The organism is Bradyrhizobium oligotrophicum, assembly GCF_051168495.1.
Lineage (GTDB): Bacteria > Pseudomonadota > Alphaproteobacteria > Rhizobiales > Xanthobacteraceae > Bradyrhizobium > Bradyrhizobium oligotrophicum_A.
Map to the genome: position 1 here is coordinate 229,876 of NZ_JBNPVB010000007.1, position 57,671 is coordinate 287,546.

The window sequence follows — 57,671 nt, forward strand, 5'->3', positions numbered from 1 at the left end:
GTGGCAAGCCGCCGCGGCCGGCGACGAACCAACCGGGCGGAACTCAATCGAAGTAGGACGGCGCGTGCGCGATCGTCGCGTTCTGCAAGATGTCGTGGTTGATCCAGAGCTGCGCCCCCTCGGCCCGAACGATGGCGTCGACGCGCGCCATCGATCGTTGCGAGGCCTCCGCATCGGCGTTCATGGTCGGCACGCAGCGATGCTCCATGTTGTAGCGGTCGTGCGCAACGTCGCCTGACAGCAGGATCGGCCCGGTGTTGGCGAGGCGGACCAGCAGCGAACTGTGCCCCGGCGTATGTCCGGCGGTCGCGATCACACGGATCGAACCGTCACCGAACATGTCGTGGTCTCCGTCCATCAGTTCGACCTTTGCCTGCTCTAGGCATTCATAGAGCAGAGGCTCATAGCCATGCTGTCGATAGTTGGGACCGAACATCGCCCGATGCTCGTCCCGCTGGATGTGCCACGTGGCATGCGCGAACAGCCGCGCATTGCCGACATGGTCGAAATGGGCATGGGACAGAATGACCGTCGCCACGTCCTCTGGCACCAGTCCGATATCGGCAAGTTGGCGGACGATCGGGCGCGCCACCGCGCCCCTGATGCCGTGAGCGATGATGCGGCCACCGGCCTCTTCTGCGATCATATCCTCGATGCCGGTGTCCCACATGATCCAGGCGCCGCCACGACGGATCAGGTAGGCGTTGCAGCTCAGTGTGACCTGTTCGCCCTCCCACCGTCCCGGCGTATAAACCGATCGATCCGGCGCGACCGCGACCCCGGCATCCAGCACGTAGAGCCGATCGATCGTGCCGGCGGGTTCTGCAGCAACTGACATGGGCGATCTCCCGGGGTTCGTGCGTGTCAGATGCCCTGTCCACCCGACACTTCGATCCGCTGCGCGTTGAACCAGCGATTGTCCTCCGACAGCAGGCTCGCGATCATCGGCCCGATGTCGTCGGGCAGGCCGGCGCGGCCGAGCGCGGTCATGTCCGCAAACACCTTGTTGACCTCGGGATTGTCGCGAACCGCCCCGCCGCCGAAATCGGTCTCGATCGCGCCGGGCGCCACCGTGTTCACCGCGATCCCGCGGCTCCCCAGTTCCTTGGCCATGTAACGGGTCAGAACCTCGACCGCGCCCTTGACCGCCGCATAGGCGGCGTAACCGGGAAACGACGTCCGGGTCAGGCCGGAGGACAGGTTCACGATGCGGCCGCCATCGGCGAGCAGTGGCAGCAGGGTCTGCGTCAGGAAAAAGACACCCTTGAAATGGACGTCGACCAGACGATCGAATTGCGCCTCGGTGGTCTGGCCGATCAAGGCATGGTCGCCATGGCCGGCATTGTTGACGAGATGGTCGAACGTCTCTCGCCCCCAGGTCTCGCGCAACGCGGTTCGCAGCCGCTCGGCAAACGATGCAAAACCTGCGACGTCACCCGTGTCCAATTGCAAGGCGACGGCCTTGCGGCCCAGCGCAGCGATTTCCGCCATGGCCGCGTGGGCATCGTCCGCTCTGCTCTGATAGGTGAGAACGACGTCGCCACCGTGGCGGGCGATGTTGAGCGCGGTATTGCGGCCGAGGCCTCGGCTCGAACCGGTCACGAGGGCAATCTTGGTCATGGTCTGAACTCCTGCGGTCATGACCATCCCGATATCGGCCAGGCACGCGCCTTTGTTGCCGGAAGCTCGCCGCTTCTTGCCCAATCCTCCAAAATGCGGTGCATTGCCGGCGCCGGCCGGTTAGGCTCGGACCATGATGAGCACGCTCCTTCATGCCGTGGGCCGCCACGCCGAAGCCCATGCCGATGCCGCCGGTATTGGCCAAACACCGATCCCGGGTCTGATGACCGTGCGGGCGACCGCGCCGAGCGGTCTGCTCTACGCGATTTCGCGGCCTCTGGTCTGCCTCGTGGTGCAGGGAAGCAAGCACGTCACGATGGGCCGCCAGGGCTTTGGCTTTTCCGCTGGGGATTCGCTGCTGATCACGGCCGACGTGCCGACCGTCAGCCAGATCACGCGCGCAAGCGTCGCGGCGCCCTATCTCTCGCTCGTGCTCGAGCTCGATCCGGCGATTCTCACCGATCTCTCGGCACAGATGGGTGACGCCGGCGGAGACGATCACGCGCCGGTCCGGGTCGACCCGACCGATCGCGAGGTGGCCGATGCTGCGCTGCGTCTGATGCGTATGCTCGATCGGCCGGAATCGATCCCGGTGCTGCAGCGACAGCTGTTGCGCGAGATGCACTACTGGCTGTTGACCGGCCGGCATGGAACGGCGATCCGTCGTCTCGGCTGGCCGGACGGCCACGCGCAGCGCATCGCACGCGCGGTGGCGGTGCTGCGCACCGGGTTTGCGCGGCCCTTGAGGGTCGAACAATTGGCGGCCATCGCGGGCATGAGCCCGTCGTCATTCCACCAGCACTTCCGCAGCCTCACTTCACTGTCGCCACTGCAGTTCCAGAAGCAGCTTCGGCTGATCGAGGCGCGACGGCTGATGCTGGCGGAAGGCATGACCGCAGGCAGCGCGGCCTTTGCCGTCGGCTATGAGAGCGTGCCGCAATTCACGCGCGAATACGGCCGGATGTTCGGCTCGTCGCCGGTCCGCGAGATCAAGGCGGTGCGCAGCAAGACAGGGGCCGTGCAAGCAGCCGCCGAGCGACGCGCGATCGAATGACGGGGGTCGCGCACGGCCGCTACCCCGGGCCCCGCCCCGCCTCCTCGATGAACGATTGATATGCGCGCGCGATGCCCTCCTCCAGCGACGTCGTGGCGCGCCAGCCGAGCTTCGCGAGCCTGGACACGTCGAGCAGCTTGCGCGGCGTGCCGTCGGGCCGTGAGGTGTCGAAGCTGATCCGTCCCTGATAGCCGATGGCTGCCGCAACGACGCGCGCAAAATCGGCAATGGTGATGTCCTCGCCGGTGCCGATGTTGACCAGCTCCGAGCCCGAATAGGTCCTCATCAGATGCACGCAGGCGTCGGCCATGTCGTCGACATAAAGGAATTCGCGCCGCGGCGTGCCGGTGCCCCAGACCACGACTTCGGGGGCGCCAGACAGCCTGGCCTCATGGAAGCGCCGGATCAGCGCCGCGACGACGTGGCTGTATTCCGGATGGTAGTTGTCGCCAGGGCCGTAGAGATTGGTCGGCATCACGTTGATGAAGTCGGCGCCATACTGGCTGCGATAGGCCTCGACCATCTTGATGCCAGCGATCTTGGCGATCGCATAGGGCTCGTTGGTCGGCTCCAGCGGGCCGGTCAGCATGCAGTCCTCGCGCAAGGGCTGAGCTGCGAGCTTCGGATAGATGCAGGAAGAGCCGAGAAACATCAGCTTCTCCGCGCCGTTCACATGCGCCGCATGGATGATGTTGGTGGCGATCGCGATGTTGTCGTAGATGAACTCGGCGCGCAGCGTGTTGTTGGCGACGATGCCGCCGACCTTGGCGGCAGCGAGGAACACGACCTGGGGCCTGGTTTTCGCAAACCATGCGAACACCGCAGCCTGATCGCGCAGATCGACCTCGCTGCGCGCGACCGTGACGAGCTCGACGTCCTCGCCCGCCAGCCGACGCACCAGCGCGCTGCCGACCATGCCGCGATGGCCGGCGACGAAGACGCGCTTTCCGGCGAGGTCAAAATTTGACGTCACGGGCCAACTCCTGACGTACCTCGTCCATTCGGACGTACAGCAGATCTAGTCTCCGTAGCAGCGCAGACGGTCGAGATCGAGCACCGTAATTCCCCCATATTCCACCCGCAACAGACCCTCGCGCTCCAGGCTCTTCAGGCATTGATTCGCATTCTGCCGCGACAAGCCGGACAGCGCGCCGATTTCCTCCTGGGTGATCTCCAGGTGACGGGTCGTATTCGGGTAGAGGATGGGATTGAACAGTGAGGCGATGCTGCGCGCCAGCCGCGCCGTCGCATCCAGCGTGCGGCCGACCTCGATGAGGCCGATGAACTGACCGAGCCGCTCGTTGAGCTGAGTGACGAGAAAACGATTGAAGCCGACGCTGTTCTCGAACAGCCACATGAAGGTCGGCCGCTCCATCAGCGCCGCGCGCGTGTCGCGCAGCGCGACCACGTCGTAGCGGCGCGGTTCGTTCTTGAGCACGCTGCCCTCGCCGAACCAGGCCCCCGCCGACATGCCGGTGAACGTCGTCGCCTTGCCGCCGCGCGAGACCGTGCTCATGCGCGCCAGGCCGGTGACGATGCCCGTCCAGTACTCGAACTGGTCGCCGCGGAGAAAGATATGCTCATTGGCCGCGAAGGAGCGCTCGACGACGCCGGCCGAGGCCACATCGATCTCCTCCGGCTTCAGATGACACGACCAGGGCGCGATGCGCAGAAGGGTATCGGAAGAGATCAAGCCGCCATCTCGTCTCGTCGAATCTCACAGCCATCATATTGCATCGCAGCAACGCCTCGGGTGAATTTTGCCTGCGAATTGTCGGGCACAAGACAGTTCCTGATAGCGCTTTCTCCTATCCAGGACCACCGCATTCGGCCGGCCCATTCCGGCGCGAATCGCCAAGGGGCGGGCCTGAGATGCGGCAAAGTGAACCCAGCCGGGCGGCCCGTCATTCGTCGGATGGCGCGGAACCCGCGCTCGGGATAGGATTGCCGCCCATGCGACGAACGTGACGTCGCGCGACACGATGCCTGAAGAGCGCGCCAAGCGCCGAAGACTATTCGGGAGGACGATTTGGACTATACGTTGGAAGCGCGCGGAGTGTCGCTGCGTTTCGGTGGCGTGCGTGCGCTCACCGACGTCAGCTTCGGCGTGCGCGAGGGCGAGTTGTTCTCGATCATCGGCCCGAACGGCGCCGGCAAGACCTCGATCGTCAACTGCATCTCCGGCCGCTACAAACCGACCGAGGGCCGCCTGTTCCATCGCGGCCGCGACATTACCGGCCTGCCGCCGAACGCGCGGGCCACGCTGGGCGTCGGCCGCACCTTCCAGAATCTCGCACTGTTCCACCACATGAGTGTGCTCGACAACGTTATGGTCGGGCGCCATCACCTCTTGAAGAACAACTTCCTCACCGGTTCGCTGTACTGGCTCACCGGTGCGCGGCGCGAGGAGCTGAAGCATCGCGAGAAAGTCGAAGAGATCATCGACTTCCTCGATCTGCAGTCGGTGCGCAAGGCGCCGGCCGGCACCCTGTCCTATGGCTTGCGCAAGCGCGTCGAGCTCGCGCGCGCGATGGCGCTCGAGCCGCATCTCATCCTCCTCGACGAGCCGATGGCCGGCATGAACTTCGAGGAGAAGGAGGACATGGCGCGCTACATCGTCGACCTCAACGAGGAGTTCGGCATGACGGTCGTGATGATCGAGCACGACATGGGCGTCGTCATGGACATCTCCCACCGCGTCATGGTGCTCGATTTCGGCCGCAAGATCGCCGAGGGCGACCCAGCCGCCGTGCTTGCCGATCCCCACGTCAAGCGCGCCTATCTCGGCGAGGAGGACGAACTGCTGGTTGATCCCGACGAGGCGCCGTCGATCGCGGAGGACGCGGCATGATGGACTATGCGGGCCGCGTCCGGCAGGCCGACACCTATCCGAAGCTGCTGCGCCTGAATGCGCGGGAGCATGGCAAGGAGATTGCGCTGCGCGAGAAAGACCTTGGGCTATGGCGCACCTTCACCTGGACCGACTATCACGCCCGCGTCCGCGACTTCGCGCTCGGCATGGTCGAGCTCGGGCTCGGCAAGGACGACGTGATCGGCATCATCGGCGACAACCGGCCGGATTGGGTCTCTGCGGAGATCGCGACCCATGCGATCCGTGGCCACAGCCTCGGTCTCTATCGCGACGTGCTCGACGACGAAGCCGCCTATCTCCTGAACTATGGCGAAGCGCGGCTGGTGTTCGCCGAGGACGAGGAACAGGTCGACAAGCTGCTGAACCTCGCCGATCGCGTGCCGGCGCTCAAGCACATCGTCTATTCCGACCCGCGCGGCATGCGCAAATACGACGATCCGCGCCTGCTGCTCGCCGACAAGCTCGCCGAGCTCGGCCGCGACAGGGCCGCGCGCGAGCCCGATCTCTACGACCGCATGGTCGATGCGACCGAGGGCGACGACGTCGCGATTCTCTGCACTACCTCAGGCACGACCTCGCATCCCAAGCTGGCGATGCTCTCGGCAGGACGTGTGCTCAAGCACTGCGCGACCTATCTCAGCTTTGATCCGAAGGGTCCGGAGGACGAATACGTTTCGGTGCTGCCGCTGCCCTGGATCATGGAGCAGGTGTATGTGCTGGGCAAAGGCCTGCTGTGCCGGATGAAGGTCAACTTCGTCGAAGAGCCGGACACGATGATGAACGACTTCCGCGAGATTGCGCCGACCTTCGTGCTGTTCGCGCCGAGGGTCTGGGAGCAGATCGCAGCCGATGTCCGCGCCGGCGTCATGGATGCCTCACCGCTGAAGCAACGGCTGTATCACATGGGCATGTCGACCGGCCTCGCGGCGCTCGAAAAGGGCCAGCATTCGAGCCTCGCCGATCTGCTGCTGTTCCGCGCGCTGCGCGACCGGCTCGGCTTCACCCGGCTGCGCTCGGCCGCCACCGGCGGCGCTGCGCTCGGGCCTGACACGTTCAAGTTCTTCCGCGCCATGGGCGTGCCGCTGCGCACGCTCTATGGCCAGACCGAACTGCTGGGGGCCTACACGCTGCATCCGGCCGACAAGGTCGATCCGGATACGACCGGCGTGCCGATGGCCAAGGATATTGAGATCAAGATCGACCAGCCCGACAGTCAGGGCATCGGCGAGATCGTGGTGCGCCATCCCAACATGTTCCTGGGGTACTACAAGAGCCCCGAAGCGTCCGCAGCTGACATGAAGGACGGCTGGATGCAGTCCGGCGACGCCGGCTATTTCAACGGCGAGAGACAGCTCGTCGTCATTGACCGCATCAAGGACCTCGCCGAGACAGCGCGCGGCGAGCGCTTCTCGCCGCAATATATCGAGAACAAGCTGAAATTCTCGCCCTACATTGCCGAGGCCGTCGTGCTCGGCGCCGGCCGCGAGCATCTCGCGGCGATGATCTGCATCCGCTACTCGATCATCTCGAAATGGGCGGAGAAGAACCGGCTTGCGTTCACCACCTATTCCGATCTCGCCTCGCGCAACGAGGTCTACGCGCTGCTGCAGAAGGAGGTCGAGACCGTCAATGCGCACCTGCCCGCAGCCCAGCGCATCGCCCGCTTTCTCCTGCTCTACAAGGAGCTCGATGCCGACGACGGCGAACTCACCCGGACCCGCAAGGTTCGCCGCAGCGTCATCAACGAGAAATACGCCGATATCATCGACGGCATCTATGGCGGCAAACCGGCGATTCCCGTCGACACCATCATCCGCTTCCAGGACGGCACCACCCAGCGCATCCGCACCACGCTGAAGGTGGTGGATTTGAACGGGCACGGAGCCATGGCGGAGGCGGCGGAGTGATGCGACCCCTTGAAATTACTCATGCCTCCCTGTGCGCCACCGGGGACGCGCCGGTGTCGAGCACCGTCTGCGTGGATAGCCCCCCTCACCCGGATTGCATCTTCGATGCAATCCGACCTCTCCGCGCAAGCGGGGAGAGGTTAGCACCTCGCGCATCGTCATGAACACCTCCTTCCTCCTGCAACTCCTCGTCAACGGCCTCGTGGTCGGCACGCTTTATGGCGTGGTGGCGATGTCGTTCGTGCTGATCTACAAGGCGACGCAGGTCGTCAATTTCGCGCAAGGCGAGCTGTTGCTGATCGGCGCCTGGGTGTGCTGGCTGCTGCTGACCAAATATCAAGTGCCGTTCTGGGTCGGGATGCCGCTGACGCTGGTATTCATGTTCGCGTTCGGCATCGCAGTGCAGGTCGTGATCCTCCGGCCCATGATCGGCGAGCCCATCATCTCGGTCATCATGGTCACGATCGGGCTGTCGACCGTCTTCCAGGCGGCGCTGAAATGGATGTTCGGCGTCAATCCACAGCCATTCCCCCCGGTATTTGCGAGCACATCCGTCGATCTGTTCGGGCTGCAGATCCAGACCGTCTATGTCATGAGCCTCGTCGTCTCCCTGCTGATGATGCTCGGCATGGCCTGGTTCTTTAAGGCCTCCAAATATGGCCTTGCGATGCGCGCCACCGCCTTCAACCAGCAGGTCGCGCAGTCGCTCGGCATCTCCGTGAAGAACGTGTTCGCGATGGCCTGGGCGATCTCGGCCACGGTCTCGGCCGTCGCAGGCGTCGTCGTTGCCGTGGTCAACGGCGTGTCGTCGGGCCTGTCGGCCTATGGCATCAAGGTGTTTCCGGCGGCGATCCTCGGCGGCCTCGATTCGGTCGGCGGCGCCGTGCTCGGCGGCATCGTCATCGGCCTGCTCGAAAACATCGCGCAATATGTCGATAGCCAGTATCTGCACTGGGGCAATCTGTACGAGATCGCGCCGTTCTACGTGCTGATCATCATCCTGATGATCAAGCCCTATGGCCTGTTCGGCACCAAAGACATCGAGCGGATATGAGCATGATCGCCGAAAAGTGGGCACCGGTTTTCGGTAACGATCATGCTCAAACAAAAGAGAAGGGCGAGCCCATGACTCCATTCAAGCCTCAGGCGAGATAGAGCCCGCCATGGTTGCGCGCTCCACGATACCCGCCGGTGACTTCCGCACCTCCTATGCGGCCGACACCACGATCTTCCCGACGAAGACGAGCCGCAATTTCGCGATCGCAGGCGTGATCCTGCTGTGCTTCGCGCCGCTCGTGTTCTCCGAATACTGGCTGTCGGTCTCGATCCAGATCGGCATCTTCGCGATCGCCGCCCTCGGCCTCAACATCCTGGTCGGCTTCACCGGCCAGATCTCGATCGGGCAGGCCGGCTTCTTCCTGCTCGGCGCCTTCACCTCGGCCTACATCAACAACGCCTACGCGATCCCGGTGTTCTTCGCGATCCCGCTTGCCGGCGTGATCACCGCCCTCGTCGGGCTGATCTTCGGCCTTCCGGCCGCGCGACTGAAGGGACTCTATCTCGTCATCGCCACGCTGGCCGCGCAATATATCCTGCTCGACTTCTTCTCCCGCGCCGAATGGTTCTCCGGCGGCTCGGTGCCGGCGTCCGCCAATCCGTTCTCGATCTTCGGCTATACGCTGCGCGGCGACCGGCAGTACTTCTACGTCGTGCTGGCCTATGTGCTGGTCTGCTACCTCCTGGTCACCAATTTGATGCGCACCCGCGACGGCCGCGCGCTGATCGCGATCCGCGACCATTATCTCTCGGCCGAGATCATGGGCATCAACCTGACCAAGTACCGGACACTGTCGTTCGGGCTTGCCGCGTTCTTCGCCGGCATCGCCGGCGCGCTCTATGCGCATTATCAGCTCGTGATCTCGCAGGAGGGTTTTGGTATCGAACGCTCGATCCTGTTCCTGGCCATGATCATCATCGGCGGCACTGGCTCGATCATGGGCACCTTGATGGGAACGGCGTTCGTCGTGCTGCTGCCGGAGTCGATGGAGTGGCTCAGCCACAATCTGAAGGGCAGCAGCATCGACAAGGCGCTCGCGCTCAACAACAACATCACTTTCCTGCGCGAGATCGCGATCGGCCTGATCATCATCGGCTTTCTGATGTTCGAGCCGGACGGGCTCGCGCATCGCTGGCGTCAGATCAAGACATACTGGAAGCTCTATCCGTTCTCACATTGATCTCAACCAACAGGGACCGGCGACAATCCGGCCCGAACGCACCACAGGAGGAAGCACTATGACGATGAAATCATTGCTGGGCTCGGCAGCCCTGGCGCTGCTCGCAGGCGCCTTCGCATCGACGGCGCAGGGCCAGCAGATCGCGATTGGCCATTTGCAGGATCTGTCGGGCGGCACGTCCGACGTCGGCACGCCCTATGGCCAGGGCGTGGTGGACACGTTCGCCTGGGTCAACAAGAACGGCGGCATCGGCGGCAAGCAGCTCGCGGTCGACAGCAACGACTATGGCTATCAGGTGCCGCGCGCGATCGCGCTTTACAAGAAGTGGTCGGCGCCGGACAACAAGGTCGCCGCGATCATGGGCTGGGGCACCGCGGACACCGAGGCGCTGACGGGCTTCCTCGCCAACGACAAGATCCCGGACATGTCCGGCTCCTACGCCGCCGCGCTGACCGATCCGGAGGGCACCAGCGGCAAGGCCAAGCCTGCGCCGTACAACTTCTTCTACGGCCCGAGCTACTCGGACGCGCTGCGCGCCGAGCTGACCTGGGCGGCCGAGGACTGGAAGGCCAAGGGCAAGCCGGGCAAGCCGAAATTCGTCCACATGGGCGCCAACCACCCCTACCCGAACGCGCCGAAGGCGGCCGGCGAGGCGCTCGCCACCGAGCTCGGATTCGAGGTGCTGCCGCCGCTGGTGTTCGCGCTCGCGCCGGGCGACTACAGCGCGCAGTGCCTGAGCCTGAAGAGCTCCGGCGCCAATTACGCCTATCTCGGCAACACCGCCGCCTCCAACATTTCGGTGATGAAGGCCTGCAAGAATGCCGGCGTCGAGATCCAGTTCCTGTCCAACGTCTGGGGCATGGACGAGAACGCGGCCAAGACCGCGGGCGACGCTGCCGATGGCGTCATCTTCCCGCTGCGCACGGCGGTCGGCTGGGGCGGCGATGCGCCGGGCATGAAGACCGTGCAGGAAATCTCGAAGGTCTCCGACCCCAGCGGCAAGGTCTATCGCCCGGTGCACTACGTCGCCGCGGTCTGCTCGTCGCTCTACATGAAGGAGGCGATCGAGTGGGCGGCGAAGAACGGCGGCGCCACCGGCGAGAACGTCGCCAAGGGCTTCCACCAGAAGAAGGACTGGGTGCCGGCTGGCATGGAAGGCGTCTGCAGCCCCTCGACCTGGACCGAGAAGGACCACCGCGGCACGATGAAGGTCGACCTCTACCGCGCCCGCGTCACGGGTCCGACCGAGGGCGATCTGAACGACCTCATGGCGAAGGGCACAATCAAGCTCGAGAAGGTCAAGACCATCGAGCTGCCGCGCAAGGCCGAATGGGCGGGCTGGTAAGCTGATGAGCGGCTGCCGAGATGACTCGGCGGCCGCCCCACACACGATCGTCATCCCCCGCGCACGCGGGGGATCCAGTACGCCGCGGCTTCTCGGTGAAGCATCGGCGTCTCTGGAATACTGGGTCCCCCGCCTGCGCGGGGGACGACAGCGGTGGACAACCACAATGACCGACACACTCGACACTTCGCGAACCGGCATAGGCAGCGCGACAGCAGCCCCTCTGCTCTCCGTCCGCAACATCGAGGTCGTCTATGACGACGTCATCCTGGTGCTGCGCGGGCTCAGCCTCGACGTGCCCAAGGGCGCCATCGTCGCGCTGCTCGGCGCCAACGGCGCCGGCAAGTCGACGACCTTGAAGGCGATCTCCGGCCTGCTCAAGACCGAGGATGGCGAGGTCACGCGTGGCGAGATCATGTTCGACGGCGCCCGCATCGACGGCATCGATCCGGAGAAGATCGTTCGCCGCGGCATCTTCCAGGTGATGGAGGGCCGCCGCATCGTCTCCGACATGACCTCGCTGGAAAACCTCAAGCTCGGCGCGTTCACCCGCAACGATCGCGAGGTGAACAGCGACATCGAGATGGTGTTCAACTATTTCCCGCGGCTGAAGGAGCGCACCGGCTTGGCCGGCTATCTCTCCGGCGGCGAGCAGCAGATGCTGGCGATCGGGCGCGCGCTGATGGCGCGGCCCAAGATGATCCTGATGGACGAGCCGTCGATGGGCCTGTCGCCGCTGCTGGTCAAGGAAGTGTTTGCGATCATCAAGGAGATCAACCGCGATCTCGGCGTCACCATTTTGCTGGTCGAGCAGAACGCGCGCGCGGCGCTCTCGGTGGCGAGCCACGGCTACATCATGGAGCAAGGCAAGGTGGTGCTGGACGGCACCGCGGACAGCTTACGCGACAACGAGGACGTCAAGGAATTCTATCTCGGCGGCGCCGGCGACCAGCGCAAGAGTTTCAAGAACTTGAAGAGCTTCAAGCGGCGCAAGCGGTGGCTGTAAGCCTCTTTCTTCTCCCTCTCCCCGTTCTTACGGGGAGAGGGTCGGGGTGAGGGGCAGCTCCGGACACCGCGCCCGCTGAGAGCCCCCTCACCCGCATCGCATCTGGCGATGCGATGCGACCTCTCCCCGCACGCGGGGAGAGGTGAAGCGACACCTGGGGACCTGACATGACCACCCATTACGACGCCCTCGAGACCCGCGATCCCGCCGAACGCGAACGGGATTTGTTCGGCCGCCTGCCTGAATTGCTGCGCGCCGCGATCAAGGCGCCCGCTTACGCCGCGCTGCTGCAGGGCATCGATCCCGCTGACATCACCACGCGCGCCGCGCTGGCCCAGTTGCCGGTGCTGCGCAAGTCGGAGCTGCCGGCGCTGCACAAGGCCGCTCCCCCGTTCGGAGGTTTCGTCGCGCAGAGCGCCAGCGCATTCTCGCGCCTATTCACCTCGCCCGGGCCGATCTTCGAGCCGGAGGCCGCACACAGCGATCCCTGGCGCGGCGCGCGTGCGCTGTTCGCGGCCGGTTTCCATTGCGGTGACGTCGTGCTCAACACCTTCAGCTATCATCTGACGCCGGGCGGCTTCATCTTCGACGCCTCCGCGCGCGCGCTCGGCTGCGCCGTGATCCCGGCCGGCCCTGGGAATACGGAGGCGCAGTTCGAGCTGATCGAGGCCTATCGACCGGTCGGCTACAGCGGCACGCCCGACTTCCTGAAGATCCTGCTCGACGGCGCCGCCGGCGCCGGCCGCGACGTCTCCTCGATCAGGCGCGCGCTGGTGTCGGGCGCGGCGTTCCCGCCGTCGCTGCAGGCCGAGATCAAGGCCCGCGGCGTCGACGCCTACCAGGCGTTCGGCACCGCCGATCTCGGCATCATCGCCTACGAGACATCAGCGCGCGGGGGCATGGTGGTCAATGAAGACCTGATCTTCGAGATCGTCCGCCCCGGCACCGGCGATCCGGTTGCGGAGGGGGATGTCGGCGAGATCGTGGTGACCTCGCTCGATCCCCACCATCCCTGGATTCGCCTCGCGCTCGGCGATCTCACCGCCGCCCTGCCCGGCCTCAGCCCATGCGGCCGCACTAACATGCGCATCAAGGGCTGGATGGGCCGCGCCGACCAGACCACCAAGATCAAGGGCATGTTCGTGCGCCCCGAGCAGGTCGCCGAGATCGGCAAGCGCCATCCGGAGCTTGGCCGCCTCCGGCTGGTCGTCACCCGCGCCGGTGAGACCGATGCGATGACGTTAAAGGCCGAATGCGCTTCGCCAGCGGATGGCTTGCCCGAGGCGCTCGCCGCCAGCCTGCGCAGCGTGGCGAAGCTCGGCGGCAACGTGGAGATTGTCGCGCCGGGAACGCTGCCCAACGACGGCAAGGTGATCGCCGACGAGCGCTGAGCCTGGTTTCACGCAGCAGGCGAAGCCCTGCGGCAGCGGCATGAGCGGCGCGGCGCGCACGGCCGTTGTGCAATTGTCGCATCCCGCGCGCTCTCCTATACAGCCATGTCACGTTCCCTGGAGTTCGTCCGCATGGCCTTTCCGCGCGCGTCCAAAGCCCTGTCCCGCTTCACCGTGCTCGACCTCACGCGGGTGCGCGCAGGCCCGACCTGCGCGCGGCAGTTCGCCGATTGGGGCGCCAACGTCATCAAGATCGACGCCATGATGGAAGACGGCGGCGAGGCCCTCGGCGGCCCGCGCCGCGGTGCCGACTTCCAGAACCTGCATCGCAACAAGCGCGCGATGAGCCTGAACCTGAAAGACCCCAAGGGTGTCGACGTGTTCATGCGGCTCGCTGAAAAGGCCGACGTCGTGATCGAGAACTACCGGCCTGATGTGAAGACCAAGCTCGGCATCGACTACGAGGCCGTGCGCAAGGTCAATCCGCGCATCGTCTATGGCAGCATCTCTGGCTTCGGCCAGGACGGCCCTTATTCCAAGCGGCCGGGCTTCGATCAGATCGCGCAAGGCATGGGCGGGCTGATGTCGATCACCGGCGCGCCCGGCGAAGGGCCGATGCGCGCGGGCATCCCGATCGCCGATCTCTCCGCGGGTCTCTCCTGCGCGATGGGCATCCTCACCGCGCTGCTCGAGCGCGAGGTCTCCGGCGAGGGCCAGTGGGTGCAAACGTCGCTGTTGCAGGCCCAGATCTTCATGCTCGACTTCCAGGCCGCGCGCTGGCTGATGGAGAAGGACGTCGCGCCGCAGGCCGGCAACAACCATCCGACCAGCATCCCCACCGGCGTATTCAAGACCTCGGACGGTTACATCAACATTGCCGCCACCGGAGGCCGGATCTGGGAGCGCCTGTGCCAGACGCTCGGCGCGTCCGAATGGATCGACAATCCGGACTACGCGACTGCCCCTGCGCGCTCGAAAAACCGCGACGCGCTCAACGCCGAGATCAACGCACGCACGCTGGCGAAAACGAGCGAGCAATGGGTCGCCGAGCTCAACGCCGCCGGCGTGCCCTGCGGCCCGATCTACGCCATCGATCAGATGTTCGACGACCCGCAGGTGAAGCATCTGGGCATGGCGCAGCAGGTCGCCAGCGACGACGGCCGCGACATCACGCTGGTGGCGCAACCCTTCACCTTGTCGCGCACGCCAAGCCGGATGGCGGCACGGCCGCCGGAGTTCGGCGAGCAGACCGAAGAAATCCTGTCCGAATTCGGCTTCACCGACGGGGAGATCGCCGATCTCCGGCTGCATCGCATCGTGTGAGCAGCTGCAATATGACCAAGCTGCGGCATCGCGCCGCTGTGGCCCAGATGTCACCACGTTGGAACTTCCACCTTGGCCGGATTGAGGCCAAGGCACGACCGCGTTAGTCTCTTCTCATCAGTTGATCGCGGACCTCAGGGCCCGTGCGTGTGAGGAGTAGCGGGTCATGAGCACATCCGAGTTGAACGAGTTTCTGATGGCGATGGACATCGTGCGCGACGTCAACGCGGCCGCTCTGAACCACCCCAGCGCTCTGCCCTTCGATGCGTCGTCGCTCGACAACGACTCCGACTGGTACCACATGCCCCTCCCTGAGAAGGCCAACTAAGACCGGGCTGCCGCCAGCTTACGCGCTCGTCCAATTACCTCTGCCCGAAGCCTTCGTTCCGACAAGCCGGACGGAGGCTTTGCTTTTCCGGGCTACAGGATGCGTCGGGACGCGAGTTGGCGCGTATCTGGTCGCCGCATCGAGCGAAAAAAAGCCCGACGCAAGCGCCGGGCGAGGTAATCGTCTCGGGAGGAAACATCAGGGTGCGATGACTATCAATCAGGCATCGCACGTGAGCAATTCAAGAACTGCTCATGAATGAAGCCTACCACTCTTCTGCCTAAAAAGCTGTCATCGCAAAGACACAACCTCTGGAGAAGCGCCGGAGCATTTCGAACAACGGTCCGACCAGCTCACAACTCGTCCCTGGCAGAGTGGTAATGCTGTCACAGTAAGCTGCCGAATGGCGCTTCGTTCCAACCCGCCCAAAAAGTCGCAGTTCCGGTCCCCGCACTTTTACGTGCTCTTCGCAACGGCCTGCGCCGTCGGACCGGTGCCGGCTTGGACCGAGTTGCGCAAAGGGCTGACGTGCCGATTCCAGACAGAGTAAGGACCGAATGTCCGGCGTATTCGACCGGCTCCGCACGACTCCGCCGGCTGACGGCGACAACGGCGCTGCTGACGATCGCATTGGCAAGCCCGGCCCTCGCCCAGCAGACGAGCGGTGGCTCAGGCGGCAATATCAGCGGCAACGGCGGCGCCAGCTCGGCAACCGGCACCGGAGCGAATGGTGTTGCGGGAGGCAACCTCACGCAAGGGGGCGGCGGCGGCGGCGCAGGCGCGCTCGGGGGTGACGGTGGTGGCGATTACTCCGGCGCGTTCAGCGGCGGCCGGGGCGGCGTACTGCCGGGCGAATCGGGGCATGCCGGCCAGGGCGGCGGCGGCACGTCGAGCGGCGGCGGCGGCGGTGGCGGCGCTCATGGTGCGGTGGTCACGACGGACGGCAGCAATACGGCGACCATTACGGGCGGCTATGGCGGACGCGGCGGCACCGCCAGCCTGAGCTGGGGCGGCGGCGGCGGCGGCGCAGCCGGCTATGGACTCGTCATCGACGGCACTGGCCTCAACTACACCAACACCGGCGCGATCGCCGGTGGCATCGGCGGCCAGGGCGGCACGGCCAACAACAATGGGCACGGCGGCAGCGGCGGCGATGGCGGCTACGGAGCCTATCTGACCGGCACGGGTGTCCTCACCAATTCCGGCAGCATCACCGGCGGCAATGGCGGCGATGGCGGCAACGCGCCCAACAGCAGTCAGACCCACGCCGGTGGCGACGGCGGCAAGGGTGGCGCGGGCGCCATCTTCGCGGCCGGCGGAATGTTGATCAATTCCGGCAGCATCAGTGGAGGCGCGACAGGTGTCCGCGGCGTCGGCGGCAGTTCGTCTAATGGCGTCTTCGGGTCAGCCGGAGACGGCGTGCGCGGGAGCAATCTCGTCCTGATCAACAGCGGCTCGATCTCGGCGGGATCCAATTTGAGCGGCGACCCGTTGTTCGACGCCAACGCCATCACTTTCACCGGCGGCAGCAATGTGCTGGAGATCTGGGCGAGCTCACTCATCAACGGCAATGTGGTCGGCACCGGTGCCGACACGTTCCGGCTCGGCGGCACCGCGACCGGCACGTTCGACGTTTCGAGCATCGGCGGCTCGGCGCAGTATCAGGGCTTCTCGAGCTTCGTGAAGACCGGCACGAGCACGTGGACGTTAACGGGCACGACGACTGCCACTACGCCCTGGGCGATCAACCAGGGCACGCTCGCGGTCTCGTCCGACAGTGCTTTCGGCGCGGCGTCCGGCGGGCTCGCGTTCGGCGGCGGCACGCTGCAATATCTCGTGGGCTTCAGCTCCAGCCGCAACATCACACTCAATGCCGGCGGCGGCAGCTTCGACACCAACGGCAACAACGCGACGCTCAGCGGCACGATCTCCGGCAGCGGCGGCCTGACCAAGCTCGGCACCGGAGTCCTCACGCTGAGCGGGGTCACCAGCTACGCCGGCGACACCCTCATCAGCGGCGGCACGCTGCGGACCGGCGCGTCCGGCGTTCTGTCGGTCGCCAGCAGCTACATGATCGCGACGGGTGCGACGCTCGATATCGACGGCACGGGCCAGACCATCGGCGGGCTCAGCAGCAGCGGCAGCGTGCTGCTCGGCAGCAACGGCTCGCTGGCGATCGGCGACAATGGCGGTGCCACCGTGTTCTCGGGCACGATCTCGGGCAACGGCACCTTCGTCAAGAGCGGCCCGGGCGTGCTCACGCTCAGCGGCACCAACACCTACACCGGGGCCACCGTCGTCGATGGCGGCACGCTGCGGGCCGGCGCGGCGGGCGCCTTCGCGCCCCTGAGCACCGTCGAGGTCGACAACGGCGGCACGCTCGATCTCAACGGCTTCAATCAGACCATCGCCTCGCTGACGGGCGGCGGCGCCGTCCTGCTCGGCGCGGGCACGCTGACTTCGAGCGGTGACAACTCCAGCACGGGCTACACCGGCACGATCTCCGGGAGCGGCGGCTTCACCAAGGCTGGCACCGGCACGATGCGGTTCGATGGAGCGACCACCTACACCGGCGCGACGACGATCAGCGCAGGCACCTTGCAGGCCGGCGCCTCGGGTGTGCTGGCCTCGGCCAGCGCTTTCATGATCGCATCAGGCGCGACACTGGATCTCAACGGCTTCAACCAGACCATCGGCTCGCTTGCCGGCAGCGGCAGCGTGCTGCTCGGCGCGGCGACACTGACGGCCGGTGGCAACAACGGCAATACCACCTTCTCCGGCACGATCTCCGGCAGCGGCGGCTTCATCAAGACCGGCACGGGCCGGATGACCCTGACCGGCACGAGCAGCTACACCGGCGCAACGATCATCGACGGCGGTGTGCTCGAGGTCGCAGGCGCAATCACCAACACGTCCGGCGTTTCGGTGAACGCCGGTGGCACCCTGATGGGCGCAGGCCTCGTCGATCCGCCGATGACGGTCAGCATCAATGCCGGCGGCACGCTTGCCCCGGGCAACGGCACGGCGAGCTCGTCGCTGAGCATCGTCGGCAACCTCGCCTTCCAGTCAGGCGCTTACTATCTCGTGCAACTCGATCCGACGACAGCCTCGTTCGCAAGCGTCACCGGATCGGCCACGCTCGGCGGCGCCACCGTGAACGCCGTGTTCGGCACCAGCGACTATGTCGACAAGCGCTACACCATCCTGACCACCAGCGGCGGCATCTCCGGCAGCTTCGGCGCGCTGGTGAAGACCAACCTGCCGTCCGGCTTCAAGACCAGCCTGAGCTACGACGCCAACAACGTCTATCTCGATCTGATGCTCGCCTTCGCCCTGCCCGGCGGGCTCAACGGCAACCAGAAGGCCGTCGGCGATACCCTGTCGGCGTTCTTCGATCGCAACGGCGACATTCCGCTGGTGTTCGGCCGGTTGAACCAGGCGGGCCTGACGCAGGCCTCCGGCGAGAGCGCGACCGGCGTGCAGCAGACCACCTTCAACGCCATGAGTCAGTTCACCGGACTGCTCACCGATCCGTTCGCACAGCGCCAGGGCGGCAGCGGTGCGAGCAGCTACGCCGAGACGACGCGCAAGCGCACCGATGCCTTTGCGATGCTGCCCGACGAGCGGGCAGCCAATTTCGCGCAGCGCTGGAACGTGTGGGCGGCGGGCTTCGGCGGATCGCAATCGACCAGCGGCAATGCGGCCGTCGGCTCCAACGACACCACCAGCCGCATCGCCGGCACCGCCGTCGGCGCCGACTACCGGATCGCGCCACAGACGATCGCGGGCTTCGCGCTCGGCGGCGGCGGCACCAGCTTCAGCGTCAACGGCCTCGGCTCCGGCCGCTCCGACCTGTTCCAGGCTGGCGTCTATCTGCATCACCATGCCGGCCCGAGCTATCTGCGGGCGGCCCTGGCCTATGGCTGGCAGGACGTGACAACGGATCGCACCGTCACCATCTCCGGCACGGACCGGCTGCGCGCGAGCTATCAGGCCAATGCCTGGACCGGACGGATCGAGGGCGGCACGCGCGTTGTCGCGCCGCTGGGCGGCATTGGCGCTACGCCTTATGCGGCCGCGCAAGTCACCAGCCTGCGCCTGCCCGCTTATGTCGAACAGGCCACGGCGGGCGCCTCGACCTTCGCCCTGAGCTACGCCGGCAAGACCGTCACCGCGACGCGCAGCGAGCTCGGCCTACGCACTGACAAATCCTATGCGCTGACTGACGGCGCCCTCACCCTGCGCGGCCGCGTCGCGTGGGCGCACGACTTCAATCCGGATCGTTCGGCGACGGCGACGTTCCAGACGCTGCCCGGCGCGAGCTTCGTCGTGAACGGCGCAGCACAGGCGCGCGACTCCGCGCTGACGACGACGTCGGTCGAGATGAGCTGGCTGAACGGCTGGAGCGCGATGGCAACTTTCGAGAGCGAGGTCTCGAACGTGACGCGATCGTATGCTGGAAAGGGGACGGTACGTTACGCTTGGTGAGAGCCAACTCGGCGCTCACTTTCCCCGCGGCCGTCCTTCGAGACGCCCGCCTTCGGCGGGCTCCTCAGGACGAGGTCAAAATGCGCGGTACGATCTCAACCCTCTCCATGAACACGCCGCTGATGACCAACCTGCTGCGCCGATCTCGGAACCCGAACCTCAGAACCATGAGGCCGCAGTGAGGCCTCGCCCTTCGAGACAACCGCCTTGAGGGCGGTCTCCTCAGGGGTGAGGAGTGACGGTGGTGCGGGGCGATAGAGCGAAATGATCCCTCCATGAGCACGCTCTTCGTGTTCAGGGTCCAGTGTGCAGCGCCGCCTCGGCTCTTGAACCTCATGGTGAGGAGCGCCGCGCTGCAGAGGGGTTCTTCGTTGGAACAAGAGCCATAGCAGCGCCTGCAGAAGGCGGCGCGTCTCGAACCATGAGGCCCGAGACGTCGCGGTATCTTCTCTACGCCTCGGCCTTCGCGGCCGGCACGCTCGACTTGCCAAAACTCGCCACCAGCCGGTCGATCAGCGGCCAGAACAGCAGCACGATCGCCAGCGTCGTGATCGTGCCGACCAGGCCGTTGGCCCAGAACACCTTCATGTTGCCGCCGGAGATGATCATCGACTGCCGGAACGCATCCTCGGCGCGGCTGCCGAGCACCAGGGCCAGCGTGAACGGCGCCAAGGGAATCTTGATCTTCTTGAAGACGTAGCCGACGACGCCGAAGCCGAGCATCAGCCAGACGTCGAACATCGCGTTCTGGATCGCGTAGGCGCCGATCGCGCAGGAGACGACGATCATCGGCGCGACGGCCGCGAACGGCACCCGCAGGATTGAGGCGAAGATCGGCACGGTAGAGAGCACCAGCACGAGGCCGACGACGTTGCCGAGATACATCGAGGCGATCAGGCCCCAGACGAAATCCTTGTGCTCGACGAACAAGAGCGGTCCGGGATTGAGGCCCCACACCATCAGGCCGCCGAGCAGGATCGCGGCCGTGCCGGAGCCGGGAATGCCGAGCGCCAGCATCGGCAGCAACGCCGCGGTGCCGGACGCGTGTGCGGCGGTCTCAGGCGCGAACACGCCTTCGATGCGGCCCTTGCCAAAACTTTCCGGATCCTTCGAGAAGCGCTTGGCGAGGTTGTAGCCCATGAAGGAGGCTGCGATCGCGCCGCCAGGCGTGATGCCGAGCCAGCAGCCGATCACCGAGGAGCGCAGCAAGGTCATCCAGTATTTCGGCAGGTCTTTCCACACCGCGAGCACGGTGCGCAGCGAGATCGAGGCGGCATGGCCGCGCAAGGCCAAGCGTTCCTCCATCGTCAGCAGAATCTCGCTGATGCCGAACAGGCCTATGACGGCGACCAGGAAGTTGATGCCGCGCAGCAGATCGGTCGAGCCGAAGGTCATCCGCAGCTGGCCTGACACGGTGTCCATGCCGACGCCGGCGAGCAGCAGGCCGAGTGACATCGCGATGACCGTCTTGTGCTTGTCCTCACGTCCAAGGCCGACGAAGGAGCAGAAGGTGAGCAGGTAGACTGCAAAGAACTCGGGCGGGCCGAATTTCAGCGCGAAGGACGAGATCCATGGCGCCAGGAAGGTGATCAGCAGCACGGCGACCAGCGAGCCGATGAAGGACGAGGTGAACGCCGCCGTCAGCGCCTCGGCCGCCCTGCCCTGCTGCGCCATCGGATAGCCGTCGAAGGTGGTCGCCACAGACCAGGCTTCGCCGGGGATGTTGAACAGGATCGAGGTGATGGCGCCGCCGAACAGCGCGCCCCAGTAGATGCAGGACAGCATCACGATGGCCGAGGTCGGGTCCATCGAGAAGGTCAGCGGCAAGAGGATCGCGACACCGTTCGGGCCGCCGAGGCCCGGCAGCACGCCGACGAAGACCCCGAGCACCAGCCCGACCATCATCAGCGCCAGCGTCTTCCAGGTCAGGAGGACAGCGAACCCGTGCAGCAGCAGACCCAAGGCTTCCATGATTTCATTCCAACTCGGTTTCCGTCATTGCGAGCGCAGCGACGTGTCCTTCGAAGCCCACCGGGCGTAGGCTGAAGCAATCCAGAGTTGCATGTGACGCCCTGGATTGCTTCGTCGCTTCGCTCTTCGCAATGACGCGGAGAGATAGCAGTGTCAGCGCCCGAACGCGGCCTCGAGCGGGCCCTTCGGCATGATCACGTCGAACACGACATCGAAGGTCACGAACATCACGGCGCTGAACAGGAACGCCGTGAGCAGCGACTTCCAGATCGCGATCTTGCCGACCAGGCGCATGAAGCCGGCGATCAGCAGGAAGCTCGCGACGTAGATGCCGAGAAACTGCATGGCGATGCAGAACAGCAAGGTCGGAACGAACACCGCCATCACACGGCGCAGCTGCGCGCGCGTAACGAAGGTTTCCACCGCTTCCCTGCTGGACAGGAACGCCGCGCCGATCCCATACAGGCTGGCGCCGCCGAGGATGACCGAGAGATAGAACGGAAAGTAGCCGGGCTCGGGACCGGTCGAGTCCCACGACGCGCCGGTCCGCCAATTGTCCCAGGCCAGCACGATGGCCAGCGCCAGCAGCAGCAGCGACACGACCACGTCGACCGTGCGGCTGGTGGTCAAGGCCGGAGAATTGTCCTCCGGCGCGGTCGGATCATCGACGGCGATTTCGAGTTCAGCGTTTGACATCGATCCTCCGCCCCCTGATCTCGTCTTACTTCGCGACGAAGCCCGCTTCCGTCATCAGCTGCTTGTTGAGCGAGCCGTCCTCTTCGAGAAACTGCAGCATGTCCTTGCCGGTCAGGAAGATCGGCTTCAGTGCCTGCTTCTCCATGTAGTCCTTGTATTCCGCCGTCTGCACCAGCTTGCTGAACAGGTCGACATAGAACTCCTGCTGCTCCGGCGTCACCTTGCCCGGCAGAAACATGCCGCGCAGCATCAGATACTGCACGTCAAGGCCCTGCTCCTTGCAGGTCGGGATGTCGTTCCAGGACTGTGTCTCCGTGACCTTGGTGGTGTAGGAGATGCGCTCCTTGTCGAACACGCAGAGCGGACGCACCTGGCCGGCGCGCCAGACCTCGAGATTCTCGGAAGGGTTGTTGACGTTGGATTCGGTGTGGCCGCCGACCAGCTGGGTCGCAGCCTCGCCGCCCGACTTGTAGGGCAGATAGGAGAACTTGGCGCCGGTCTTCTTCTCCATGAACACCGTGAGCACGTGATCCTCGCGCTTCGATCCGGTGCCGCCCATCTTGAACGGCGAACTCGATGCCTTGGCGGCATCGATGAATTCCTTCACCGTCTTCGGGCCGTTGACGTTGTCCCACAGCACGAACTGATCGAGCGCAATCACCGCGACCGGCGACAACTCGCGCCAGTCGAACGGCAGCTTGGCCGACAGCGGCAGCATGTAGATCAGCGAATAGGCGATCAGGACCTTGTTCGGATCGCCGTCGCTGGACTTCATGTACATCAGCGCTTCGGCACCGGACGCACCGCCCTTGAGCGACACCACCACCGGCTGCTTGAGCAGATTGTTCTTCTGGATCGCGGCCTGCATCATCCGCGCCATCTGGTCTGATGCACCACCGGCGCCCGCGGCGACGACGATCTCGACCGGCTTGGTCGGCTCCCAGCCGGCCGAAGCCGGTGCATTTGCAAAAAGGGCAGCCGCGACGGCTGCGATCGTGATCAGGTTGCGCACGTGTTTTCTTCCCCGTTCGAAGCGCCTGCTTGCATCCTACCAGGATACTGCTGGCTTATTGTGGTCAGTTCAAGAGCACAAGCGAGATGCGGCCTCATGATCTCAGCATAAGGTCGCAAGAACGACATCAGACTACTTACCCTTCCAGTTCGGCGTTCGCTTGCTGAGGAACGCGTCCATGCCCTCGCGGAAATCCTCACTCATATAGGCCCGCAGGATCAGATCCTCGCCCTCGTCGCGGGACAGCGTGCGGCGGATGCGGCGCACGGCCTCCTTGGTGACTTCGAGCGTGATCGGCGCATGCGAGGCGATGAGCTTCGCGGTCTCGAGCGCACGGGTCTGCAGGGTGTCGACGTCCGGCACGATCTCGTTGAGCAGGCCGAGCACGAGCGCCTCCGGCGCCTCGACCAGCCGCGCCTTGAAGATCAAGTCCTTGGTCCGCGCCGGTCCGATCAGGGACACCACGCGCGAGATGTTCGACATCGACAGGCAGTTGCCGAGCGTGCGCGCGATCGGGAAGCCGATGCGTGTGCTCTCGGTGCCGATGCGGATGTCGCAGCAGGCCGCGATGCCGGCGCCGCCACCGGTGCAGGCCCCCGCGATGGCGGCAATCACCGGCACGCGGCACAGCTCCAACGTGCCGAGCACGCGATCGATGCGCGCCTCGTAGTCGAGCGCGTCCTGCGCGGTCTTGAAGGCACGGAACTGAGAGATGTCGGTGCCGGAAGCGAACGCCTTGTCGCCGGCCCCGGTCAGGATCAATGCCTTGATCGACCGGTCGGCATTGATGGCCTCGCAGATCGAGGCCATCTGGTCGTACATCGCGAAGGTCATCGCGTTGCGCGCCTGCGGCCGGTTGAAGGTGATCTTGGCAATGCCGTCGTCGACGGCATAGATGAGATCGTCGGAGCCGGTCACAGGTACGGTCATCAAGCCACCTTCGAGATCGGCGCCGTCTCGCGCGCCTTCAGGACATCCATTGCCGCGAGCACGCCACCGGCGCGATGCGGCACATTGGCGAGCGCAAGGCCCATCTCGACGCCCGCGAGCGTGCCCATCAGCATCAGGTCGTTGAAGTGACCGATATGGCCGATGCGGAACACCTTGCCCTTGATCTTGTTCAGGCCGGTGCCGAGCGACATGTCGAAATTCTTGAGCACGGTTTTGCGGAACGCATCGGCATCATGGCCCTCGGGCATAATCACGCCGGTGAGCGCCGGCGAGTGCGCCTGCGCATCGGCGCATTGCGTGTCGAGCCCCCAGGCCTTGACGGCCGCGCGCGTGGCCTGGCTGTGGCGGCGATGGCGCGCGAACACGTTCTCGTGGCCCTCCTCCTCCAGCATCTTCAGCGCCTCGTTGAGGCCCATCAGCAGATTGCAGGCGGGCGTGTAGGGGAAGGTACCGAGCTTATTGAAGGTGATGATCTCCTGCCAGTCCCAATAGGAGCGCATGCCGGGATTGGCCTTGGCCACCGCAAGCGCCTTCTCCGAGACGGCGTTGAAACCGAGGCCCGGCGGCAGCATCAAGCCCTTCTGCGAGCCGGCGACGGAGACGTCGATGCCCCAGGCGTCGTGCTCATACTCCATCGAGCCGAGGCCGGAGATGGTGTCGACCATCAGCAGCGCCGGATGGCCGGCGCGGTCGAGCGCCTTGCGGACTTCCAGCGGCGGCGTCAGGCAGCCGGTCGAGGTCTCGTTGTGCACGACGCAGACGGCCTTGATCGTGTGCGTCTTGTCGTCGACGAGGCGCTGCTCGATCGCGGCGATGTCGGCGCCATGGCGCCAGTCCCCGGGGATGAAGTCGACGTCGAGCTTGAACTTGTCGGCGATGCCGCGCCAGAGCACCGCGAACTGGCCGGTCTCGGCCATCAGCACCTTGTCGCCGGGCGCGAGCGTGTTGACGATCGCAGCTTCCCACGCGCCGGTGCCGGACGACGGATAGATGATCACCGGCTGCTGAGTGCGGAAAATACGCTGCGAGGCGGCCAGCACGGCGAAGCCGAGCTCGGCAAATTCAGGACCGCGATGGTCCAGCGTCGGCATATCCATTGCGCGCAGCACGCGGTCGGGGACGTTGGTCGGCCCCGGAATCTGAAGAAAATGCCGTCCTGTGTGCACAGTCATTGACGTCCATCCCCGGTCATTTGGTTGGCGCGCGGACGTGGCATGCCACGCGCTTGCCGCGCTTTTCTCCCGCCAGACCGCTGGCGTCAACAAAGAAGACGCAAGCACCGATCGCGCCGGGCCGACATCCCTCAGATGCACACCAATCCCTCCTCCTGTGCAGTGCGGCATGACCGAATGACCGGAACGGCCGCACGCGATTTGGCCTTATTTCACCATTGCAAGAGTCCGCGGCGCGTTGCCCGGCGAAGGCTGATCGAGCTGCGCCATCGCAACATCGACGCCACCGCCACGATGCGGCACGCCGGCCGCGCGCAGCCCCATCTCGACGCCGCTCAGCGCCGCCATCAGGGTGAGCTCGTTGCACTCGCCGAGATGACCGATGCGGAACACCTTGCCCGCGACCTTGGACAGGCCGGAGCCGAGCGACATGTTGAAATTGTCCAGCACAACCTGGCGGAACTGATCAGCGTCATGGCCCGGCGGCATCAGCACTGCCGTCAGCACCGGCGAATGGTCCTTCGGCTCCTGGCACAGCACCTCCAAGCCCCAATGATCGACGGCAGCGCGGGTCGCCGCCGCAAGCCGCTGGTGGCGCGCGAACACCTGATCGAGCCCCTCCTCAAGCAGCATCGCGATCGCTTCACGCAGCCCGTAAAGCAGGTTGGTCGCCGGCGTATAGGGGAAGAAGCCGTTCGCGTTCAGCTTCAGCATGTCCTCCCAGTCCCAGAACGAGCGCGGCATTTTGTTGGCCTTGGCCACCGCGCGCGCCTTGTCCGATACGGCGTTGAAGCCGAGCCCCGGCGGCAGCATGAAGCCCTTCTGCGAGCAGGAGACGGCGACGTCGACCTTCCACTCGTCGAAACGGAAGTCGGCGGAAGCGAGACCCGAGATCGTATCGACCATCAGCAGCGCCGGATGGCCGGCGCGATCCATCGCCCCGCGCACCTCGCCGATTCGGCTGGTCGCACCGGTGGACGTTTCGTTGTGCACGACCATCACGGCCTTGACGGCATGCGCGGTGTCGGCGGTGAGCTTTTCCTCGATCACGGCGGGATCGACCCCGCGGCGCCAGTCGCCGGGGATAAAATCGACCTCGATTCCCCAACGCGCCGCCATCTGCCGCCACAGCGTCGCGAAGTGGCCGGTCTCGACCATCAGCACCTTGTCGCCCGGTGACAGCGTGTTGACGATCGCAGCTTCCCAGGCGCCGGTACCGGACGACGGATAGATGATTACCGGATTGGTGGTCTTGAAGATCTTCTGCGCACCGCCGAGCACGGCCCTGCCGAGTTCGGCGAATTCGGCACTGCGGTGGTCGATCACCGGCATGTCCATCGCCCGCAGCACCCGCTCGGGCACCGGACTTGGGCCCGGAATATGCAAGAAATGACGACCTTGATGACGGGTCACGGCGGAGCTCCAAGGCAACAGCGGCATTTGAGCACCGATGATTGCATTCAATCAATCAAGTTACAAGTGAATATCGAATTCATATACGAGGTCGACGGTATCTGTAACTATCGCTACACTGCATCGACATGACCCCCACGATTCCAGCAATTGAAACTGCACCCTTGGCAGAACCAAGCGACCGTCCTGCGCCGGCGCGCGACGAGACCTCGCTGCATGACGAGATCCTGGCGCGGCTGCGCGACTACATCGTCGAGGGCCATGTCGCCGATGGCGGGCGCCTGTCCGAGCGGCAATTGTGCGAAATGCTGGGCGTCTCGCGCACACCTTTGCGCGAAGCTCTCAAGGTGCTCGCGGCCGAGGGCCTGGTCGAGCTGCTGCCCAACCGCGGCGCCCGCGTGCGCCCCTTGAGCGCCGCCGACATCCACGAGCTGTTCGATCTGATGGGCGGCCTGGAAGGTCTGGCAGGACGCCTTGCCTGCGAGAAGATTTCGGATGAAGAGATCGAAAAAATCGAGCAACTTCATCATGATATGTACGGATTCTACATGCGGCAGGACATGCAGGGATATTTCCGCATGAACCAGCTCATCCATCGCGCGATCGTCGACGCCGCCGCCAACGCCACCCTTCATGCAACCTATGACGGCCTCGCAGGCCGTATTCGCCGGGTGCGCTTCTCAGCCAATTTCGCCCGCAAGCGCGAGCGCTGGAGCGAGGCCATGCGGGAGCACGAACTGATCCTCGACGCGCTGCGCCGGCGCGCCGGCAGCGAGCTGTCCGACATCCTGTTCCAGCACCTTCGCAACAAGGGCGCCGCCGCAATCGCCTACTTCGCGGAAGGCCAGCCCGCGACCATCCCAACTGGGATTAGCAAGCCGACCAAGGTGGAATGAGACCCGGGACTCGTCGAAATCTGCATGCAATCGGATTGACGTATTGCCCTGAATAAATGACATGGGGTTGGAGATCGCCGCCGACGACAGCCAGGACCGACCAGAGAACATCATGCCGAACGCCAAAGCCGGTCCGTCCAGGCTCGAACAGAAGCTCCGCGCCGAGACCACGGGTGACGTGTTCTTCGACCGCTTCAACCGCGGCCGCTACGCCACCGACGCCTCGTTCTACCAGGTCATCCCGGCCGGCGTGGTCGTGCCGCGCACCATGGACGAGGCGCTGCGCGCGCTCGCCATCGCCCGTGACGACGGCCGCATCGTCACCCCGCGCGGCGGCGGCACCTCGCAATGCGGCCAGACCGTCAACGAGGGCATCGTCGTCGACGTCTCCAAGCACCTGAACCGCATCGTCTCGCTCGACGTCGAAGCCCGGACCTGCGTGGTCGAACCCGGTATCGTCCTGGACGACCTCAACCGCCAGCTGAAGCAGCACGGCCTGTGGTTTCCGGTCGACGTCTCCACCGCCTCGCGCGCCACGATCGGCGGCATGGCCGGCAACAATTCCTGTGGCGGCCGCTCGCTGCGCTACGGCACGATGCGCGACAACACGATTGCGATCGATGCGGCGCTGCCCGATGGCACGCTGGCGCATTTTGGCGAGGTGCCGCGCGATGTCAGCGGCGTCGACGCACCGGAGAGCGCCCGTGCGCTGTTCCGCGACATGCTGGCGCTCGGCGAGCGCGAGGCCGCCGAGATCGCCGACAGGTTTCCGAAGGTGCAGCGCCGGGTCGGCGGCTACAATCTCGATGCGCTGACGCCGCGCAATGCCGTCAACAATATCGCTCATCTCCTGGTCGGCTCGGAGGGCACGCTGGCCTTCTCCACCCGGATCGAGCTGAAGCTGTGGCCCCTGATCCGCACCAAGGTGCTCGGCGTCTGCCATTTCGGCAGCTTCTACGAGGCGATGGATGCGGCCCAGCATCTCGTCAAGCTGAAGCCGATCGCCGTCGAACTGGTCGATCGCACCATGATCGGGCTGGGACGCGACATCGCGATGTTCCAACCGGTGATCGCGGCTGCCGTGCGCGGCGATCCCGATGCGATCCTGGTGGTGGAGTTCGCCGAGGAAACCAAGGACCAGAACCTCGCCAAGCTGAAGCAGCTGTCCGAGTTGATGGGCGATCTCGGCTTTGCCTGGAATCATGAGCCGCGCAAATGGGGCGGCGTGGTCGAGATATCAGACCCTGCCCTGCAGACCGCGGTGGCGGACTTCCGCGCGGCCGGCCTCAACGTGATGATGTCGATGAAGGAGGCCGGCAAGCCGGTGTCGTTCGTCGAGGATTGCGCCGTGCCGCTGCCGCATCTTGCCGACTACACCGCGCGGCTGAACGAAGTGTTTGCCAAACATGGCACACGCGGCACGATGTATGCGCACGCCTCCGAAGGCTGCCTGCACGTCCGCCCGGTGCTGAACCTGAAGCTGGAGAAGGACGTCGAGGCGATGCGCGCCATCGCCGAGGAAGCCTTCGCCATGGTGCGCGAATACAAGGGCTCGCATTCCGGCGAGCATGGCGACGGCATCGTGCGCTCGGAATTCCACGAACAGATGTTCGGCGCACGCATCGTCGCCGACTTCAAGGAGATCAAGCAGCGCTTCGATCCGGGCAATGTGCTCAATCGCGGCCGCATCGTCGATCCGCCGGCCATGGACGACCGCTCGCTGTTCCGTTACCCGCCGGATTATCGCGTGGATGACATCAAGACCGTGCTGGACTGGTCGGCCTATCCCGGCGCGGCCGGCGGCTTCCAGGGCGCAGTCGAGATGTGCAACAACAACGGCGCCTGCCGCAAGCTCGACGGCGGCGTGATGTGCCCGTCCTATCGCGCCACCCGCGACGAGAAGGATGTCACGCGCGGCCGCGCCAACACGCTGCGGCTCGCTATCTCCGGTCAGCTCGGTCCGGGTGCGCTGTCATCGGACGAGATGATGGAGACGCTGAAGCTCTGCGTCTCCTGCAAGGCCTGCCGCCGCGAGTGCCCGACGGGTGTCGACATGGCGAAGATGAAGATCGAGGTGCTGGCCGCGCGCGCGACGAGCCATGGCCTCAGCTTGTGCGACCGGCTCGTCGCCTACCTGCCGCGCTATGCCGATATGGCAGCCCGCTTCGCGCCGCTCGTGAACCTGCGCAATCACGTTAGCCCCCTGCGCGGTCTGATGGAGCGCCTCGCCGGCATCAGCGCCAAGCGTAAACTGCCGGCCTTCCGCAGCGACACCTTCCGCGTCGACGCCGAGGCGTTCGGCCCGGAAAACGGCCGCGAGGTCGTGCTGTTCGGCGACACCTTCAACCGCGTCTATGAGCGTGAGAATCTCGATGCGGCGCTGCGGGTCCTGATCGCCGGCGGCTACCGCGTTCACGTCCCCAAGCCGGCCGATGGCGGCCGTGCGCTGTGCTGTGGCCGGACCTTCCTTTCGGCGGGTCTAGTGGACGAAGCCAAGTCCGAACTGCAGCGCCTGGTCGAAACCTATGCGCCGTTTGCGTCGCGCGGCGTGCCGATCATCGGCCTGGAGCCGAGCTGCCTCTTGACCCTGCGCGACGAGCTGCTGTCGCTGCGCAACGACACCATCGCGAAGACGATCAGCGCGCACGCGCTGCTGCTGGAGGAATTCCTCGCACGCGAGGCCGAGAGCGGCCGACTTGAACTGCCGCTCGGTCCCCTGCCCGGCAAGGCGCTGCTGCACGGCCATTGCCATCAGAAGTCATTCGCCGCCTTCAAGCCGGTCGAGCAGGTGCTGCGGCTCATTCCGGAGCTCGAGGTCGAGACGATCGAGTCGTCCTGCTGCGGCATGGCCGGCGCATTCGGCTATGGCGCGGAGACCTACGAGGTTTCGTTGCAGATGGCGGAAGCCTCGCTGCTGCCGGCCGTGCGCAAGGCGGACGCGGCGGCCTTCATCGTCGCCGACGGCACCTCCTGCCGCCACCAGATCCGGGACGGCGCCGACCGCGGTGCCGTTCATGCCGCGCAGCTCCTGGCGATGAGCCTGGAGCGGGCGCGAGCATCTACGTAGTACATAGTTTGTAGGGTGGACAAAGCGCAGCGTGCCCACCGCCAGACTTCGCTTCGCAATGGTGGGCACGCTCCGCTTTGCCCACCCTACGCAGCACTCCGATCTCAAGACAACAAAGGATACCGACATGACAGATCTCACGCTCGACACCGCCCGCAAGATCCTCGATGCCACGCTCGCCAAGGGCGTCGAGAAGAAGCTCAAGCCGCTCGCCGTCATGGTGCTCGACGCCCGCGGCTGCCTGAAGGCCGCGGCCGCCCAGGACGGCACCAGCCTGATGCGGGCCGAGGTCGCGCATGGCAAGGCCTATGGCGCCCTCGCGCTCGGCCTCGGCTCGCGTGCCCTGTTCCAGCGCGCCCAGGAGCAGGCCTTCTTCATCGACGCCGTGAACACGCTGGCGCAGGGCCGCATGGTGCCGGTGCCCGGCGGCGTGCTGATCCTGGACGGCACCACCCTGCTCGGCGCCGTCGGCGTCTCCGGCGACACCTCCGACAATGACGAGATCTGCGCCGTCGCCGGCATCGAGGCCGCCGGTCTCAAGGCCAATCCGGGCTGACGCGCAATCTGGAATCCATGCGCCCCGCGATGGCCGGAGCGCATGGATGGCCAGGGCGATGACGCTTTTCCTTGCGCGCCCCTTACGATCTGGGCTTCTCTGCACGGCGGCTTCTAAACACGTTCGGAGAGCCACCATGACGGTCGAGAGCATCAGCGCGATCACCATCGCCACTCACGACATGACCCGCGCCGTTGCGTTCTATCGTGCGCTCGGCTTCGACGACATCCCGTATGGCGGCGCTGAAGCGCCGTTCACCACCTTCCGCGTCGGCGCGGGCTATCTCAACCTGGTCGCCACGCCCGTAGACAAGCAATGGAGCTGGTGGGGACGCATCATCTTCCACGTTGCGGATGTCGACGCCGTCTACGCCAAGGCGCTGGCTGCTGGCTTTGGCCCGCCGACCACGCCGCGCGATGCCGAGTGGGGCGAGCGCTATTTCCACCTCACCGATCCCGACGGCCACGAGTTGAGCTTCGCGCGACCGCTCGGACGGTGAGCTAACCGAGCTCGAAGGTGGTGACGCCGAACACCCGGTCCATCCGGAGCGGCGGGATCGGCCCGGTATACATACGCGCGGTCTCGAACACCGGCTTCAGGCCCAGGCTCTCGGCGAGCGCCACCGCCTCCGGATTGATTGCGGGCACGTCGAGGAACACCTCGACGTCGCCGGCCACGCTGAGCAGAGCCGAGACCACAGCCTCGGCATCATCGCGCCTCTCCGCGACGAGCGGACCGACTTTGTAGCCCCTGCGGCACGGCCGGATCACACCCCAGGCGACCAGCGCGCCGTCGCGGATCAGCGCCCGGCCGACATGACCGGGCGACGGATATTGGCGTAAGCAAAGCTGAAGCCGGATTTCCGATAGTTGTCCTGCTGCGCGACCACGCCATCGAGCCCGACAATGCGCGATCCCGCATGCACCATCGCCGCCTGCCAGAGCTGCAATCCGTAGCCGTGCCCGCGCATATCAGGGCGCACGATGTAGAAGCCGAGAAAAGCAAAGCGGTCGTCATAGTTGACGCAGGATACGGTCGCGACCGGTTCGCTGTCGCACTCGGCGACGAGGAAGCCACCGGGATCGATCACCGTGAAGCATGCCGCATCGGAGAGACCGGGATTCCACCCCTCGGCCGCCGCCCAGTCGATGGCGAGGGCGATCTCCTCCAGGCGCATAGGCCGGATGATAACCGGGCTATGGGTCGTAGTCGGACCAGTTGGCGTCATCCCACGACGCTAGCGCCGACCTCGCTCCTCTGCAGCAACAAAATGACTCGGCGACGCTGGATTTCCGCCGTCGGCGCATTGTTGCGCACAGCGCGCTGCCCCGGAATTGACGGCAAAGTCACTTCCCGGGCCAGACCGGCTTGCGCTTCTCGGCGAACGCCTTCAGGCCTTCCTTGGCATCCTCGGTCATCGCCAGCAGCGCGATCTGGCTTTCGAGATAGGCGATGGACTCGTCGAACGACATCGAGGCGATGGCGCGCATCGCGTATTTGCCGCGGCGGATCGCGGTCGGCGACTTGTCGACGAGGCGGCCGATCAGCCAGTCGATCTTGGCGTCGAGCTCTGCCGCCGGCACCACGTAGTTGAGCAGGCCGGCGGCCTGCGCTGTCTTGGCATCGAACGGCTCGCCCGTCAGGGCCCACTCGTTGACGAGACGCGGCGGGGCGATGTTCTGTAAGAGGCTCAGCACCTGCATCGGATATACGCCGACCTTCACCTCGGGCAGGCCGAACACGACGTGCTCGGCGGCGACCGCCATGTCGGTCATGCACAGCAGCCCCATGCCGCCGGCCATGCAGACGCCGCCAACGCGGGCGATGGCGGGCTTTGTAGCATTCTGTGACAGCCTGAGCAGATCGGCGTAGTCGACATTTGGACGGGAGAAATCCATCGCGAAGGCCGCGCCCGAATTCTGCAAGTCGGCTCCGGCGCAGAACGCCTTGTCCCCCGCGCCCGTCAGCACGATGACGCGCACGTCCGGATCGTCATGCGCCTCGCGGTAGCCGCGCGCGATCCCGGCGATGACGGCGCCATTGAGAGCGTTGCGCTTCTCCGGGCGGTTGATGGTGATCCAAAGGGCCTGCCCGCGCTTGTCGAGAATCACGCTGTCGTCGGTCATCGCCTTGCCTGTCGCTCGATGTCGAATGCGAGATTGTCGCGGGATAGCCGCACCGGGCAAGGAAAACTTGCGTCAGCTGGCCGCGCGGCGGCCGATCTCGGCGATGGTGTCGCGCAGCAGCGGTCGATCCGGCTCGAACTGGCCGGTGCGCAGGAACGAGAGGGTCTGCCGGAACGAGGTCGGATGCACCAGCAGGCCCATATGCGAGGCCTTCACCGTCGTGGTGTCCGTCATCTCGACGAGATTGCAGCTATCGACCGATACACGACCATCGTTGGGCCACGGCAGCACGAACAGCCCGGCGATCGGATCGAGGAAGCGGTTCCCGGCGATGACGCCGATCTCGTAATCGGCGGGCGGCAACGCGGCGAGCGTGACATCCTTGGTCGTGACCAGTTGCAGGCCGGCGGGGCCGAAATAAGCGCGGTAGAGCCCGACATTCTGCAGCCGGTCGGCGAGCTCGCTGCCGCCATTGGGCGTGCCGATCATGACGACGCGGCCAAGCCGTGCCGGACGAAAACGGTCGATGTACACGCGTGCCAGCAGTCCGCCCATCGAATGGGTCACGAAATGGATCGGGCCGCCGAGACCCGCCACGAAATCGGCAATGGCAGGCCGGATATCCTCCGCAAGACGCTCGAGCGGCTTCTTGCGGCTTTCATAGTGGAGATTGAGCGTGGCGAAGCCGGCGCGATGCAGCCTCTTTTCGAGGGGACGCAGCATCAATGACCGACCGGCGATGCCATGCAGGAGGACGACCCCCGCGTCGCGGGGGCCATTGTGCTGATCGTGCCGGCGCAACGAAGCCATCACGCCACTTCCCGCGCCTCCGGATCGCGCTCGCCCGGCGTGGCCGCCGCAGTCTCCTCGGCGAGCGTCTTGGTCTCCTCGGCGAGCGCCCTGGCGCCGACATAGTCGGTCTTACCGGAGCCGAGCAGCGGGATCTTGTCGACCACCATCACGGCTGCCGGTACCGCGAGTTCCGGCGCGCCCTGCGCCTTGGCCTGGCGCTGCATCGCGGAGCGTTCGGCATCCTTCTGCGTCGTGATCAGCACGATGCGCTCGCCCTTGCGCTGGTCTGGGATCGACACGGCGACGGACGCCGCTTGCGGCCACAGCGTCGCGGCGATCTGCTCGACCACCGTCAGCGAGACCATCTCGCCGGCGATCTTGGCGAAGCGCTTGGCGCGGCCCTTGATCGTGATGAAGCCCTGCGCGTCGATGGTGACGATGTCACCGGTGTCGTGCCAGCCCTCCGGCAGCGCCTCCAGCACACCCGGATTTTCGGCTCTGACATAGCCGAGCATGACGTTCGGGCCGCGGACCGAGAGCCGTCCGCCCTCCTCGATGCCCGGCACCTTGTCGAGCCGGTACTCCATCAACGGCGACAGGCGGCCGACGGTGCCGACGCGGTTGGCCATCGGCGTGTTCATCGCCAGCACCGGCGCGGTCTCGGTGACGCCGTAGCCTTCGAGCACGCGGATGCCATAGCGCTCCATGTAGATCTGCCGGGTGCGATCCTTGACCGGCTCGGCGCCGGCGATGACCAGCCGCAGGGTCCGGAAATCGTAGGCATGCGCCGAGCGTGCATAACCGGTCAGGAAGGTATCGGTGCCGAATAGAACGGTGGCGCCGGTCTGGTAGATCAGTTCTGGCACGATTCGGTAGTGCAGCGGCGACGGGTACATGTAGATCGGAATACCCGCCAACATGGGCATCATCATGCCGCCGGTGAGGCCGAACGAGTGGAACACCGGCAAGACGTTGAACACGAGATCGTTGGCGTTGGCGTCGACCCGTGCCAGCGCCTGCGCGGCATTGGCCAGGATGTTGCGGTGGGACAGCACGACGCCCTTGGGCGTGCCCTCAGACCCCGAGGTGAACAGGATCACGGCGGGGTGGTCGGCGTTGCGTACGACGCGTGGTCTGGTGCCGTCGAGGATGCCCTTGAGCTTGTCGCCCAAGCTGACGGACGCCTTGACGTCTTCGAGATAGACCAAACGGGCCTGCCCCTCGATCGCAGCAATCAGCTTGTCGAGCTTGCCCTTTTCGATGAAGGCACGCGAGGTCAGGATGGTGGTCACCTGCGCCGCCCTCATCGCCGCCAGCACGTTCACCGGGCCGGCGGAGAAGTTCAGCATCGCCGGCACCCGGCCGATCGACTGCAGCGCCATGAAGACGACGGCAACGCCGGCCGAGTTCGGCAGCAACACGCCGATGTTCTCGCCAACCATCGTCCCCTGCTCAAGCTTGCGCGACAGGACCTGGGAGCCGAGCAGCAGCTTGCGATAGGTCAGCTTGGTGCCGAGCGGATCTTCGATCATCACCTTGCCGGTGTCGTGGTCGCGATGGGCATGGGCCAGCGCTTCGAACAGCGTGCGGTCGAGCATGGCGTTCTTGACCATGGCGTCGATCATGACGTCCTGCAGCGCAGCGCCAGCCGCGTTGCGCCGGGTCTTGCCCTTCAGGGCCTGATCGATGCTGAGCTTGACCGGCGGCAGGATCGTCACCGTCACCTTGGGAAACCAGGAGCGCTTGATCTGGCCGTCCTTGAGATAGCTGAGATGCGAGCGCTGCGCGCCCTCGATGCGGACGGGCACAACGACGGCATCCGCTTTGTCTGCGATCATGGCCGTGCCGTCATACACCTTCATCAGCGAACCCGACACGGTGATACGGCCCTCCGGGAAGATCACCACCGGCTCCTGGCTCGCGACCAGCTTGATGAGGTCGCGCGCGCCGAGCGGCTTGGTCGGGTCGATCGTGATGTGGCTCACCATCTTGAGGAAGATCTTAGCCCACCACGCCTTGGAGATGCCGGTGTCGACGGCGAAAGTCGCATCGATCGGCAACACCGCATGCAGCAGCGGGCCGTCGATCAGGCTGACATGGTTCGGCGCGATCAGCATGCGGGTGCCGGCCGGCGGCAGGTTTTCCAGCCCGCGCACCTCGGTGCGGAACAGCGCTCGGAACAGCATCGCGCCAAAGTCGCGCACGCCCTCCCGGCCCCATTTGTTGAGCACGAACCAGACTGCGCCGAAGCTCGCCAGGGCGAGGCCAAAGAAGATCCAGGCAACCGACACGCCCGTCGCCTGCAGGCCTGCGACACCCAGCGAACCGACCACCATGAAGGCGGCCTGCAATACGTTGCCGCCGGCGATGACACGGGCACGCTCGGTCGGCTCCGACCACGCCTGCACGGCGGCGAACGCCGGGACCACGAACAGGCCGCCGCCAAAGGCGAACACGGCGAAGTCGAGCAGCATGCGCGCACCGGCCCATGAGCCGATGAAGGCCAGCGGCGTCAGGTCTTTCGCGGTCTCCGTCGTCCCGATCGCCAGGGAGAGATCGAGGCCGAACACGCCCATGATGATGGCGCCGATCGGAACCAGCGCGAGGTTCGGCCTGACATGACTGAGATTCGCCGCGAACAACGAGCCGATAGCAATGCCGATCGCGAAGGTGGCAAGGCAGAGCGTGACGACGCCCTCGGTCCCGCCGACGACGCCCTTCACCAGCGCCGGCAGCAGCGACAGTACGACGGCGCCGACCAGCCAGAACCAGGACACGATCACCATGCCGTCCCACAGCCGGGGGGCAGCATGAAGCGACTTCAGCAGATGCGACGTCGAGGTCCAGGGATTGGCGGTGATCCGCAGATCCGGTGCGGACGGCGCGGTGTGCGGGATCCGCGATGCCGAGGCCCAGGAGATCACTGCAAGACCGATCACGGCAAGCGAGACCCAGCCCATGTGGGAAGAGCCCGAGACCAGCTGGCCACCGGCGATCGTGCCGATCAGGATAGCCATGAAGGTCGCACCTTCCACCAGCGCATTGCCGGTCGCGAGCTCACCGACCGTCAGCTGATCGGGCAGCATGGCATATTTCACCGGGCCGAACAGCGCGGCGATGATCCCGAACATGCCCAAGGCCACGAACAGCAGCGGAATCGAATGGAGGAAGAAGCCCAGCGCGGCAAAGCCGGCGGCGAAGATCTCCGCGAACTTCAATCGCCTCGCGACGACCCCCTTGACGTATCTGTCGGCCAGTTCGCCTCCGAGCCCAGACAGAATGAAGAAGGGAAAGATGAAGACCGCCCCGGCCGCCGTCACCAGCGCGTCGCCATGTGATGCGACCGCGCCATAGAGCAGCATGATGACCAGCGCATTCTTCAAAACGTTGTCGTTCAGCGCCGAGGCGAATTGTGCCCAGAACAATGGAGCAAAGCGGCGCGACGACATCAACTGCTTGATCATGGTCGTTTCCTGGTGTGCTGCGGAGGCTTGACCGCGAGGATAGCAATGGCTTTGAGGGTGCGTGATGAAATGCAGGTCGATGCCGGGTGGCGCTCCCTTGTTAGACGCCGATGTCGCGTTAGCGGTTCTCTCGTTGGCCGGACAGCGCAATAATCCCGCGGCCGACCAGCATGAAACGTACCGCAAAGGTCATGTGGAAAAGGCTTATCCGGAGCGACGGCAGCTGCATCGCAGGCATGGGACGTGAGGACATGGTGACCGCTTCGTTGCTCATGAGCCGGGGATTTGAGGCGTGTCAGGTCAGATCACTGAGGTAGTGGAAGCAGCCGAACGACCCGCCGCGGCGGAGCCGGCGCCCTTCCCGATCAGCGGCACGAAAGAGCTTTTCTGCGGCGAGCCGCCGCATGCGTCGCGCGGCCAACAGACCGGCAACGTCACAGGCATCGGCGATCCGCTCAACGCGAGACGTCATTAGGTAAGACGCGACCCGGGCCAAACCGTTCAGCAATGCCCGGGCATCGGCTGCAAAAAGTTGCGGACCGCGAAAACTGAGAACCTGCATGGGATCATCCTCAACAATTTGAGCAACGCTCAAATTATCTATCGCAAAAATGAGCGACGCTCAAGAGAAATCGACATGCGAGGCGATGGGGTACACAAAGCTGTGGCGGTCATCGGCTGATTGCACCGCCGATCCAGCAACCGATTGAATCTATACGTTATTTCAATCGACCATCGGACGGATGATCATGATACCGATTTCCGCAGCCAGACCTTGTTGTCGTGAAAAGCAGCGCCACCGATCGGAGCGACCGTATCCGCCGCGGTCAGCGCGTTGATGCCGCGGCCGCCGATGTGAGCAGCATTCGGATGGATCGATTCAGCGATCAGCACGCCGCGCTGGACTCCCTCAAACAGCCGGGCGGTCAGTGATGTCTGCCCGCGCGCGTTGCCGAGCGTCACGGCCTCGCCATCCCCGATGCCAAGCGCGGCTGCATCGCTTGGATGGATCATCACCGAGGGCGCGCCTTCCCGCGCCTGGGACGAAGGCGTCTCGTTGAAAGAGGTGTTGAGGAAAGAGCGCGCAGGACTCGTCGCCAGCCGGAATGGATGCTGCTGGTCGGTCTCCTCGGTAACCGCCCAATGGTCCGGCAGTGACGGCATGCGCTCGGGATTGCCCATGACGCGGCCGAATGGCGGATGAACCCAATCGGCCTTGAAATGAAATTTGCCATCCTTGTGCGCGAAGCCATCGAGATAGTGCGAGGTGCGAAAGTCGGGCTGCAGGTCGCGCCAAATGTCGGCCTCCAACGCGGCGATGTCGCCATGACCACTTTTCTTCAAGGTCGCGTCGATCAGTTCGCGCGGCGTCATCTCGAAGCCAGGGTGAACCGCACCAAGCCGGCGCGACAGGCCTTGGAGCACCTCATGATTCGACCGGCACTCCCCGGGGGGATCAATCAGCTTCGGTCCGACGGAAATATGCTGATGACCGCCGCCGTAATAGAGGTCGTCATGCTCCATGAACATCGTGGCGGGCAGCACGATATCAGCCATCTGCGCCGTCTCGGTCATGAACTGCTCATGGACCGCGACAAACAGGTCCTCGCGCGCGAAGCCCTGACGGACAAGGTCCTGCTCAGGCGCGACCGTCATCGGATTGGTGTTCTGGATCAGCATCGCCTTGACCGGCGGGCCACCGCACAGCGCCTCGTGATCTCCGGTAAGGATGCGCCCGATCTGCGACTGATCGAGAAACCGCGTCGAGTGATCGATGGCGTCATGGCCCTCGATGATCGATTCGTCGAAGTGCCATAGCGACGCGTTGTTGAAGAAGGCCCCTCCTCCTTCGTATTGCCAGGACCCCGTCACGGCTGGAATGCACGATGCAGCGTGCATCTGCGTCGCACCGTTCCGGCTGCGCGTGAAGCCGTAACCGAGACGGAAGAAGGTCCGCTCGGTCTTACCGACCAGCTTTGCAAAGGCCTCGATTTCCGTCACCGGAACACCGCAAATTTGCGACGCCCATTCCGGTGTCCGCATCTTCAGATGCGCCTCGAGCTCGTCCGGGCAGTCCGTGTATTTCGCCATATAGGGGCGATCGGCGTAGCCATCGCGAAACAGTACGTGCATCACGCCGCAGGCAAACGCACCGTCAGTACCGGGGCGCAGGATGATCTTGATGTCGGCCTGCTTCATCGTCTCGTTATCGTAGATGTCGATCACCGCGATCTTCGCGCCGCGTTCCTTTCGGGCACGCGCGGCGTGGGTCATGACGTTGACCTGTGTGTTGACCGGATTCGTGCCCCAGATTACGACGAGATCCGAAAGCGCCATCTCACGCGGATCAACGCCCGCAATTTTTCCGGTTCCGATCGCGAAACCGATACGGGCAACATTGGCGCAGATCGTCGAATAGAAGCGCGAATACTTCTTCACATGCGTGAGCCGATTGAGGCCGTCGCGCATCACCAGCCCCATCGTACCTGCATAGTAGTACGGCCAGACCGACTGGGAGCCGAATTCGCGCTCAGTCTGCAGAAACCGCTCGGCGATCTCGTCGAGTGCCTCGTCCCACGCGACGCGGGCGAAACGGCCCGAGCCTTTGGACCCGACGCGACGCATCGGATGCATCAGGCGTTCGGGATGGTGAATGCGCTCGGCATAGCGCGCGACCTTCGCGCAGACCACCCCGGCCGTATAGGTCTGTCGCTTCGAGCCCCGCACACGCCCGATCGTGTTCTGATCGATCACCTCGACGTCGAGCGCACAGGCCGACGGACAATCGTGCGGACAGGTGGAGTGGCGGATATTGATAGGAGTCTGCTGGTTCATGACTCGATTGGTAACATCAAAGGAGGCGTCAGCCGAGCGCATTCGCGAGGCATTCGCACATACAATTCGCTGCGGACTTGTTTCATCGAGAGGAACCACCCTCTGAAGCCTCAGATCGATCGACGGGCATGCTCATGCCGCAACGGCCTCGAACGCACAACGTCTCGCCGGGGGTGACACCACACGTTTCAGATTGCAGCCACGAACCGCGTTCGGTGGACTGCGTTTTGCTCTTTCTCGCAGTCCTGCCTCTGTCACCCGCGACCGACGCGATCACGTGGCGGCGCAACACGATCTGACTTCGGGTAACTGGCATTTCCGGTTGCCAAGGCAAATTCGTATATTAGTATATCAGTCGAGGAAACGATGCCTAGCCGTGCTCCAAGAAAATTGGGCCCTGCGCCACGTCCCGTCGTCGCCCGCATCCGCCGCAATGGTCGGCCGCGCGGCGCGACGGCAGCGTCGCGAATCTATACGGATCTCAGGGCTGAGCTGGTGTCGTTGGTGCGTCGGCCGGGCGAGCCGATTTCGGAAGCGCAGATCGCAACAGCGTACGGGGTCAGCCGGACGCCGGTTCGTGAAGCCATTCTCAAGCTGTCGGATGAAGGGCTGGTCGAGATCTTCCCTCAGTCCGGCATTTTCGTATCGCGCATTCCAGTCGCAGCTCTGCCTGAAACGATCATCATCCGCAAGGCTCTCGAGGAAACCACAGCCCGGATGGCTGCTGAACGAGCGACATCCAGCCAGATCCTCAACTTGCACGCGACAATCGAACGTCAGCGCGACGCGTGCGCTGCGAAAGATCGCGAAGCCTTTCATCAGGCGGACGAGATGTTTCATGCAAGTATCGCTGAGGTTGCCGGTTATCCTGGGATATGGAAGCTGATCCTGCAAGTGAAGGTTCACGTCGACCGCTATCGTCGCCTCACCTTGCCGCAGATCGGTCGAATGTCGGAAGTGATCGCTGAACATGAACCGATCCTGGCAGGCATCGAGCGGCGCAACCCGGCCAGCGCGCGTTCCGCCATGGCAAGCCATCTGGAACGACTGCTCGACGATATCTCTGAAATTCAGACCCTCAATCCAGAGTATTTCGACCAACCAACCAAGGAATTGTAGCTACGGCACCCGACTACGGTTTGAGGATCACGCAAAAGTCCGTGGAAGGACGCCATGAAGAGACGCCATTTCCTTGATTGACTGCGGGCCTCGGACGAGCGGGAACTGTGAGCGAGAGGCGACGGAGAAGGCCAAGGCTGCTGGCAGCGAGATCATCGAGATCATCGGCAAGACGCCGTTCTTTCCTACGTTCATCGCGGCCGCCGGTTACAGGCCTAATCTGCACATGAACTGACCTACGTCGCCAAGCAGACGCCCCCGGTCGGCGGCTTGTGTCTGCTGCTGTTCACATCGAGCGTTTGCTCCTCGGCCCGCCGCCACACCCCCAATCGACACGCGGAAATCATCGCCGACCACTCGCGAGAGAGGGGAGGAGCTTAGGCCCAACGCAGTCCGAGCGCCCTACTCGTCGGTGCTTTCGCCGGACCCGGCCAGACCGCGTAGCGGCTCTGGGTTCAGAAGCACGATCGCACCGTGCTCGAGGCGAACCCAATCCCGTGCAGCCCATGCACGCAATTGCTTGTTGATGCTCTCGCGCGTCATGCCCACCATCTCGCTGATCTCCTGCTGGGTGATGGCGATGGTGCGGCTTGCGGCGTCCCCTTTCTGCTTTTCGGTCAAACCAAGCAGAGCGCTGGCCAGGCGCCGGGGAAGATCCTGCAGGATGACCTGCTCGACCTGATCACTGGTCCAGCGCAGCCGGTCGCAAAGCAGCTCGATGAATTTCATCGCAAGCACCGGCTGGCTCTTGACGAAGGGCAGGAAGTCGCGGCGATCGATGACGAGGATCTCGCAGTTCGTATTGGCCGTCGCGTCGGCGGTTCGTTCCCTGCCATCGAGCACGGCGACTTCACCGAAGATTTCGCCGGCGCTGATCAAGTTCAGGATGGCGTTGCGGCCGTCGGGCGACGAGACGCTGATTTTGACAGTCCCGCTGATCACGGCGTACAGGCTCGAGCCGGGATCTCCTTTCGAGAATATCGTTGCGCCACGTTTCAGCGTGGTCGGCTTTGCATAACGGCAGAGTTGATCGAGGGCATCGGACTCGAGTTCGCGAAAGATCGGATGCTGCCGCAGCACCGATAGCTTGCCGCCGCTGGACGGTCGGCTGTTCGCCTTTTTCTCCTCAGTCACACCGCATCTCCCAGGCGTCCATATCCCGCCGGCCAAGGGAGATGTCGAAGCCGGTGACCGGGCCCCATCACGTCAAGGGACCACGAACGCGCCTACAGCCACCAGCACAGACGATCCCTTGGCCTTGCGACCGCCCATCCTTCGATTTCCGCTCTCCTTCGGAATACGGCAGATCGGCGGTTTGTCCAGGAAAATGCAACGAAGATCAAATGGAGGGGGCAAAAGCCAGCGCACCCCGGGCGATCTCAGCCGACCCGAGGGTCAACAAGGCATCATTTAGCAATGGACAGCGACCTTGCCGACCTGCCCCCGCACGAACTGCGATCCGGTTGGCAACCGGTCTCGGAAAACCCGGCCGCCTCTGTTCGGGCGCCTCCCGGCTTCAGGTCCGGGACTTGGTCTGAGAATCGGCCCAGAGCAGGACCGCGGCAAACGCGACGAAAACCCCCACCACCGCAAAGCTGACCACCATGGCATCGAACGGCATGTCTCTCCCCCTCTTCGAGTTTGAGCCATTGTTCCGCAACGATCGTGCGGCCGTCCTTGATTCAGATCAATGCAAGCCGAAACGCGCGTCGACCCGTCGAGGGTCAGGCCGCCGCCAGCGCCTCGACACGCGCCGAATCCCGGAGCGATACGCCGCCGGGGAGGATGGCGATGATGCCATCCCGCTCGAGCTTCGTGAACGTGCGGCTGACCGTCTCGATGGTCAGGCCGAGGTAGTCGGCGATGTCCTGCCGGCTCATCGGGAGCGGCACTGTCTTGGCGGGCCCTCGAAGCTCGACCAGCCGATCTCTCCAACCGACGAGAAAGGTCGCAACCTTTTCCTCAGCAGATCTGCGACCGAGCAGAACCATGTGGTCCCGCGCGTGATTGAGCTCCTGCACGGCCAATTCGTTCATCCGGCGCAGGAGGTTCGGCTTGTCCTCGGCAAAACGAGAAAACGGCAGCTTGGCAAACTGACACACCGTGACCGGACCAACTGCGTCGGCCGAGAACCCATGCCGCTCCTCGGTCGTCATTCCCACGAAGTCGCCAGGCAGCACAAATCCGACGATCTGTCTGCGACCGTCGGGCAGGAGCTTGTAGAGCCTCATGACGCCGTCGAGCAGATTGTAGAAGCAGGATGACGTATCCTCTTGTGCGAAAACCGTCTCGCAGGAGGCGAAGCTGACGCGGCGGCTGAGTTGCTCGAACTCGCGCATCTCGAACTGGTCCAGCGATGCGCACACGCTGAAACCTCGCACTGCACAATCGGCGCAGCCCTGCCCATGGAAATCGACTGCAACCAGAGACGTCTTCATACAGGGCTCCGCTGGGCCAAGGGCGAGGATCGTAGCCGCATTGTAACGGATGCTCGAAGTTCCAGTTGATTCAAATCAATTGAGGGGAGGATCCGGGCCGTATCGTGGCGAAAATACCCCGTACCCCGGACGTGATGCATGCAGCGGTCTGCCTTCTGCACTCTTATTTTGTTTCTCTCGTTGACTGACCCGTCCTATGCCGGCTCGACGCCGGAACAGCGGGGCCGAGCCTACGCAAGGAACAACTGCGCGCGATGTCATGCCATCGGCAGAACCGGGGACAGCCCCTTCAAGCCGGCACCTCCGTTTCGAACGCTTCACCTGCATTATCCCATCGAAACGTTGGGTGAGGCGCTCGCTGAAGGAATCGTCACCGGCCATCCGGCAATGCCGCAATTCGAGCTTGCACCGGCTGAAATCAACGACCTGCTGTCGTATTTGAAGAGTCTCGAATAGCCGCTTTCCGGGGCAAGCGGCCCCCCGGCTAGAGGGCTTGGACGGTCCATATCAGGATGGACTTGGCGATGCGCCCGAAGGCTTGGTCGAAGGCCGTCACGGCATCGGCCGAATTGAGCTGGGCAATCGGTTGGCTTTCGTCAAAAAGCCGCGACGCAATGATCTTGCCAGTCTTGTCGACGAGACGCGCCGACAGACTGATCTCAGCCACCGCTGCCGTGTCGGCGTTGATCCGAAACCGGCGGACATCGATCAGCAACTGAACGTCTGGTTGCCCAAGATCGGACGTCCGCAGCGGAGCGTGGGCGACGTCGTAGTTCTCAAAGGAGTCGATCAGGCGCGCCTGCAGCAATTTCGGGATGCTGTCTGCCCATAGGAAATCGGCGAAGCCCGGATAGTCCTTGGCCGGCGAAAACAGCATGCGCTGGGTCTGTAGCATCGCGACCGACGTCGGTTCGGGAATGGCGAGTTGGCCCTTGATGGTCTTGCCGACCGGACCCAAGTCTCGCGGCGCGGCGAGATCATAGGTGACCTTCTGGGCCGGTGCGCCGCCGCCCGTCATCTTCTCGAGGCCGGAGACGATCCCATCCAGCTTGCCGGTATTCCGCGCCAGCCCCTCCGAAAACGTCTCGAGATTGGCGATCGTATCCTTCAGCGGCCCGGCATTCTCCGCCAGCACGGCGTCGACGCGTCGCAAGGCGTCGCGCGCCGCCTGAGTCATGCTCTGACCGGCCCCCGCCTCCGCCACCAGCGTCGACACGGCGCTCGCCGCAGCAGACGACGAGCCGCCCTCCAGCGCGATGACGGGGACTCCCGTCAGTCCCTGAAATTCCAGACCGACCTTGGTGTCGGTTCGCACCGGCGTGGTCGACGTGACCGAAATCGTTGCGTTGACCCGGCGCGGGTTGTCCGGCGCGAGGCCGAGATCCGTCACCTCGCCAACCCGGATTCCATTGAACAGGACGGCCGCGCCGACCAGCAACCCCGGCACTGATCCTTCGAACTGCACATGGTAGGTCGTTCGCGGCCCGAGACCTCCCGTGTTGTTGAGCCAGTACACGAAACCGAAGATCGCGACGATCGCTGCCAGCACGAAGCCGCCGATGACAGCGAAGGGAGCACGCGTTTCCATGTTCAACTCGCTTTCGGTTGCAGCATCTGGGATCGCTTGCCGTGGAAATAGGCCTTGACCCAGGGATGTTCTGATCGAAGCAGATCGCTCATCGGACCAATCGCGACGATCTTGCCGTCGGCTAAGGCCGCGACGCGATCGCAGACCGTATTCAGGCTGGCCAGATCATGCGTCACCATGAACACGGTCAGCCCCAGCGTCTGCTGAAGCGTCTTGATCAGAGCGTCGAAATCGCCGGCGGAGATCGGATCGAGGCCGGAGGTCGGCTCATCGAGAAACACAATCGCCGGGTCGAGCGCGAGAGCCCGCGCCAGTGCGGCACGCTTGGTCATGCCTCCGGAGAGTTCGGCTGGAAACTTGTCGCCGTCTTCCGCCCGAAGGCCGACCATTTCAAGTTTCGCGATCGCGATCTCGTCCATCAGGCCCGGCGACATTTGCAGATTTTCCCGCAGCGGAAATTGGACGTTCTGTTTGACGGTCAGGGACGAAAACAGAGCGCCCTGCTGGAACAGGATGCCCCAGCGCGCCGCCGCATCCTGGGTGGCACGGTCCGCTGCACCACCAAGCGGGACGCCCATGACCTCGATGGTCCCGCTGCGTCTTGGAATGAGCCCGATGATCGTCCGCATCAGGACCGATTTTCCGCCACCGGACGCCCCGACCAGCCCCAGAATCTCGCCGCGCCGGACCTGCAGGGACAGTTCGTTCAGAACGACCTGCCGGCCAAAACCGACGACGAGATCGGTGACGCGGATGGCGCAGGATCTTTCGGGATCATCCATCGCTTACATTCCAATGGATGCAAAGAACACGGCGAACAGCCCATCGAGCACGATCACCAGAAAGATCGACTTCACGACGGAGGTCGTCGTCTGCTGCCCCAATGATTCAGCGCTGCCCTTGACTCGAAGGCCCTCGCTGCAGGCGACGATGCCGATCACCAGTGCCATGAAAGGCGCCTTCAACATCCCCACCTCGAAATGCGTGATGGAGATTGCTTCGTGAAGTCGCGCGACGAAGATCGCCGGCCCCATGCCGCCGTAGAACTGGGCGACCAGCCCTCCGCCGTACAGCGCCGCCATGGACCCGATGAAAGCCAGAATGGGCAATGTCAGGACCAGTGCGACGATCCGTGGCAGGATCAGGACATCGACCGGATCAAGCCCCATCGTGACCAGGGCATCGATCTCCTCGCGCATCTTCATTGATCCGAGTTCCGCCGTGTAGGCGCTTCCCGATCGTCCTGCCACCATGATCGCAACGATCAGGACACCAAGCTCGCGCAGGACCAGAATTCCCACCATGTCGACGACGTAGGATTCAGCGCCGAAACGGCGGAAATGAAAGATCCCCTGCTGTGCAATGATCGCGCCGATCAGGAACGTGATCAGCACCACGATCGGAATGGCCTGCCATCCGATCCGGTACATCTGATAGACGAGTGAAGTCACGCGCAGCGACCGCGGCCGGCGCAGCGCTCGCACCAACGCAACCGACAGCGCCGCCAGCATGTCCAGGAACACGATGATGTCCTGGCCGGCCCCCACCGTCGAACGGCCGAGATCGGTGAGCTTGGCCACGATCGGGTTCTGCTGCGGCGCCGGCGCGATTGCGCGCCGATTGACCTGCCGCACCTCCTCGACGAGGCCGACATAGTTCTCGGCCACACCGGTCATCTCCACGCGCCGGCCGTCAGCGGCGACTCGACGGCTGAGCTTCTCGAGCAACCAGGCGCCAACCGTATCGATCTCGCTGACTGCTCCAAGGTCGAGCTTCACGGCCTTTGACTGACTGAGCTTGATGCCGGCAGAGCCGGTCAGACTCTCGAGTTCGGCCACATTGAGAGAGACCCAGGATCCACTGGGACGGAGCTCAAGCACCCCGTCCGTCGCCTCGGCGGTCAATCCTGGATGAGAACGCAATGGAATGTCTCCCCTGCCCGGCGTGCCCCAGGGCACCATCCGTTCCTAGATCCCGCCGATCCCAAGCGCTTGATATGAATCAATGCGATGAGCGCAGCCGATTGAGCGAAATCAAGCCTCTCGCTGCCGCCGATTCTACAATGAAATCGACAACGGGAAAATATACGGCGGCCGCCCCTGCAATGCTCAGGAACGAGTTGGAAACTCTGACGCACGAGCTCAGCCCGGGCCCGTCCGATCTTGGCAATGGCCACAGCGCTGGCAATCGGCCTGGCCGTCGGCCTCCTACTGCGGAGAAGTTGAGTGGATACGGAGAATGTCGCTAAACATTTACGCCTTCTCTGGCGTACCGACCGTGTCATCGCCGACATCAGGCTTCGGCACCTGCTCGTCGGGCTCGGCCTGCGCGCTTTTGCTGCACTGATTGCCGTCTTCGGCCTTCTGATGCTCGAGCTCGCGGCTTATCTCGCGCTGGTCCAGGTCACCTCCGCTGTCTTGGCCGCCGCAGCCCTCGGCGCTTGCAATTTCGTCATCGCGGCGATCCTGTTGATCATCGCGGCGCGCGAGCCGGACGGCCGCGAACTCGAGCTGGCCAACGAGATCCATTCCTCATCGATGGATGCGCTGCAGCTGGAAGCGCGATCCCTGCAATCCCGAATCTCGGGCGTGGTCAATCATCCACTCAACAGCCTCATTCCGCTTCTGATCGTTCCCTTGGCGACGATGATCATCAGGATGCTGCGCTCGCATGGCTCGTCCGAAAGCGAGACGACTAATCCGCCGCCGGGTGACGCTCCGGCGACTTGAACACGCTTCCACCGGAACGATGAGAGGGACAATCTCAGTCTAAAGCCTCAGCTTGACGTTGCAGAGGTCGCGCTCGCTCGGGTCGGTCTTGACTTCGAAGCCGAGATTCCTGCACATCTCCAGCATCACGATGTTGTCCTGTAGGACGTCGCCGGAGATCATCTTCAGGCCCTCCGCCTTGGCATATTCGATGATCAACTGCATCAGCGCCCAGCCGAGACCTCTTCCCTTGAGATCCGACCGCAACAGAATCGCGTACTCCCCGCTCTCATAGACAGAATCAGAGTGAATTCTGACGACGCCGACCAGTTCGTTGGTGGCTTCGTCGAGAGCGACGAAGGCCATCGCTCGCGCGTAGTCCAGCTGCGTCAGACGCGCGATGAAGTCGTGCGTGAACTCCTTCATCGGCGCAAAGAAACGCAGGCGGAGGTCTTCGGGAGTCACGTTCTTGAGAAGCCCATGAATGATGGGCTCGTCCTCGGGGCGGATCGGCCGCGCAAAGATGCGCCAGCCATCCTTGACCTGGAGGTGACGCTCCCACTGGCTCGGATAGGGTCGAACGGCAAAGTTCGACGGCCCGGAGCCCTTGAACTTGGGCGGGACCTTGCCGACTGCGACGCGCGCATCCACGGCCATGACGCCGCTCTCGTCGGCGAGCAACGGGTTGATGTCCAGTTCGCGGATCTCGGGAACGTCTGCTGCGAGCTGTGCAAGCTTGACCAGAACCAACGCGACTGCATCCGGCTTGACCGCCGGAACGTCGCGGTAGGCGCGCAACAAGCGCGAGACACGCGTTCGCTCGATGAGGTTGCGCGCCAGCTGGAGATCGAGCGGAGGCAAGCCCAGCGCCTTGTCATTAATGATCTCGACAGCGGTCCCGCCGCGGCCGAACACGATGACGGTCCCGAACGTCGGATCATCAGCCACGCCCATGATCAGTTCCCGCGCCTTGGCGCGCACGACCATGGCCTGCACGATCACTCCGGAAATCCGCGCGTCGGGGCGAACAGACTTGGCGCGGGTCATGATCTCGTTCGCCGCGTTGCGAACGGCCTCGGCCGTGGTCAGATTGAGGACGACACCGCCAACGTCGGATTTATGGACGATGTCCCTCGACAGGATCTTGAGCACGACGGTCGCGCCCTGGGCAAACAGCTGGTTCGCAAAAGCAACCGCCTCGTCGACCGAAGAGGCCGCAAAGGTCGGCACCATGGCGATATCGTAAGCCTCGAGCAAGCGGCTGATTTCGACGGGATCGAGCCAGGTTCGGCCGTCGGCGAGCGCTGTGTCGACGATTTGGCGCGCAGCCTCGACGTCGGGCGCAAAGGAGCTCGGCATCGCCGGCGGAACAGCTGCGAGCGCTTCGACCACCTCGCGATGGCGGACGAGATGCATGAAGCCACGAACGGCATCATCCTCGGTCGGGTAGTTGGGAATTCCTGCGCCACTCAAGGTCTCGATGACTTGCTGCTCCGCACCGACCCATGTCGCCAGCACCGGCTTGGCCCAGCGCCGGTGCTGCTTGCGGTAGGCGCTGACGAACTGAGTGACAACCGTCGCAATGTCGTTTGCGGATGCAATCGCCGTCTGAACGTTCAGCACGAGAATCGCGTCGTTGGCCTGGTCGGCCAGCAGGGCCTCGAGCGAAGCCGTATATCGTGCCGCATCTGCATCGCCGACGATGTCGACAGGGTTCGATCCGGACCAGGTTTGCGGAAGCACGGCGTCGAGCTTGTCATGAACCGCCGGTGACAGCGCTGCTGGAATTCCTCCGAGTTCGACCAGGCGATCGACGGCGAGCACCCCGATCCCGCCGCCATTGGTCAGGATGGCCAGCCTCTTGCCCGTCGGCGACTCCACTCGCCCAAGTGTTTCGGCGCAATCGAACAGTTCACGCAGATCCGAAACCCGCAGAACGCCCGCGCGGCGAAACGCTGCTTCATAGACGGCATCTGCTCCCGCCAGCGCTCCTGTATGCGTTGCCGCCGCCTTCGCTCCGACCGCCCCGCGGCCCGATTTGACGACGACGACCGGCTTGACCCGGGCTGCGGCTCGCGCCGCCGACATGAACTTTCGCGCATCCTTGACGGCTTCGATATAAAGCAGGATCGCGCGGGTCCCCCCATCCAGCGCGAAATGATCCAAGAGGTCCGCGAGATCGAGCTCCAGTTGATCGCCGATCGAGACGATGCCGGAGAAACCGACGCCGCGCTGTGCTGCCCAATCCACCATGCCTGCAGCAATGGCGCCGGACTGCGAAATCAGCGCCAGGCTTCCCGCGACCGGCATGTGCGCCGAGAAGCTCGCATTGAGCTTGATGGCCGGCATCATGATGCCCAGACAATTCGGTCCGATCAGACGCATGCCGTACTTCTGCGCGGCCTTCTCGACCTGATCGGCCAATGATCCCGCGCCATGTCCAAGGCCCGCCGTGATGATGAGTGCGCCGGCGGCACCGAGGGCGCCGGCCTGATCGATCAGACCGGGAATCGAAGGAGGTGGCGTCGTGATCACCACCAGTTCCGGCGCGAACGGCAGCTCTGCGAGACGGCCCACCGACGCAACGCCGGATATCTCCTTATAGCGTGAGTTGACCAGACCAAGCTCGCCCTCGAACCCCGCCTTGACGACGTTGTCGAGAATGGCTCTTCCCACCGAATTCGGCCGCGGACTCCCGCCGACCAGGGCGATGGAGCGAGGCAGGAGCAGGTTCCGCAATCGGTAGGTCGACATGTCGATATCCAGCATCAGCTCGCGAAAGGCAGCCGCGCCCGCGCAGGCATCTTAGTTTCAATCCGCGGCAGCTCCAACGTGACTTATCATCCCAGCACAGGACGAATATGACGCGGCTCCGCTCTCGCAGACCCGCCTCGTTCCGCTCAACGGCTTTTGATATGCTCTCCGGCTCGCAGGGGGCCTTGACGAACATCAAACGGTCCTGGCCGGAATGAACTTATGTCTTCGAGCACAGCGCTGCCCAGGAGCTCTCGATGCACGCGATGGTGTTGCAAGGACCAGGAGCACTGCTCCAGTTCGAGACGCTCGCCGATCCCGAGCCCGGTCCTGGCGAGATCCGCGTCAGGGTTAGCGCATGCGGTGTTTGCCGGACCGATCTGCATCTCTACGATGGAGAATTGCCCGGCATTCCCTATCCGATCATTCCTGGTCATGAGATCGTCGGCCATGTCGACCGCATCGGTGCCGGTGTGACCACGCATCGAATAGGCGCGCGAGTCGGCATTCCCTGGCTGGGTCATACTTGCGGCCATTGCCCATTCTGCACGAAGGGAATGGAAAATCTCTGTGATGAGCCCGTCTTCACCGGCTACACGCGTCATGGCGGCTATGCGAGCCACGCCGTCGCTGACGCAAACTATGCATTTCCGCTCGACGGCCTGAATGATGATGTCGCCACCGCGCCGCTGCTGTGCGCCGGCCTGATCGGCTGGCGCTCTCTGGTCATGGCCGGCGACGCCCAGCGGCTTGGAATTTACGGCTTCGGAGCAGCGGGTCATATCATTGCACAAGTCGCTCGCTGGCAGGGACGCCAGATCTACGCGTTCACCCGCGAACATGATCGAACGGCACAAGATCTGGCCCTTCAACTCGGCGCGACATGGACCGGAGCCTCGGACCAGCGTCCCGATGTTGGCCTGGATGCGGCCATCATCTACGCCCCCGCCGGCGAACTCGTTCCGGCTGCTCTCCAGGCGGTTCGAAAGGGCGGCCGGGTCGTCTGCGCGGGCATCCATATGAGCGACATTCCGAGCTTCCCCTATTCGCTGCTTTGGGGGGAACGCCACGTGATGTCCGTCGCGAACCTGACGCGACAGGATGGCCTCGACTTCCTGCATGCTGCTCGGCAGGCTCAGATCCGGACTCATACAACACCCTATCCGCTGTCCGAGGCGAACGCCGTTCTTGCCCGATTGAGGCAAGGCGACATTCTCGGCGCAGCCGTCCTTGTCCCGGACGCCTGAAACTCGAACACCGGGAGTCGCGACTTATGACGTCAACCTCCGACCAGGATCTCGTCTTCGCGTTCCTGGGCGACACCGAGCGTCATCCCGGCGTCCGCCGGATCGACACGCATGCGGCTTCCGTCTTCCTGTTCGGCGATCGCGCGCTGAAGATCAAGCGGGCGATCCGGCTCCCGTTCCTCGACTATTCGACGCTCGCGCTCCGAAAGGCAGCGTGCGCGAAGGAACTGGAGATCAACCGGCAGTTTGCCCCGAACATCTACCTCCGTGTCGTCGCCGTCACGAAGGCAGCAAACGGTTCATTCGAGATCGGCGGCTCGGGCAGTCCGGTCGAATACGCCGTTGAGATGCACCGCTTCGATGACAGCCAGACGGTCGATCATCTCGCAGGCAAGGGGCAGATGAGCGCCGGTTTGGCTGAACGTCTGGCCGAGACGATCGCAGCATCGCATCGGGTCGCCACCGAGATCTCAATCAGCGGTTGGATCGACTCCATCCCCCGTTGGATCGACGCGTTCGTTGCCAGCTTCAGAGCTGGCCGGCGATTTGCGGACACCGAGATCGAGGAACTCAGCGTTCTCTGCCAGTCCGCCTTCACGCGCCTGAGGCCGCTGCTCGAACGGCGCGCTGCCGAAGGCCACGTCCGACGCTGTCATGGCGACCTCCATTTGGCCAACGTCGTCGTGATCGACGACGAGCCGGTGCTGTTCGATGCCATCGAATTCGACGACCGCATCGCCACGATCGACGTTCTCTACGATCTCGCATTTCCATTGATGGATCTGCTGCATTTTTCGCTGCCGGCCGCAGCCAATCGGCTGCTGAACCGCTACCTTTCGATCGCCGCGCCTGAGCAGACCGAGGGCCTCGCCGCGCTACACCTGTTCATGACCATGCGGGCAGCCATCCGCGCTCAGGTGTTTCTTGCAAAGCTCGATCGCGAGCATTCTGACCACTCGGATATCGACGCCCAGATGACATTCGATATCGCGAAGAGCTATTTCCAATTGGCACGCCAGCTCATTCAGCCGGTCGCCCCGATGATGATTGCGGTCGGCGGCCTGTCAGGAACCGGAAAATCCGCCTTGGCGCGCGCGCTCGCTCCGGTCTTGGCCCCTCGACCCGGCGCGATCGTTCTGCGCAGCGACGTGCTCCGCAAGCAGCTGTCTGGCGTCGCGCAGACGGATCGGTTGCCAACGGGCGCCTATACGCCTGAATCAAGCGCAAGCGTGTATCAGGAATTGGGGAAGCTCGCTGCTCGTGCGCTGGCTCAAGGCTTTACGGTCATCGTCGATGCCGTTTTTGCACGTCAGACCGAGCGGAAAGACATCCGCGGGTTGGCGCAGCAGTTGAAGGTGCCTTTCGCCGGGCTCTTCCTCGTCGCAGACCTGCGCATCCGGCAGGAGCGGATTCAACATCGGGTCAACGATGCGTCCGATGCAACGGCGGTCGTTGCCGAGGAGCAGGAGCGCTATGACATCGGCGCGCTGGATTGGCTGCAGGTGGATGCCTCAGGAACGCCGGAAGCGACACTGGATCGCGCCCTGTCATTGCTGAAGATCAGCGCCCGAGCCTGACAGCATCGCGGCGCCCCCCGGTCAGGTGTGGACGTAGTCGCCCGGCGCGCTCCCAAGTTCAGTTGAGCTGTCCGTCCCGAGCGGCGGCGGCGCACCCGGGGCTGCCGACTGTTGCGCGAGCCAGACGATCCAGGTCGGCCACCACGATCCCTCGATCCGGGGGGACGTACTCAGCCACTCGTCCGGGCCGAGATAGGGCGCATCGGCCGCCTTGCTGCGCACCTGGTGCGAATGTCCCGGTTGACCCGGCGGCGCCACGATGCCGGCATTGTGCCCGCCGCTGGCCAGCGCAAAAGTCACGTCGGCATCGACCTCGTAGTGGATCTTGTACGTGGATTTCCACGGCGCAACGTGATCGCGCAAGGTTCCGACGACGAACATCGGGGTGTGAATGTCCGAGAGCGACACCGGCTTTCCGTCGACCTGGTACCTTCCTTCGGCAAGATCGTTGTTCAGAAACAACTTGCGCAGATATTCGGAGTGCATCCGATACGGCAGCCGCGTCGCATCTGCATTCCAGGCCATCAGATCACTCGGATTGGCCCGTTCACCGAGAAGATAATCGCGCGAGACATGCGACCAGATCAGATCGTTGGACCGAAGCAGTTGAAATGCGCCGGACATCTGCGTCGTGTCGAGATAGCCACGCTCCCACATCACATCTTCCAGGAAGGCAACCTGGCTTTCGTTGATGAAGAGCGTCAGCTCGCCAGCCTCGGTGAAATCGGTCTGGGCTGCAAACAGCGTAATCGTCTTGAGGCGGCTATCGCCGTCCCGCGCCATGGCGGCTGCGGTGATCGAGAGCAGCGTTCCTCCAAGACAATAGCCCACGGCATGGACTTGCGTGTCCGGAACGATCCTGCCGATCATGCCCAATGCGGCCATGACGCCGAGCGACCGGTAGTCGTCGAAAGCGAGATCACGGTCCTTTGCTCCTGGATTTCGCCAGGAGATCATGAACACGGTAAAGCCCTGGTCTGTGAGATACCTCACCAGGGAGTTGTGCGGCGACAGATCCAGGATGTAATATTTCATGATCCAGGCCGGCACGATCAGAATCGGTTCGGGCCGTACCTTCTCGGTCGTCGGAGCGTATTGGATCAGCTCGATCAACTGGTTACGAAGGACGATCTTGCCTGGCGCGGTCGCGACCGTCTTGCCGACCACGAACTCGGCGCTGCTCGATGCCTTTCCGGGTTGCAGCACCTGCTTGAGATCGGCAAGCCAGTTCTGCCAGCCGAAGACGAGGTTTTCGCCACCGCTCCGGATTGTCTTGTCCAGAACCTCGGGGTTGGTCGCTGCGAAGTTCGATGGCGCGAACACATCAAGCAGCTGACGCAGCGAGAAATCGACGACGGCTTCATTGGCGGGGTCGACGCCCCGAATGCCGGTCGTTGCTTTGTGCCACCAGTCCTCCCCGAGCAGGAACGCCTGCGCGAACAGGTTGAACGGCTGCGTCGCCCATTGCGGCTTGGAGAAGCGATGATCGTTGGCCTGCGGCTTGATGAGATCCCAGGGACTGCGGTTCGGATCGGCAAAATGCAATGACCGCTCGGCGAGCTGCCTCGCGCAACGCCAGGCATCGTGCGCAATTTCGATCTGGCGCTGCGGCGCTGCGACAAGATGACAGGCCCAGTCCAGATAGGCCATCGACAGGGCGGCCGGCGAGATCCCACCGGTCAAGCGCGCCAGGACAGCGCTAAAGGCCCTGTCCAGCTCATGGCCTTCACGCCGAAACTCCCTGGAGCCCGTTTCGGCTTCTTGAGAAAGCGACGTGCCGCCAGATACAGCAAGCTGGCCCGCCGTCACCTGCGGCGAGGTCCCTTCGAGGTTGACGGCACCGATCTGATCGCTGGATATCTTTCCTTCGCGTTTCCGCTGGTCCGGACGCGACATTCCCGCACTTTTCAGCTTTGCCACCGCTGCCCCGCGAGATTCACGCTGGCATCGATGAGACGCTGCCCATGCTTGAACAGCCGGTCGCAATCCCGCCGGACAAAGTCGAGCTGATGCTGTCCGCATTCCTGGACCATCGCTTGAATTCCCTTGACGGAATGCACACCCGCCAGTTTCGCAACGAACTCGGCCAGCAGATGCGTTTCCGTCCGTGCGCGGTCCAGCGCCTCGTTGCCGGCGAAGATGATCTCTTCCAAGATGATCTGCTGTGATCCGATGAGCAGCTCGAGCGCGTGCTTGTTGGAGAGCGCCACACGTTCGGATAGCTTGGCGGTTTCTTCGGCCACGGCATTCGCTTCGGAGAGCTCAGGCATATGCAACCTCCCCTTTCGCTGGATGGAGATGTCCCTTTAGCTCGATGTCCACGTCGAGACCTTGAGCTGCATCAATGACGGCGCAACCGGCTCTTTGACCTGGGTCAATTCACGCCTTGCCCGGCGGCCTACCCTTCGTCAGCTTTTGACATCGGAGTTCGCCATGCGCGCCCATCAGATCATGACCCGTCCCGTCATCACCGTCACCCCGGACACCTCGATTGTGGATGCGGCCAACATCATGCTCCAACGCCATGTCAGCGGCCTGCCGGTGGTCGATACCGCCGGTAAGCTGGTGGGCGTCGTCTCCGAAGGAGACTTCATTCGCCGAACGGAGATCGGCACCGGACGCAAACGCGGCCGCTGGCTGCGCTTCATTCTTGGACCGGGGAAATCGGCCGCCGACTTCGTCCACGAACATGGACGCAAGGTTTCCGAGGTCATGACCAAGACGCCGCTGACGATCACGGAAGACGCCGCGCTCGCAGAAATCGTCGAGCTGATGGAAAAGAACCATGTGAAGCGGTTGCCGGTGGTCAAGGGCGACCAGGTGGTCGGCATCGTGTCGCGCGCGAATCTGCTGCAGGCGGTCGCCACGCTCGGACGGCAGGTGCCGGATCCGACGGCCGATGACGATCACATCCGCAACCGCGTCATCGATACCATCGAGAAGAACGATTGGTGCCCGTTCGGGCTGTCGGTCATCGTCAAGGACGGCATCGTTCATTTGAGCGGTGTCATCACTGAGGAGCGTTCGCGTCAGGCGACGGTTGTCGCCGCCGAAACCGTCTCTGGTGTGAAGAAGGTGCACGATCATCTGTGCTGGGTCGATACGATGTCGGGCATGTACCTGAACTCGCCGGAAGACGAGGACATGGCCAAGGCCAGTTGAGGCGCGCAATCTCTCTGGCCTGGGGAATCGCGAGATCCAGCACCATGCCACGCTTGTTGCGGTCGAGACTGAGAAAGGCTACGCTTTCGCCGCCGAGTTCGGCATGCTTGTAAGCGCGGGTATCGTCGCCCCTGACCGGCTGCTCGATCTTGATGAACTCAGCACATGATTTGCTCAATCGCGCGCGCAACGGCAGCCCGCAGGCCAATGCCGCGGGTGGCCCTGCCTGGGCTGCAACGAAACCGGGCACACGCGCAAGGCTGATTGGCCACTCACGGGCGGATTATCTTGCGCCAGTAGAGCGAGTTCGCCCACGCCCATGGCCGTCCGGGTTGGAACAACACATATCCGCAGCGGATGAAGTTGTTCGCGGAGACGACATTGTCCGTCGTATCGGAAACGATGCAATACAGTCCGGAACGCCGCGCACACTGCTCGATCGCGCGCATCATGCGCCGCTGAAGTCCGTGCCCACAGCGCTCCCGCAGAAAACGCCGACCCTCGACAGATAGCCTATTCCGCTGCCCAAGGCGGATGGAATCAGACCGGCAAAGGC

At 64.1% G+C, this 57,671-nt stretch carries 45 protein-coding genes and 3 pseudogenes (2 of these 48 only partly in view); 22 read left to right on the forward strand and 26 right to left on the reverse strand.

The window, feature by feature from the left end; all coding sequences use genetic code 11:
- Positions 1-56, forward strand: partial view of a uroporphyrinogen-III synthase gene (locus tag ACQR1B_RS16155; protein ID WP_434832507.1) — the end only. 811 nt of this gene lie to the left of the window's left edge; the window shows 56 of its 867 coding nt (coding positions 812-867); the start codon falls outside the window, past its left edge; its stop codon occupies positions 54-56.
- Here the strand turns inward: ACQR1B_RS16155 and ACQR1B_RS16160 are convergent.
- Positions 44-838 carry an N-acyl homoserine lactonase family protein gene (locus ACQR1B_RS16160; protein WP_434832508.1) on the reverse strand — a complete coding sequence of 265 codons (795 nt, stop codon included), beginning with the start codon at positions 836-838 and terminating at the stop codon, positions 44-46. The two genes, ACQR1B_RS16155 and ACQR1B_RS16160, sit on opposite strands and share 13 nt — an antisense overlap.
- Positions 839-864: 26 nt before the next feature.
- Positions 865-1,620, reverse strand: coding sequence for an SDR family NAD(P)-dependent oxidoreductase (locus ACQR1B_RS16165; RefSeq protein ID WP_434832509.1), 756 nt, complete (start codon positions 1,618-1,620; stop codon positions 865-867).
- A gap of 136 nt (positions 1,621-1,756) precedes the next feature.
- Between ACQR1B_RS16165 and ACQR1B_RS16170 the strand changes: the two genes are divergently transcribed.
- The gene (locus tag ACQR1B_RS16170) at positions 1,757-2,674 is read left to right on the forward strand and encodes an AraC family transcriptional regulator (protein WP_434832629.1); all 918 of its coding nucleotides are present in this window, start codon (positions 1,757-1,759) and stop codon (positions 2,672-2,674) included.
- A gap of 19 nt (positions 2,675-2,693) precedes the next feature.
- Here the strand turns inward: ACQR1B_RS16170 and fcl are convergent, their stop codons facing one another.
- Positions 2,694-3,647, reverse strand: a complete 954-nt coding sequence (gene fcl, locus ACQR1B_RS16175) for a GDP-L-fucose synthase (RefSeq protein WP_434832510.1) — start codon at positions 3,645-3,647, stop codon at positions 2,694-2,696.
- A gap of 45 nt (positions 3,648-3,692) precedes the next feature.
- Entirely contained in the window at positions 3,693-4,367 is a 675-nt protein-coding gene (locus ACQR1B_RS16180; RefSeq protein WP_434832511.1) for a Crp/Fnr family transcriptional regulator, read from the reverse strand.
- Between the two features lie 336 nt (positions 4,368-4,703).
- Between ACQR1B_RS16180 and ACQR1B_RS16185 the strand changes: the two genes are divergently transcribed.
- The 10 genes from ACQR1B_RS16185 to ACQR1B_RS16230 all read left to right on the forward strand — a co-directional run bounded on the left by ACQR1B_RS16185 (position 4,704) and on the right by ACQR1B_RS16230 (position 19,571).
- Entirely contained in the window at positions 4,704-5,525 is an 822-nt protein-coding gene (locus tag ACQR1B_RS16185; protein WP_434832512.1) for an ABC transporter ATP-binding protein, read from the forward strand.
- A complete protein-coding gene (locus ACQR1B_RS16190) occupies positions 5,522-7,453 on the forward strand; it encodes a long-chain fatty acid--CoA ligase (RefSeq protein ID WP_434832513.1) in 1,932 nt (643 codons plus the stop codon). Before ACQR1B_RS16185 ends, ACQR1B_RS16190 begins: the two co-directional genes overlap by 4 nt.
- 160 nt (positions 7,454-7,613) lie before the next feature.
- Positions 7,614-8,507, forward strand: a complete 894-nt coding sequence (locus ACQR1B_RS16195; RefSeq protein WP_434832514.1) for a branched-chain amino acid ABC transporter permease — start codon at positions 7,614-7,616, stop codon at positions 8,505-8,507.
- Positions 8,508-8,616: 109 nt separating this feature from the next.
- Positions 8,617-9,690 (forward strand): branched-chain amino acid ABC transporter permease, encoded by a 1,074-nt coding sequence (locus ACQR1B_RS16200; protein ID WP_434832515.1) that lies wholly within the window; start codon positions 8,617-8,619, stop codon positions 9,688-9,690.
- Positions 9,691-9,748: 58 nt separating this feature from the next.
- Positions 9,749-11,035, forward strand: coding sequence for an ABC transporter substrate-binding protein (locus ACQR1B_RS16205; RefSeq protein WP_434832516.1), 1,287 nt, complete (start codon positions 9,749-9,751; stop codon positions 11,033-11,035).
- A gap of 166 nt (positions 11,036-11,201) precedes the next feature.
- A complete protein-coding gene (locus ACQR1B_RS16210; RefSeq protein ID WP_434832517.1) occupies positions 11,202-12,041 on the forward strand; it encodes an ABC transporter ATP-binding protein in 840 nt (279 codons plus the stop codon).
- Positions 12,042-12,208: 167 nt separating this feature from the next.
- A complete protein-coding gene (locus tag ACQR1B_RS16215; RefSeq protein WP_434832518.1) occupies positions 12,209-13,432 on the forward strand; it encodes a phenylacetate--CoA ligase family protein in 1,224 nt (407 codons plus the stop codon).
- A gap of 132 nt (positions 13,433-13,564) precedes the next feature.
- Positions 13,565-14,755, forward strand: a complete 1,191-nt coding sequence (locus ACQR1B_RS16220) for a CaiB/BaiF CoA transferase family protein (RefSeq protein WP_434832519.1) — start codon at positions 13,565-13,567, stop codon at positions 14,753-14,755.
- Positions 14,756-14,921: 166 nt separating this feature from the next.
- Positions 14,922-15,083 (forward strand): hypothetical protein, encoded by a 162-nt coding sequence (locus tag ACQR1B_RS16225; protein WP_434832520.1) that lies wholly within the window; start codon positions 14,922-14,924, stop codon positions 15,081-15,083.
- A 528-nt stretch (positions 15,084-15,611) separates the two neighbouring features.
- Positions 15,612-19,571 carry an autotransporter domain-containing protein gene (locus ACQR1B_RS16230; protein ID WP_434832521.1) on the forward strand — a complete coding sequence of 1,320 codons (3,960 nt, stop codon included), beginning with the start codon at positions 15,612-15,614 and terminating at the stop codon, positions 19,569-19,571.
- Positions 19,572-20,021: 450 nt separating this feature from the next.
- Here ACQR1B_RS16230 and ACQR1B_RS16235 read toward each other — a convergent pair whose 3' ends face one another.
- The 6 genes from ACQR1B_RS16235 to ACQR1B_RS16260 form a co-directional block, all read right to left on the reverse strand.
- Positions 20,022-21,542, reverse strand: coding sequence for a tripartite tricarboxylate transporter permease (locus ACQR1B_RS16235; RefSeq protein WP_434832522.1), 1,521 nt, complete (start codon positions 21,540-21,542; stop codon positions 20,022-20,024).
- Between the two features lie 153 nt (positions 21,543-21,695).
- Complete coding sequence (locus ACQR1B_RS16240; protein ID WP_434832523.1) at positions 21,696-22,238, reverse strand: tripartite tricarboxylate transporter TctB family protein; 543 nt, start codon at positions 22,236-22,238, stop codon at positions 21,696-21,698.
- 25 nt (positions 22,239-22,263) lie between these two features.
- Positions 22,264-23,250 carry a tripartite tricarboxylate transporter substrate binding protein gene (locus ACQR1B_RS16245; protein WP_434832524.1) on the reverse strand — a complete coding sequence of 329 codons (987 nt, stop codon included), beginning with the start codon at positions 23,248-23,250 and terminating at the stop codon, positions 22,264-22,266.
- 132 nt (positions 23,251-23,382) lie between these two features.
- Entirely contained in the window at positions 23,383-24,180 is a 798-nt protein-coding gene (locus tag ACQR1B_RS16250) for an enoyl-CoA hydratase/isomerase family protein (protein ID WP_434832525.1), read from the reverse strand.
- Positions 24,180-25,373 (reverse strand): pyridoxal-phosphate-dependent aminotransferase family protein, encoded by a 1,194-nt coding sequence (locus ACQR1B_RS16255; RefSeq protein ID WP_434832526.1) that lies wholly within the window; start codon positions 25,371-25,373, stop codon positions 24,180-24,182. Before ACQR1B_RS16255 ends, ACQR1B_RS16250 begins: the two co-directional genes overlap by 1 nt.
- A 207-nt stretch (positions 25,374-25,580) precedes the next feature.
- Complete coding sequence (locus tag ACQR1B_RS16260) at positions 25,581-26,786, reverse strand: pyridoxal-phosphate-dependent aminotransferase family protein (RefSeq protein ID WP_434832527.1); 1,206 nt, start codon at positions 26,784-26,786, stop codon at positions 25,581-25,583.
- A gap of 128 nt (positions 26,787-26,914) precedes the next feature.
- Here ACQR1B_RS16260 and ACQR1B_RS16265 point away from each other — a divergent pair, with 128 nt between their 5' ends.
- The 4 genes from ACQR1B_RS16265 (at position 26,915) to ACQR1B_RS16280 (ending at position 31,804) form a co-directional block, all read left to right on the forward strand.
- Positions 26,915-27,682 carry a GntR family transcriptional regulator gene (locus ACQR1B_RS16265; protein ID WP_434832528.1) on the forward strand — a complete coding sequence of 256 codons (768 nt, stop codon included), beginning with the start codon at positions 26,915-26,917 and terminating at the stop codon, positions 27,680-27,682.
- Between the two features lie 112 nt (positions 27,683-27,794).
- Positions 27,795-30,749, forward strand: coding sequence for an FAD-binding and (Fe-S)-binding domain-containing protein (locus tag ACQR1B_RS16270; RefSeq protein WP_434832630.1), 2,955 nt, complete (start codon positions 27,795-27,797; stop codon positions 30,747-30,749).
- 127 nt (positions 30,750-30,876) lie between these two features.
- A complete protein-coding gene (locus ACQR1B_RS16275; RefSeq protein ID WP_434832529.1) occupies positions 30,877-31,305 on the forward strand; it encodes a GlcG/HbpS family heme-binding protein in 429 nt (142 codons plus the stop codon).
- 136 nt (positions 31,306-31,441) lie between these two features.
- Positions 31,442-31,804: a VOC family protein gene (locus ACQR1B_RS16280; RefSeq protein WP_434832530.1), complete on the forward strand. Its 363-nt coding sequence runs from the start codon at positions 31,442-31,444 to the stop codon at positions 31,802-31,804.
- 1 nt (position 31,805) lies between these two features.
- Here the strand turns inward: ACQR1B_RS16280 and ACQR1B_RS16285 are convergent.
- From ACQR1B_RS16285 to ACQR1B_RS16310, 6 genes and pseudogenes are all read right to left on the reverse strand, one after another.
- A pseudogene (locus ACQR1B_RS16285) lies at positions 31,806-32,533 on the reverse strand (GNAT family N-acetyltransferase).
- Between the two features lie 118 nt (positions 32,534-32,651).
- Positions 32,652-33,431: an enoyl-CoA hydratase/isomerase family protein gene (locus tag ACQR1B_RS16290; protein ID WP_434832531.1), complete on the reverse strand. Its 780-nt coding sequence runs from the start codon at positions 33,429-33,431 to the stop codon at positions 32,652-32,654.
- A gap of 72 nt (positions 33,432-33,503) precedes the next feature.
- Complete coding sequence (locus ACQR1B_RS16295; protein ID WP_434832532.1) at positions 33,504-34,241, reverse strand: esterase/lipase family protein; 738 nt, start codon at positions 34,239-34,241, stop codon at positions 33,504-33,506.
- Complete coding sequence (locus ACQR1B_RS16300) at positions 34,241-37,687, reverse strand: acyl-[ACP]--phospholipid O-acyltransferase (protein ID WP_434832533.1); 3,447 nt, start codon at positions 37,685-37,687, stop codon at positions 34,241-34,243. The genes ACQR1B_RS16295 and ACQR1B_RS16300 overlap by 1 nt, the downstream gene beginning before the upstream one ends.
- 295 nt (positions 37,688-37,982) lie before the next feature.
- Positions 37,983-38,249, reverse strand: a complete 267-nt coding sequence (locus ACQR1B_RS16305) for a hypothetical protein (RefSeq protein ID WP_434832534.1) — start codon at positions 38,247-38,249, stop codon at positions 37,983-37,985.
- A 185-nt stretch (positions 38,250-38,434) separates the two neighbouring features.
- Complete coding sequence (locus ACQR1B_RS16310; protein ID WP_434832535.1) at positions 38,435-40,522, reverse strand: molybdopterin oxidoreductase family protein; 2,088 nt, start codon at positions 40,520-40,522, stop codon at positions 38,435-38,437.
- Between the two features lie 423 nt (positions 40,523-40,945).
- Here ACQR1B_RS16310 and ACQR1B_RS16315 point away from each other — a divergent pair, with 423 nt between their 5' ends.
- The gene (locus tag ACQR1B_RS16315; RefSeq protein ID WP_434832631.1) at positions 40,946-41,641 is read left to right on the forward strand and encodes a GntR family transcriptional regulator; all 696 of its coding nucleotides are present in this window, start codon (positions 40,946-40,948) and stop codon (positions 41,639-41,641) included.
- A gap of 402 nt (positions 41,642-42,043) precedes the next feature.
- On the opposite strand, the gene ACQR1B_RS16320 is transcribed toward ACQR1B_RS16315, so the two are convergent.
- Both ACQR1B_RS16320 and ACQR1B_RS16325 read right to left on the reverse strand, forming a co-directional pair.
- Positions 42,044-42,775: a Crp/Fnr family transcriptional regulator gene (locus ACQR1B_RS16320; protein ID WP_434832536.1), complete on the reverse strand. Its 732-nt coding sequence runs from the start codon at positions 42,773-42,775 to the stop codon at positions 42,044-42,046.
- 590 nt (positions 42,776-43,365) lie between these two features.
- Positions 43,366-44,079, reverse strand: a complete 714-nt coding sequence (locus ACQR1B_RS16325; RefSeq protein WP_434832537.1) for a helix-turn-helix domain-containing protein — start codon at positions 44,077-44,079, stop codon at positions 43,366-43,368.
- Between the two features lie 138 nt (positions 44,080-44,217).
- Here ACQR1B_RS16325 and ACQR1B_RS16330 point away from each other — a divergent pair, with 138 nt between their 5' ends.
- Complete coding sequence (locus ACQR1B_RS16330) at positions 44,218-44,535, forward strand: c-type cytochrome (RefSeq protein ID WP_434832538.1); 318 nt, start codon at positions 44,218-44,220, stop codon at positions 44,533-44,535.
- Positions 44,536-44,563: 28 nt separating this feature from the next.
- Here the strand turns inward: ACQR1B_RS16330 and ACQR1B_RS16335 are convergent, their stop codons facing one another.
- Genes ACQR1B_RS16335 through ACQR1B_RS16345 form a run of 3 tightly spaced genes read right to left on the reverse strand, consistent with a single transcriptional unit; the run spans position 44,564 to position 47,589 of the window.
- Complete coding sequence (locus ACQR1B_RS16335; RefSeq protein ID WP_434832539.1) at positions 44,564-45,667, reverse strand: ABC-type transport auxiliary lipoprotein family protein; 1,104 nt, start codon at positions 45,665-45,667, stop codon at positions 44,564-44,566.
- A 2-nt stretch (positions 45,668-45,669) separates the two neighbouring features.
- A complete protein-coding gene (locus ACQR1B_RS16340; RefSeq protein WP_434832540.1) occupies positions 45,670-46,449 on the reverse strand; it encodes an ABC transporter ATP-binding protein in 780 nt (259 codons plus the stop codon).
- A gap of 3 nt (positions 46,450-46,452) precedes the next feature.
- The gene (locus tag ACQR1B_RS16345; protein WP_434832632.1) at positions 46,453-47,589 is read right to left on the reverse strand and encodes an MlaE family lipid ABC transporter permease subunit; all 1,137 of its coding nucleotides are present in this window, start codon (positions 47,587-47,589) and stop codon (positions 46,453-46,455) included.
- Between the two features lie 303 nt (positions 47,590-47,892).
- On the opposite strand from ACQR1B_RS16345, the gene ACQR1B_RS16350 reads away from it, so the two are divergent.
- Positions 47,893-48,396: a phage holin family protein gene (locus ACQR1B_RS16350; protein ID WP_434832541.1), complete on the forward strand. Its 504-nt coding sequence runs from the start codon at positions 47,893-47,895 to the stop codon at positions 48,394-48,396.
- A 39-nt stretch (positions 48,397-48,435) separates the two neighbouring features.
- Here the strand turns inward: ACQR1B_RS16350 and ACQR1B_RS16355 are convergent, their stop codons facing one another.
- The gene (locus ACQR1B_RS16355; RefSeq protein WP_434832542.1) at positions 48,436-51,129 is read right to left on the reverse strand and encodes a bifunctional acetate--CoA ligase family protein/GNAT family N-acetyltransferase; all 2,694 of its coding nucleotides are present in this window, start codon (positions 51,127-51,129) and stop codon (positions 48,436-48,438) included.
- Positions 51,130-51,386: 257 nt separating this feature from the next.
- Here ACQR1B_RS16355 and ACQR1B_RS16360 point away from each other — a divergent pair, with 257 nt between their 5' ends.
- Together ACQR1B_RS16360 and ACQR1B_RS16365 are read left to right on the forward strand one after the other, a co-directional pair.
- Positions 51,387-52,376: a zinc-dependent alcohol dehydrogenase family protein gene (locus tag ACQR1B_RS16360; RefSeq protein WP_434832543.1), complete on the forward strand. Its 990-nt coding sequence runs from the start codon at positions 51,387-51,389 to the stop codon at positions 52,374-52,376.
- Between the two features lie 26 nt (positions 52,377-52,402).
- On the forward strand, positions 52,403-53,953 hold the full coding sequence (locus ACQR1B_RS16365) for an AAA family ATPase (RefSeq protein WP_434832544.1): 1,551 nt from the start codon (positions 52,403-52,405) through the stop codon (positions 53,951-53,953).
- A 21-nt stretch (positions 53,954-53,974) separates the two neighbouring features.
- On the opposite strand, the gene ACQR1B_RS16370 is transcribed toward ACQR1B_RS16365, so the two are convergent.
- Together ACQR1B_RS16370 and ACQR1B_RS16375 are read right to left on the reverse strand one after the other, a co-directional pair.
- Positions 53,975-55,849, reverse strand: coding sequence for a PHA/PHB synthase family protein (locus ACQR1B_RS16370; RefSeq protein WP_434832545.1), 1,875 nt, complete (start codon positions 55,847-55,849; stop codon positions 53,975-53,977).
- 11 nt (positions 55,850-55,860) lie between these two features.
- Positions 55,861-56,223 (reverse strand): hypothetical protein, encoded by a 363-nt coding sequence (locus tag ACQR1B_RS16375; protein ID WP_434832546.1) that lies wholly within the window; start codon positions 56,221-56,223, stop codon positions 55,861-55,863.
- Between the two features lie 163 nt (positions 56,224-56,386).
- Here ACQR1B_RS16375 and ACQR1B_RS16380 point away from each other — a divergent pair, with 163 nt between their 5' ends.
- The gene (locus ACQR1B_RS16380; protein ID WP_434832633.1) at positions 56,387-57,115 is read left to right on the forward strand and encodes a CBS domain-containing protein; all 729 of its coding nucleotides are present in this window, start codon (positions 56,387-56,389) and stop codon (positions 57,113-57,115) included.
- Position 57,116: 1 nt separating this feature from the next.
- On the opposite strand, the pseudogene ACQR1B_RS16385 reads toward ACQR1B_RS16380, so the two are convergent.
- Together ACQR1B_RS16385 and ACQR1B_RS16390 are read right to left on the reverse strand one after the other, a co-directional pair.
- A pseudogene (locus ACQR1B_RS16385) lies at positions 57,117-57,380 on the reverse strand (CoA transferase); the annotation flags it as partial.
- 7 nt (positions 57,381-57,387) lie between these two features.
- Positions 57,388-57,671: pseudogene (locus tag ACQR1B_RS16390) on the reverse strand (GNAT family N-acetyltransferase); it runs 180 nt beyond the window's last position.

Coding starts and splice junctions, on each gene's coding strand:
- ACQR1B_RS16160 (WP_434832508.1), bottom strand. CDS start 838: ATGTCAGTTGCTGCAGAACCCGCCGGCACGATCGATCGGCTCTACGTG.
- ACQR1B_RS16165 (WP_434832509.1), bottom strand. CDS start 1,620: ATGACCAAGATTGCCCTCGTGACCGGTTCGAGCCGAGGCCTCGGCCGC.
- ACQR1B_RS16170 (WP_434832629.1), top strand. CDS start 1,757: ATGAGCACGCTCCTTCATGCCGTGGGCCGCCACGCCGAAGCCCATGCC.
- ACQR1B_RS16190 (WP_434832513.1), top strand. CDS start 5,522: ATGATGGACTATGCGGGCCGCGTCCGGCAGGCCGACACCTATCCGAAG.
- ACQR1B_RS16195 (WP_434832514.1), top strand. CDS start 7,614: ATGAACACCTCCTTCCTCCTGCAACTCCTCGTCAACGGCCTCGTGGTC.
- ACQR1B_RS16200 (WP_434832515.1), top strand. CDS start 8,617: ATGGTTGCGCGCTCCACGATACCCGCCGGTGACTTCCGCACCTCCTAT.
- ACQR1B_RS16205 (WP_434832516.1), top strand. CDS start 9,749: ATGACGATGAAATCATTGCTGGGCTCGGCAGCCCTGGCGCTGCTCGCA.
- ACQR1B_RS16210 (WP_434832517.1), top strand. CDS start 11,202: ATGACCGACACACTCGACACTTCGCGAACCGGCATAGGCAGCGCGACA.
- ACQR1B_RS16215 (WP_434832518.1), top strand. CDS start 12,209: ATGACCACCCATTACGACGCCCTCGAGACCCGCGATCCCGCCGAACGC.
- ACQR1B_RS16220 (WP_434832519.1), top strand. CDS start 13,565: ATGGCCTTTCCGCGCGCGTCCAAAGCCCTGTCCCGCTTCACCGTGCTC.
- ACQR1B_RS16225 (WP_434832520.1), top strand. CDS start 14,922: ATGAGCACATCCGAGTTGAACGAGTTTCTGATGGCGATGGACATCGTG.
- ACQR1B_RS16235 (WP_434832522.1), bottom strand. CDS start 21,542: ATGGAAGCCTTGGGTCTGCTGCTGCACGGGTTCGCTGTCCTCCTGACC.
- ACQR1B_RS16240 (WP_434832523.1), bottom strand. CDS start 22,238: ATGTCAAACGCTGAACTCGAAATCGCCGTCGATGATCCGACCGCGCCG.
- ACQR1B_RS16250 (WP_434832525.1), bottom strand. CDS start 24,180: ATGACCGTACCTGTGACCGGCTCCGACGATCTCATCTATGCCGTCGAC.
- ACQR1B_RS16255 (WP_434832526.1), bottom strand. CDS start 25,373: ATGACTGTGCACACAGGACGGCATTTTCTTCAGATTCCGGGGCCGACC.
- ACQR1B_RS16265 (WP_434832528.1), top strand. CDS start 26,915: ATGACCCCCACGATTCCAGCAATTGAAACTGCACCCTTGGCAGAACCA.
- ACQR1B_RS16270 (WP_434832630.1), top strand. CDS start 27,795: ATGCCGAACGCCAAAGCCGGTCCGTCCAGGCTCGAACAGAAGCTCCGC.
- ACQR1B_RS16275 (WP_434832529.1), top strand. CDS start 30,877: ATGACAGATCTCACGCTCGACACCGCCCGCAAGATCCTCGATGCCACG.
- ACQR1B_RS16280 (WP_434832530.1), top strand. CDS start 31,442: ATGACGGTCGAGAGCATCAGCGCGATCACCATCGCCACTCACGACATG.
- ACQR1B_RS16290 (WP_434832531.1), bottom strand. CDS start 33,431: ATGACCGACGACAGCGTGATTCTCGACAAGCGCGGGCAGGCCCTTTGG.
- ACQR1B_RS16295 (WP_434832532.1), bottom strand. CDS start 34,241: ATGGCTTCGTTGCGCCGGCACGATCAGCACAATGGCCCCCGCGACGCG.
- ACQR1B_RS16300 (WP_434832533.1), bottom strand. CDS start 37,687: ATGATCAAGCAGTTGATGTCGTCGCGCCGCTTTGCTCCATTGTTCTGG.
- ACQR1B_RS16305 (WP_434832534.1), bottom strand. CDS start 38,249: ATGCAGGTTCTCAGTTTTCGCGGTCCGCAACTTTTTGCAGCCGATGCC.
- ACQR1B_RS16310 (WP_434832535.1), bottom strand. CDS start 40,522: ATGAACCAGCAGACTCCTATCAATATCCGCCACTCCACCTGTCCGCAC.
- ACQR1B_RS16325 (WP_434832537.1), bottom strand. CDS start 44,079: ATGAAGACGTCTCTGGTTGCAGTCGATTTCCATGGGCAGGGCTGCGCC.
- ACQR1B_RS16330 (WP_434832538.1), top strand. CDS start 44,218: ATGCAGCGGTCTGCCTTCTGCACTCTTATTTTGTTTCTCTCGTTGACT.
- ACQR1B_RS16335 (WP_434832539.1), bottom strand. CDS start 45,667: ATGGAAACGCGTGCTCCCTTCGCTGTCATCGGCGGCTTCGTGCTGGCA.
- ACQR1B_RS16340 (WP_434832540.1), bottom strand. CDS start 46,449: ATGGATGATCCCGAAAGATCCTGCGCCATCCGCGTCACCGATCTCGTC.
- ACQR1B_RS16355 (WP_434832542.1), bottom strand. CDS start 51,129: ATGTCGACCTACCGATTGCGGAACCTGCTCCTGCCTCGCTCCATCGCC.
- ACQR1B_RS16360 (WP_434832543.1), top strand. CDS start 51,387: ATGCACGCGATGGTGTTGCAAGGACCAGGAGCACTGCTCCAGTTCGAG.
- ACQR1B_RS16365 (WP_434832544.1), top strand. CDS start 52,403: ATGACGTCAACCTCCGACCAGGATCTCGTCTTCGCGTTCCTGGGCGAC.
- ACQR1B_RS16370 (WP_434832545.1), bottom strand. CDS start 55,849: ATGTCGCGTCCGGACCAGCGGAAACGCGAAGGAAAGATATCCAGCGAT.
- ACQR1B_RS16375 (WP_434832546.1), bottom strand. CDS start 56,223: ATGCCTGAGCTCTCCGAAGCGAATGCCGTGGCCGAAGAAACCGCCAAG.
- ACQR1B_RS16380 (WP_434832633.1), top strand. CDS start 56,387: ATGCGCGCCCATCAGATCATGACCCGTCCCGTCATCACCGTCACCCCG.